This is a genomic window from Thalassobaculum salexigens DSM 19539 (assembly GCF_000423805.1).
GTDB classification, from domain to species: Bacteria; Pseudomonadota; Alphaproteobacteria; order Thalassobaculales; family Thalassobaculaceae; genus Thalassobaculum; species Thalassobaculum litoreum.
In genome coordinates this window covers 126,659-182,226 of record NZ_KE384093.1, presented here as the reverse complement: position 1 = coordinate 182,226, position 55,568 = coordinate 126,659, and the positions used below count along the sequence as shown (strand labels likewise).

The 55,568-nt window shown below is 68.5% G+C and carries 57 protein-coding genes (2 of these 57 running past the window's edge); 26 read left to right on the top strand and 31 right to left on the bottom strand.

What is annotated here, in order from left to right; all coding sequences use genetic code 11:
- A protein-coding gene (gene denD, locus G578_RS0105120) for a D-erythronate dehydrogenase (protein ID WP_028793319.1) crosses the window boundary here: on the bottom strand, positions 1-449 show its start. 517 nt of this gene lie to the left of the window's left edge; the window shows 449 of its 966 coding nt (coding positions 1-449); its start codon is at positions 447-449; its stop codon lies off the left edge, out of view.
- 40 nt (positions 450-489) lie between these two features.
- Positions 490-1,269, bottom strand: coding sequence for a 2-oxo-tetronate isomerase (otnI, locus tag G578_RS0105115; protein WP_028793318.1), 780 nt, complete (start codon positions 1,267-1,269; stop codon positions 490-492).
- Positions 1,270-1,378: 109 nt separating this feature from the next.
- On the opposite strand from otnI, the gene otnK reads away from it, so the two are divergent.
- Positions 1,379-2,653 (top strand): 3-oxo-tetronate kinase, encoded by a 1,275-nt coding sequence (otnK, locus tag G578_RS0105110; RefSeq protein WP_028793317.1) that lies wholly within the window; start codon positions 1,379-1,381, stop codon positions 2,651-2,653.
- Between the two features lie 134 nt (positions 2,654-2,787).
- Here otnK and G578_RS24835 read toward each other — a convergent pair whose 3' ends face one another.
- Together G578_RS24835 and G578_RS0105100 are read right to left on the bottom strand one after the other, a co-directional pair.
- Positions 2,788-3,690: a DMT family transporter gene (locus G578_RS24835; protein ID WP_051244014.1), complete on the bottom strand. Its 903-nt coding sequence runs from the start codon at positions 3,688-3,690 to the stop codon at positions 2,788-2,790.
- A 190-nt stretch (positions 3,691-3,880) separates the two neighbouring features.
- Complete coding sequence (locus G578_RS0105100) at positions 3,881-5,659, bottom strand: M3 family oligoendopeptidase (protein WP_028793316.1); 1,779 nt, start codon at positions 5,657-5,659, stop codon at positions 3,881-3,883.
- A 212-nt stretch (positions 5,660-5,871) separates the two neighbouring features.
- Between G578_RS0105100 and G578_RS0105095 the strand changes: the two genes are divergently transcribed.
- Positions 5,872-7,665 carry an AMP-dependent synthetase/ligase gene (locus tag G578_RS0105095; RefSeq protein ID WP_028793315.1) on the top strand — a complete coding sequence of 598 codons (1,794 nt, stop codon included), beginning with the start codon at positions 5,872-5,874 and terminating at the stop codon, positions 7,663-7,665.
- Between the two features lie 13 nt (positions 7,666-7,678).
- Here the strand turns inward: G578_RS0105095 and G578_RS24830 are convergent, their stop codons facing one another.
- The 4 genes from G578_RS24830 to G578_RS0105075 form a co-directional block, all read right to left on the bottom strand.
- Positions 7,679-8,809 (bottom strand): DUF1513 domain-containing protein, encoded by a 1,131-nt coding sequence (locus G578_RS24830; RefSeq protein WP_051244012.1) that lies wholly within the window; start codon positions 8,807-8,809, stop codon positions 7,679-7,681.
- Between the two features lie 2 nt (positions 8,810-8,811).
- Positions 8,812-9,870, bottom strand: a complete 1,059-nt coding sequence (locus G578_RS0105085) for an imelysin family protein (protein ID WP_028793314.1) — start codon at positions 9,868-9,870, stop codon at positions 8,812-8,814.
- A gap of 9 nt (positions 9,871-9,879) precedes the next feature.
- Complete coding sequence (locus G578_RS24825) at positions 9,880-11,307, bottom strand: di-heme oxidoreductase family protein (protein WP_084618698.1); 1,428 nt, start codon at positions 11,305-11,307, stop codon at positions 9,880-9,882.
- A gap of 100 nt (positions 11,308-11,407) precedes the next feature.
- On the bottom strand, positions 11,408-12,670 hold the full coding sequence (locus G578_RS0105075) for an imelysin family protein (protein WP_028793313.1): 1,263 nt from the start codon (positions 12,668-12,670) through the stop codon (positions 11,408-11,410).
- 463 nt (positions 12,671-13,133) lie between these two features.
- Here G578_RS0105075 and G578_RS0105070 point away from each other — a divergent pair, with 463 nt between their 5' ends.
- Positions 13,134-14,246 (top strand): porin, encoded by a 1,113-nt coding sequence (locus tag G578_RS0105070; RefSeq protein ID WP_084618697.1) that lies wholly within the window; start codon positions 13,134-13,136, stop codon positions 14,244-14,246.
- A 48-nt stretch (positions 14,247-14,294) separates the two neighbouring features.
- Here the strand turns inward: G578_RS0105070 and G578_RS0105065 are convergent, their stop codons facing one another.
- Genes G578_RS0105065 through G578_RS0105050 form a run of 4 tightly spaced genes read right to left on the bottom strand, consistent with a single transcriptional unit; the run spans position 14,295 to position 16,949 of the window.
- Entirely contained in the window at positions 14,295-15,077 is a 783-nt protein-coding gene (locus G578_RS0105065) for an HpcH/HpaI aldolase family protein (protein WP_028793311.1), read from the bottom strand.
- 46 nt (positions 15,078-15,123) lie between these two features.
- Positions 15,124-16,314, bottom strand: coding sequence for an O-succinylhomoserine sulfhydrylase (metZ, locus tag G578_RS0105060; protein WP_028793310.1), 1,191 nt, complete (start codon positions 16,312-16,314; stop codon positions 15,124-15,126).
- Entirely contained in the window at positions 16,311-16,511 is a 201-nt protein-coding gene (locus G578_RS24820) for a DUF1737 domain-containing protein (protein WP_038013644.1), read from the bottom strand. The genes metZ and G578_RS24820 overlap by 4 nt, the downstream gene beginning before the upstream one ends.
- Before the next feature lie 12 nt (positions 16,512-16,523).
- Complete coding sequence (locus G578_RS0105050; protein ID WP_028793309.1) at positions 16,524-16,949, bottom strand: rhodanese-like domain-containing protein; 426 nt, start codon at positions 16,947-16,949, stop codon at positions 16,524-16,526.
- 224 nt (positions 16,950-17,173) lie between these two features.
- Here G578_RS0105050 and G578_RS0105045 point away from each other — a divergent pair, with 224 nt between their 5' ends.
- Together G578_RS0105045 and G578_RS0105040 are read left to right on the top strand one after the other, a co-directional pair.
- The gene (locus G578_RS0105045; protein ID WP_211228872.1) at positions 17,174-18,184 is read left to right on the top strand and encodes a phytanoyl-CoA dioxygenase family protein; all 1,011 of its coding nucleotides are present in this window, start codon (positions 17,174-17,176) and stop codon (positions 18,182-18,184) included.
- A 1-nt stretch (position 18,185) separates the two neighbouring features.
- Entirely contained in the window at positions 18,186-19,940 is a 1,755-nt protein-coding gene (locus tag G578_RS0105040) for a flavin-containing monooxygenase (RefSeq protein ID WP_028793307.1), read from the top strand.
- 143 nt (positions 19,941-20,083) lie between these two features.
- Here the strand turns inward: G578_RS0105040 and G578_RS0105035 are convergent, their stop codons facing one another.
- The 4 genes from G578_RS0105035 to G578_RS0105020 are packed head-to-tail and all read right to left on the bottom strand — an operon-like array spanning position 20,084 to position 23,216.
- On the bottom strand, positions 20,084-21,007 hold the full coding sequence (locus G578_RS0105035; RefSeq protein ID WP_028793306.1) for a dihydrodipicolinate synthase family protein: 924 nt from the start codon (positions 21,005-21,007) through the stop codon (positions 20,084-20,086).
- A 54-nt stretch (positions 21,008-21,061) separates the two neighbouring features.
- On the bottom strand, positions 21,062-21,841 hold the full coding sequence (locus G578_RS0105030) for a DUF2182 domain-containing protein (RefSeq protein ID WP_028793305.1): 780 nt from the start codon (positions 21,839-21,841) through the stop codon (positions 21,062-21,064).
- Positions 21,842-21,847: 6 nt separating this feature from the next.
- The gene (locus tag G578_RS0105025; RefSeq protein WP_028793304.1) at positions 21,848-22,465 is read right to left on the bottom strand and encodes a DUF1326 domain-containing protein; all 618 of its coding nucleotides are present in this window, start codon (positions 22,463-22,465) and stop codon (positions 21,848-21,850) included.
- 19 nt (positions 22,466-22,484) lie between these two features.
- On the bottom strand, positions 22,485-23,216 hold the full coding sequence (locus G578_RS0105020; RefSeq protein WP_028793303.1) for a class II aldolase/adducin family protein: 732 nt from the start codon (positions 23,214-23,216) through the stop codon (positions 22,485-22,487).
- A gap of 121 nt (positions 23,217-23,337) precedes the next feature.
- Between G578_RS0105020 and G578_RS24815 the strand changes: the two genes are divergently transcribed.
- Positions 23,338-24,849: a protein adenylyltransferase SelO gene (locus G578_RS24815; protein WP_051244010.1), complete on the top strand. Its 1,512-nt coding sequence runs from the start codon at positions 23,338-23,340 to the stop codon at positions 24,847-24,849.
- 324 nt (positions 24,850-25,173) lie between these two features.
- Here G578_RS24815 and G578_RS0105010 read toward each other — a convergent pair whose 3' ends face one another.
- From G578_RS0105010 to puuE, 5 genes are all read right to left on the bottom strand, one after another.
- Positions 25,174-25,476: a hypothetical protein gene (locus G578_RS0105010; protein WP_028793302.1), complete on the bottom strand. Its 303-nt coding sequence runs from the start codon at positions 25,474-25,476 to the stop codon at positions 25,174-25,176.
- Positions 25,477-25,789: 313 nt separating this feature from the next.
- Positions 25,790-26,773 (bottom strand): 3-hydroxyacyl-CoA dehydrogenase NAD-binding domain-containing protein, encoded by a 984-nt coding sequence (locus tag G578_RS24810; RefSeq protein WP_038014327.1) that lies wholly within the window; start codon positions 26,771-26,773, stop codon positions 25,790-25,792.
- Positions 26,770-27,684: a 3-dehydrocarnitine:acetyl-CoA trimethylamine transferase BcoG gene (bcoG, locus tag G578_RS0105000; RefSeq protein ID WP_028793301.1), complete on the bottom strand. Its 915-nt coding sequence runs from the start codon at positions 27,682-27,684 to the stop codon at positions 26,770-26,772. The genes G578_RS24810 and bcoG overlap by 4 nt, the downstream gene beginning before the upstream one ends.
- A gap of 126 nt (positions 27,685-27,810) precedes the next feature.
- Positions 27,811-28,662 (bottom strand): GNAT family N-acetyltransferase, encoded by an 852-nt coding sequence (locus G578_RS0104995; RefSeq protein ID WP_051244007.1) that lies wholly within the window; start codon positions 28,660-28,662, stop codon positions 27,811-27,813.
- The gene (gene puuE, locus G578_RS0104990; protein WP_028793299.1) at positions 28,662-29,576 is read right to left on the bottom strand and encodes an allantoinase PuuE; all 915 of its coding nucleotides are present in this window, start codon (positions 29,574-29,576) and stop codon (positions 28,662-28,664) included. The genes G578_RS0104995 and puuE overlap by 1 nt, the downstream gene beginning before the upstream one ends.
- A 176-nt stretch (positions 29,577-29,752) precedes the next feature.
- Here puuE and G578_RS0104985 point away from each other — a divergent pair, with 176 nt between their 5' ends.
- The 5 genes from G578_RS0104985 (at position 29,753) to G578_RS28195 (ending at position 33,540) form a co-directional block, all read left to right on the top strand.
- Positions 29,753-30,727, top strand: coding sequence for a hypothetical protein (locus G578_RS0104985; RefSeq protein WP_028793298.1), 975 nt, complete (start codon positions 29,753-29,755; stop codon positions 30,725-30,727).
- On the top strand, positions 30,708-31,286 hold the full coding sequence (locus tag G578_RS0104980) for a PAS domain-containing protein (protein WP_028793297.1): 579 nt from the start codon (positions 30,708-30,710) through the stop codon (positions 31,284-31,286). The genes G578_RS0104985 and G578_RS0104980 overlap by 20 nt, the downstream gene beginning before the upstream one ends.
- A gap of 185 nt (positions 31,287-31,471) precedes the next feature.
- Complete coding sequence (locus G578_RS24805) at positions 31,472-32,275, top strand: phytanoyl-CoA dioxygenase family protein (protein WP_051244004.1); 804 nt, start codon at positions 31,472-31,474, stop codon at positions 32,273-32,275.
- 9 nt (positions 32,276-32,284) lie between these two features.
- The gene (locus G578_RS24800) at positions 32,285-33,031 is read left to right on the top strand and encodes a class I SAM-dependent methyltransferase (RefSeq protein ID WP_038013640.1); all 747 of its coding nucleotides are present in this window, start codon (positions 32,285-32,287) and stop codon (positions 33,029-33,031) included.
- Complete coding sequence (locus tag G578_RS28195; RefSeq protein WP_051244000.1) at positions 33,028-33,540, top strand: GNAT family N-acetyltransferase; 513 nt, start codon at positions 33,028-33,030, stop codon at positions 33,538-33,540. Before G578_RS24800 ends, G578_RS28195 begins: the two co-directional genes overlap by 4 nt.
- Here G578_RS28195 and G578_RS0104960 read toward each other — a convergent pair.
- The 3 genes from G578_RS0104960 to G578_RS24790 are packed head-to-tail and all read right to left on the bottom strand — an operon-like array spanning position 33,525 to position 36,583.
- On the bottom strand, positions 33,525-34,415 hold the full coding sequence (locus G578_RS0104960; protein WP_028793296.1) for a GNAT family N-acetyltransferase: 891 nt from the start codon (positions 34,413-34,415) through the stop codon (positions 33,525-33,527). The two genes, G578_RS28195 and G578_RS0104960, sit on opposite strands and share 16 nt — an antisense overlap.
- Positions 34,412-35,446, bottom strand: a complete 1,035-nt coding sequence (locus G578_RS0104955; protein WP_028793295.1) for an aspartate aminotransferase family protein — start codon at positions 35,444-35,446, stop codon at positions 34,412-34,414. Before G578_RS0104955 ends, G578_RS0104960 begins: the two co-directional genes overlap by 4 nt.
- A gap of 18 nt (positions 35,447-35,464) precedes the next feature.
- Positions 35,465-36,583, bottom strand: coding sequence for a DegT/DnrJ/EryC1/StrS family aminotransferase (locus G578_RS24790; protein WP_169400822.1), 1,119 nt, complete (start codon positions 36,581-36,583; stop codon positions 35,465-35,467).
- Between the two features lie 127 nt (positions 36,584-36,710).
- On the opposite strand from G578_RS24790, the gene G578_RS0104945 reads away from it, so the two are divergent.
- The 4 genes from G578_RS0104945 to G578_RS0104930 all read left to right on the top strand — a co-directional run bounded on the left by G578_RS0104945 (position 36,711) and on the right by G578_RS0104930 (position 41,845).
- The gene (locus G578_RS0104945) at positions 36,711-38,783 is read left to right on the top strand and encodes an O-linked N-acetylglucosamine transferase family protein (RefSeq protein ID WP_028793294.1); all 2,073 of its coding nucleotides are present in this window, start codon (positions 36,711-36,713) and stop codon (positions 38,781-38,783) included.
- A gap of 170 nt (positions 38,784-38,953) precedes the next feature.
- Positions 38,954-39,418, top strand: a complete 465-nt coding sequence (locus G578_RS0104940; RefSeq protein WP_139189154.1) for a hypothetical protein — start codon at positions 38,954-38,956, stop codon at positions 39,416-39,418.
- Positions 39,419-39,491: 73 nt separating this feature from the next.
- The gene (locus tag G578_RS0104935) at positions 39,492-40,679 is read left to right on the top strand and encodes a hypothetical protein (protein WP_156907207.1); all 1,188 of its coding nucleotides are present in this window, start codon (positions 39,492-39,494) and stop codon (positions 40,677-40,679) included.
- Positions 40,676-41,845 carry a DUF2061 domain-containing protein gene (locus G578_RS0104930; RefSeq protein ID WP_028793291.1) on the top strand — a complete coding sequence of 390 codons (1,170 nt, stop codon included), beginning with the start codon at positions 40,676-40,678 and terminating at the stop codon, positions 41,843-41,845. The genes G578_RS0104935 and G578_RS0104930 overlap by 4 nt, the downstream gene beginning before the upstream one ends.
- A 119-nt stretch (positions 41,846-41,964) precedes the next feature.
- On the opposite strand, the gene G578_RS0104925 is transcribed toward G578_RS0104930, so the two are convergent.
- The 3 genes from G578_RS0104925 to G578_RS0104915 all read right to left on the bottom strand — a co-directional run bounded on the left by G578_RS0104925 (position 41,965) and on the right by G578_RS0104915 (position 44,814).
- Positions 41,965-42,636, bottom strand: a complete 672-nt coding sequence (locus G578_RS0104925; RefSeq protein WP_028793290.1) for a DNA-3-methyladenine glycosylase I — start codon at positions 42,634-42,636, stop codon at positions 41,965-41,967.
- A gap of 138 nt (positions 42,637-42,774) precedes the next feature.
- A complete protein-coding gene (locus G578_RS0104920; protein ID WP_028793289.1) occupies positions 42,775-43,578 on the bottom strand; it encodes an enoyl-CoA hydratase in 804 nt (267 codons plus the stop codon).
- A 39-nt stretch (positions 43,579-43,617) separates the two neighbouring features.
- The gene (locus tag G578_RS0104915) at positions 43,618-44,814 is read right to left on the bottom strand and encodes a CaiB/BaiF CoA transferase family protein (protein ID WP_028793288.1); all 1,197 of its coding nucleotides are present in this window, start codon (positions 44,812-44,814) and stop codon (positions 43,618-43,620) included.
- Positions 44,815-45,117: 303 nt separating this feature from the next.
- Between G578_RS0104915 and ccmA the strand changes: the two genes are divergently transcribed.
- The 9 genes from ccmA (at position 45,118) to ccmI (ending at position 52,417) form a co-directional block, all read left to right on the top strand.
- A complete protein-coding gene (gene ccmA, locus G578_RS24785) occupies positions 45,118-45,795 on the top strand; it encodes a heme ABC exporter ATP-binding protein CcmA (protein WP_051243994.1) in 678 nt (225 codons plus the stop codon).
- Positions 45,792-46,457 (top strand): heme exporter protein CcmB, encoded by a 666-nt coding sequence (ccmB, locus tag G578_RS0104905; protein WP_028793287.1) that lies wholly within the window; start codon positions 45,792-45,794, stop codon positions 46,455-46,457. The genes ccmA and ccmB overlap by 4 nt, the downstream gene beginning before the upstream one ends.
- Positions 46,458-46,471: 14 nt before the next feature.
- The gene (locus G578_RS0104900; protein ID WP_028793286.1) at positions 46,472-47,191 is read left to right on the top strand and encodes a heme ABC transporter permease; all 720 of its coding nucleotides are present in this window, start codon (positions 46,472-46,474) and stop codon (positions 47,189-47,191) included.
- Between the two features lie 141 nt (positions 47,192-47,332).
- Complete coding sequence (ccmD, locus tag G578_RS0104895; RefSeq protein WP_028793285.1) at positions 47,333-47,524, top strand: heme exporter protein CcmD; 192 nt, start codon at positions 47,333-47,335, stop codon at positions 47,522-47,524.
- Positions 47,521-48,012, top strand: coding sequence for a cytochrome c maturation protein CcmE (gene ccmE / locus G578_RS0104890; RefSeq protein WP_028793284.1), 492 nt, complete (start codon positions 47,521-47,523; stop codon positions 48,010-48,012). Before ccmD ends, ccmE begins: the two co-directional genes overlap by 4 nt.
- The gene (locus G578_RS0104885; protein WP_028793283.1) at positions 48,009-49,985 is read left to right on the top strand and encodes a heme lyase CcmF/NrfE family subunit; all 1,977 of its coding nucleotides are present in this window, start codon (positions 48,009-48,011) and stop codon (positions 49,983-49,985) included. The genes ccmE and G578_RS0104885 overlap by 4 nt, the downstream gene beginning before the upstream one ends.
- A gap of 4 nt (positions 49,986-49,989) precedes the next feature.
- Positions 49,990-50,523 (top strand): DsbE family thiol:disulfide interchange protein, encoded by a 534-nt coding sequence (locus G578_RS0104880; RefSeq protein WP_028793282.1) that lies wholly within the window; start codon positions 49,990-49,992, stop codon positions 50,521-50,523.
- Positions 50,520-51,008 carry a cytochrome c-type biogenesis protein gene (locus G578_RS0104875; RefSeq protein WP_028793281.1) on the top strand — a complete coding sequence of 163 codons (489 nt, stop codon included), beginning with the start codon at positions 50,520-50,522 and terminating at the stop codon, positions 51,006-51,008. Before G578_RS0104880 ends, G578_RS0104875 begins: the two co-directional genes overlap by 4 nt.
- Entirely contained in the window at positions 51,005-52,417 is a 1,413-nt protein-coding gene (ccmI, locus tag G578_RS24780; protein ID WP_051243992.1) for a c-type cytochrome biogenesis protein CcmI, read from the top strand. Before G578_RS0104875 ends, ccmI begins: the two co-directional genes overlap by 4 nt.
- On the opposite strand, the gene G578_RS0104865 is transcribed toward ccmI, so the two are convergent.
- Entirely contained in the window at positions 52,398-53,486 is a 1,089-nt protein-coding gene (locus G578_RS0104865) for a 5-(carboxyamino)imidazole ribonucleotide synthase (RefSeq protein WP_028793280.1), read from the bottom strand. The two genes, ccmI and G578_RS0104865, sit on opposite strands and share 20 nt — an antisense overlap.
- Before the next feature lie 3 nt (positions 53,487-53,489).
- A complete protein-coding gene (gene purE / locus G578_RS0104860) occupies positions 53,490-53,981 on the bottom strand; it encodes a 5-(carboxyamino)imidazole ribonucleotide mutase (protein ID WP_028793279.1) in 492 nt (163 codons plus the stop codon).
- A 156-nt stretch (positions 53,982-54,137) separates the two neighbouring features.
- Here purE and G578_RS0104855 point away from each other — a divergent pair, with 156 nt between their 5' ends.
- Entirely contained in the window at positions 54,138-54,680 is a 543-nt protein-coding gene (locus G578_RS0104855) for a response regulator (RefSeq protein ID WP_051244830.1), read from the top strand.
- A 28-nt stretch (positions 54,681-54,708) separates the two neighbouring features.
- Positions 54,709-55,206, top strand: a complete 498-nt coding sequence (locus tag G578_RS0104850; RefSeq protein WP_028793277.1) for an Hpt domain-containing protein — start codon at positions 54,709-54,711, stop codon at positions 55,204-55,206.
- A 37-nt stretch (positions 55,207-55,243) separates the two neighbouring features.
- Here G578_RS0104850 and G578_RS0104845 read toward each other — a convergent pair whose 3' ends face one another.
- Both G578_RS0104845 and G578_RS24775 read right to left on the bottom strand, forming a co-directional pair.
- Positions 55,244-55,468, bottom strand: coding sequence for a YdcH family protein (locus G578_RS0104845; protein ID WP_425425872.1), 225 nt, complete (start codon positions 55,466-55,468; stop codon positions 55,244-55,246).
- Between the two features lie 39 nt (positions 55,469-55,507).
- Positions 55,508-55,568, bottom strand: partial view of a GNAT family N-acetyltransferase gene (locus G578_RS24775; protein WP_051243990.1) — the end only. The gene runs 455 nt beyond the window's last position; only the last 61 of its 516 coding nucleotides appear in the window; the start codon falls outside the window, past its right edge — the gene reads right to left on this strand; the stop codon is at positions 55,508-55,510.

The window sequence follows — 55,568 nt, the reverse complement described above, 5'->3', positions numbered from 1 at the left end:
ATCGCCTTCTGCACGCCGTAGGAGTTCTGCGGGGTGATCTGCTGGTTGTCGGTCACCACGTCCGGCAGGTCGCCGCCATACACCGCGCAGGAGCTGGAGAACACCATCCTCGGTTTGTTGCCGTGCTTGCGGGCCAGTTCCAGGATCGTGCGGGTGGCATCCAGGTTCACCGCCATGCCCAGATCGAAATCCGCTTCCGCCCCGGCGCTGACGACGGCGGCGAGGTGGAACACGCTGTCGGTATCGCCGCGGATCGCGTCGGCCAGCAGGTCCGGGTCGGTGACGTCGCCGACCACTGAGCGCACGCGGCCGTCTTCGGTCAGCTCGTCCGGAGCGGCGACCATGTCGGCCAGCACCACCTCCTCGACCCCGAGTTCGTTGTCGTCGAGCAGGGCGCGGGCGAGCTTCTTGCCGAGGAATCCGGCGCCGCCGGTGATCGCGATCTTCATGGTATCCGTCCCCTCATCAGGTCTTTTTCTGTTTCGGCGGTCAGCGGGTCAGCGCCTTGAACCAGCCCAGGCCTTCCACCGTCCCCGCCTTGGGGCGGTACTCGCAGCCGACCCAGCCGTCATAGCCAAGCCTGTCCATGGTCTCGAACAGGTAGGGATAGTTGACCTCGCCGATATTCGGCTCGTGCCGGTCGGGCACGCCGGCGATCTGCACGTGGCGGATGATGTCCAGGTGCTTCTCGAAGGTCTTGGCGGTGTCGCCCTGCATGATCTGGCAGTGGTAGAAGTCGAACTGCAGTCCGACATTGTCGGCGCCCACCGCCTCGATGATGGTCCGGGCCTGCTCCTGATAGTTCAGGAAATAGCCCGGAATGTCGCGGGTGTTGATCGGCTCGATGATCAGGGTCTTCCCCGCCGCCGCCGCCTTGGGTGCGGCGCGCTTCAGGTTCGACACCAGCGTGTCGGTGCAGGCTTCCGGCGTCATGCCGTCGGTCATGATGCCGCTCATCACGTGCAGCAACTCGTTGCCGATCACCTCGGCATAGGCGAGCGCGGTGTCGATGGCGGCGTCGAACTCCTCCTCGCGGCCCGGCATGGCGCCCAGCCCGCGCTCACCTTTGGTCCAGTCGCCCGGCGGCAGGTTGAACAGCGCCTGGGTCAGGCCGGCGGCCTCCAGCTTGGCGCGGATCTCCACCGCCTCGTGCTCGTAGGGGAACAGGAATTCCACCCCGTCGAAGCCGGCCATCTGGGCGGCGTCGAAGCGGTCGAGGAAATCCACCTCGTTGAACATCATCGACAGATTGGCGGCGAATTTCACCATGGCGTCCCGATCCCGTGTCCTTATGATTTGCGCCAACGATACGCGGGCGACCGGGCGCGGCCAAGGCCCCGGAGGCGTCCATCACAAAAGCGACGATCGGGAGGACCGAATGGCACCAATCCTGGGCTGCGTGGCCGACGACTTCACCGGGGCGACCGACCTTGCCAACAATCTGGTGCGCGGCGGCATGCGGACGGTGCAGCTCATCGGCGTGCCGGGACCGGACACCGACGTGCCCGACGTGGACGCCATCGTCGTCGCGCTGAAATCCCGCACCAACCCGGCGGCCGAGGCGGTGCAGATGTCCGTCGCCGCGCTGGACTGGCTGAAACAGGCGGGCTGCCAGCGCTTCCTGTTCAAATACTGCTCGACCTTCGACAGCACGGACGAGGGCAATATCGGACCGGTGGCCGACGCCCTGCTCGACCGGCTGGGCGCCGATTTCACCATCGCCTGCCCGGCCTTTCCGGAGACCGGGCGGACGATCTTCAAGGGCCATCTGTTCGTCGGCGACCAGCTCCTCTCCGACACCCATATGCGCCACCACCCGCTGACCCCGATGACCGACAGCAATCTGGTGCGGGTGCTCGGCCGCCAGACGGAGCGCAAGGTCGGCCTGATCCAGCACCAGGACATCCAGCGCGGGGTGGAGGCCATCCGCGCCAAGGTCGCGGATCTGCGGCGGGACGACTACGGCTATGCCATCCTCGATTCGGTGGATGACGACCAGCTCCACACCGCCGGCGAAGCGCTGGCCGATCTCGACCTGATCACCGGTGGCTCCGGCATCGCCATCGGTCTGCCCGAGGCTTATCGCAAGCGCGGCCTGCTCAAGGCGTCCGCCGGCTCGAACGAGGTGCCAGCGATCGCCGGCAAGGCGGCGGTGGTCGCCGGGTCCTGCTCGGCGGCGACCCTCGGCCAGATCGCGGAGTGGGAGAAGGCCCACCCCGCCTTCAACATCGACCCGCTCAAACTCGCCGACGGCGCCGACGTGGTGGGAGAGGCCCTCGCCTTCGCCCGCGCGCGGATCGCCGACGGGCCGGTGCTGATCTACGCCTCGGCCCCGCCGGAAACGGTGAAGGCGATCCAGGAGCGGCTCGGCCGCGCGGAGGCAGGCGAGATGGTCGAGGGCGCGGTGGCGCAGATCGCCAAAGCCCTGGTGGACGAGGACGGGGTGCGCCGTCTCGTGGTCGCCGGCGGGGAGACGTCGGGCGCCGTGGTCTCGGCCCTGGGCGTCACCGGCCTGCATATCGGCGCGCAGATCGACCCTGGTGTGCCGGGGACGGTGACCCTGGGCACGGCCGAGCCGATCGCCCTGGCGCTCAAGTCCGGGAATTTCGGCGCGCCGGACTTCTTCGAGAAGGCACTTCGGGTGATGCCGTAGCGGATTACCCGTCATCCCGGAGGCCCGGGCTCGACCCGGGCGTCGGCCGGGACCCCGCGTTCCCGGCAAGGTCCCGGCCCGCCTCCGGATCAAGTCCGGAGTCGTCCGGGATGACGAAATGGAGCGAAGCTAGTCTACAAACTGCTTCCCTTGATCTTCCCGCGCTTGATGCCGCGCACCCGCTCGCGGTGGATGATGTAGAGGCCGGACGCGGCGATCAGCCCGGCGCCGACGAAGACGTTCCAGCCGGGGATCGTGCCGAAGACGAGGAAGCCGAAGGCCATGGCCCAGATCATCGCGGTGTAGTCGAACGGCGCCACCACCGAGGGCGGCGCGAGACGGAACGCCTCGGTCATGAAGATCTGCGCCACGCCGCCGAGCAGGCCGATGCCCATGAGGATGGCGAGATCCTCGGCGGTCGGCGTGACCCACTGACCCGGCATGGCGAGCAGACACAGGCTGACCACCCCGCTGCCGACCGTGAAATAGAACACCGTCGCCGCCGACTTGTCGGTGGCTCCCAGCTTGCGCATGGAGATCATCGCCACGCCGTAGCCCAGCGCCGATCCGACCGCCAGCAGGGCGACCGGATCGAGCGTCCCCGTGAGCGGCCCCAGGGTGACGACCGCGCCGGCGAAGCCGACGGCGACGGCGCCGAGCCGCCACACGCCCACCCGCTCGCCCAGCAGCGGGATCGACAGCAGCGTGCCGAACAGCGGCGCGGTGAAGGAGATCGCCACGTAATCGGCCAGCGCCATCTGCGACAGCGCGTAGAAGCCGACGAACATGGAGACCAGCCCCGAGGCCGTCCGCACGAAGTGCCAGCCCGGACGCCGGGTCTTCAGCGCCGAAAACCCGCCCTGCATCGGCAGATAGAACAGCAGCGGGATCAGCGCCGGCCAGCAGCGGAACAGGATGACCTCGGAGGTCGGATAGCGGCCCTCCAGCAGCTTGATCATCATGCCCATCGCCGAGAACCCGGCGACGGCGACGATCTGCAGGACAATCCCGCGCACCGCGGCGGCATCGACCGTCACGGGGGGACCGGGAGGTGTATTGGAGGCGTCAGACGGCATCGGCTCGGTCCGGCAAGGCTGCCGCGACCGGGTGACGCGACTATTCCTGAAAGATGCGCCCGATCAGTCGGTTAGAAAAGCACCAATCATGGGACCGAGCCATGCGACGGGTGCGCAGCTGTCGCCGTCCGCCCCCGCCGCCCGGGTCGGCTCAGTCCATCTGCTCCAGCTCGTCGATCATTCCCTCGATCACCGTCAGCCCCTTGCTCCAGAAGGCCGGGTCGGAGGCGTCGAGGCCGAACGGGGCCAGCAGCTCCTTGTGCCGCAGCGTGCCGCCGGCCTTGAGCATGTCGAGATACTTCTCGGCGAAGCCCTGCTCGGCGTCCTGGTAGACCGCGTAGAGCGAGTTCACCAGGCAGTCGCCGAAGGCATAGGCGTAGACGTAGAACGGCGAATGGATGAAGTGCGGAATGTAGGACCAGAAGACCCGGTAGCTGTCCTCGAAGTTGAACGCCGGACCCAGGCTCTCGCGCTGCACCTCCATCCAGATGTCGCCAAGCTGGGTCGGGGTCAGTTCGCCCTCGGCCCGGGCGTCGTGCACCCGCTCCTCGAAGGTGTGGAAGGCGATCTGGCGGACCACCGTGTTCAGCATGTCCTCCACCTTGCCGGCCAGCATCACCTTGCGCTGGGCCGGGTCGGTGCGCTGGGCGAGCAGCGAGCGGAAGGTCAGCATCTCGCCGAACACGCTGGCGGTCTCGGCCAGGGTCAGCGGGGTGTCCGACATCAGATGCCCCTGCGGGCCGGCCAGCACCTGATGCACGCCATGGCCCAGTTCGTGGGCCAGGGTCATCACGTCCCGGGTCTTGCCCTGGTAGTTCAGCAGCAGATAGGGGTGCGCCGCCGGCACCGTGGGATGGGCGAAGGCGCCGGATGCCTTGCCCGGCCGGGCCGGCGCATCGATCCACGGGTTGTCGAAGAACTTCCTGCCAACCGCCGCGAGATCGGGCGAGAAGGCCGCATAGGCATCCAGCACCGTGTCGCGCGCCGTGTCCCAGGAAATGGACGCGTCGTCGTCGTTCGGCAGCGGCGCGTTGCGGTCCCAGTAGTCGAGCTTGTCGCGACCGAACCACTTCGCCTTGATGGCGTAGTAGCGGTGCGACAGTTTCGGATAGGCGTCGCGCACGGCCTCGACCAGGGCGTCGACGACCTCGTCCTCGACCGCATTGGACAGGTTGCGGCCGGAGATCGGGCGCTTGTAGTGGCGCCACTTGTCGTCGATCGCCTTGTCCTTGGCGAGCGTGTTGGTGATCAGCGCGAACAGGCCGACATTCTCGCCCAGCACCTGGGACAGGCTCTCGGCCGCCTTCTTGCGGACCGCGCCATCGCGGTGGCTCAGCTTGTCGAGGATTTCCGATGTGGTCAGGGTCTCGCCATCGAACGGAAAGCGCAGGCGGGCCATGGTCTCGTCGAACAGCCGGGTCCAGGCGGCGCGGCCGGCGACGTATTTCTCGTGCAGCATCTGCTCCAGCTCGTCGGAGAGCTGGTGGTCGCGGAACGCCCGCACCTCGCGCAGCCACGGCGCGTAATGCGCCAGGGCGGGGTCGTCCATCTTGGCGGCCAGATCGGCCTCGGCGATGCGGTTGATCTCCAGGGTGAAGAACAGCAGCTCGGTGCTGATCGCGTTCACCTTCTCCTGCATCGACTGATAGAACTTGCCGATCTCCGGATCCGACATGTCGCCGGCATAGCGCAGATGGGCGTAGGACATGATCCGGCCCAGCACTTCCTCGATCGCCTCGTATTCGGCGATGGCGGCGGCGAGATCGGCGCCGCTCAGCCCGGCCACCTTGCCTTCCAGCGAGGCGCGGAAGGATTTCGCCTTGTCGGCGGAGCGCTCAAGATCGCCGGCGAGTTCCGGCCCGTCCGGGCTCGGATAGAGGTCGGCGAGGTCCCATTGCGGCAGGGGACCGAGGGTCGAGGCGTCCGGCATCGGGCGAGTCCTTCGGGTGGTTTCCGAAACGTAAGGTCAACGGCGACTTGGCATCGCCGCCCCTTAACGCGATATAGAGGTTCGGACCGGCGGCGCCAACCGTCGGGCCGAACAGGGATGTGCATTCTCGACCAAGAGCCGTGGCAAACGTCACAGAACGGCCGTTAAGTCTGCAAAGAATGCGGCAACGAAGGCCGAACGGGGGAAACCGCATGGATTACGCCGCCATCACCAACCTGCCGACGATGTTCTTCGGCCAGGCCGAGGCCCTCAGCGGGAAGCCGTTCCTGTGGGCCAAGATCGACGGGCAGTGGACCTCCTGGAGCTACGGCGAGACCCGCGACCAGGTGATCCGCCTCGCCCGGGGGCTGATCAAGATCGGCATCGAGCCCGGCGACCGGGTGGTCGTGGTGTCCGACAACCGGCCGGACTGGGCGGTGGTCGACCTGGCGGTGATGTCGATCGGCGCGATCACGGTCCCCGCCTATACGACCAATACCACCGACGACCACCTCTACATTCTCGACCATTCAGGGGCCAAGGCCGCGATCGTGAGCACCTCGCGTCTGGCCCGCCGGGTGATACCCGCCGCCCGCAGCTCCGAGAATTGCGGCATCGTGATCACCATCGAGGAACCGGCCGACACCACCGCCGGCGGCGTCGACCTGCATGGCTGGCACGAGGTGATGGCGCTCGGCGACGGAGACGGCACCGACATCCCGGCCCTGGCCGCCGGCCTCGCCAAGGACGACACCGCCTGCTTCATCTACACCTCGGGCACCGGCGGCCGGCCGAAGGGCGTGATGCTGACCCACCGCTCGCTCCTGGCGAACTGCGACGGCGCCTATCACCTGCTCAAGGAATACGACCTGGGCGACGAGATCTTCCTGTCGCTGCTGCCGCTGTCGCATTCCTACGAACACACCTGCGGCCTGTTCTTCCCGATCTCCATCGGCGCGCAGATCTACTACTGCGAGGGGCCGGACCAGCTCGCCGCCAACCTGCAGGAGGTGCGGCCGACCATCATGACCGCCGTGCCACGACTCTACGAGGTGCTGCACGACCGCATCCTGCGCGGCGTCGAGCGCCAGGGCGGCAAGTCGGCCAAGATGTTCCACGAGGCCGTCCGCCTGGGCCGCAAGCGCTACGAGGATCCCGACAGCCTCTCCCTGTGGGAGCGGGTCTACGACTGGATCCTGTCCAAGCTGGTCCGCAAGAAGGTGTCCCAGCGCTTCGGCGGCCGGCTCAAGGCCTTCGTCTCCGGCGGCGGGCCGCTGAACCCCGATATCGGAAAGTTCTTTCTCGCCCTCAACGTGAACCTGCTGCAGGGCTACGGCCAGACCGAGGCGTCGCCCGTGGTCTCGGCCAACCCGCCGGGTCGGATCAAGATCCACACGGTGGGTCCGCCGCTGAAGGGCGTGCAGGTGAAGATCGCCGAGGACGGGGAGATCCTGGTCGCCGGCGACCTGCTGATGAAGGGCTACTGGCACGACCCGGACACCACCGCCGCCACCATAAAGGACGGCTGGCTGTACACCGGGGATGTCGGCCATATCGACGAGGACGGCTATATCGTCATCACCGACCGCAAGAAGGACATCATCGTCAATTCCGGCGGCGACAACATCTCGCCGGCCCGCATCGAGGGCAAGCTGACCCTGCAGCCGGAGATCCTTCAGGCCATGGTCTACGGCGACAAGCGCCCCTACCTGGTCGCGCTGGTGGTGCCGGAGGAAAGCTTCGTGGAGGAGTGGGCCTCGGCCAACGGCAAGACCGCCAACCTCTCGGTGCTGGCCGAGGACGAGGGATTCCGCAAGGCGCTGTCGGCGGCCATCGACCGGGTGAACACGGACCTCGCCCAGATCGAGAAGGTGCGGCGGTTCCAGGTGGCCACCGAACCGTTCACCACCGAGAACGGCATGATGACCCCGACCCTGAAGATCCGCCGCCACAAGATCCGCGAGAACTACTACGAGCGGCTCGACCGGCTGTACGGGAAGGGCTGACGGCGGGATCCCGTCAGGACGCGGCCATCAGGTGATTGTCGAAGGCGGCGACCTCGGGCGCGCGGGTCCAGCGCACCGCGACGCCGTTCGGACCCGCCGAGACATGGCCGATCCGGGCGATGCCGGTGGAGATCACGAAGCCGCCGGCCTCCCGGCCCGTGGCGATGGCGCAGCCGTCCGGCGCCTCCACGGAGCCCAGGAAGCGACCGTCCTCCACCGCCCAGAAGGCGAAGAAGCCGCCGCGCGGCAGACCGGCGCCGACCACCGACCCTGAAGGGTCGAAGGCCACGTCGCCGGTATACTGGCGCGAGCGCAGGGCCAGGATTTCCGGCAGGTCGAGCAGGCGCGGCGCGGTGCCCTGCGTCGTGGTGCCTTGCGTCGTGGTGAGCGCGATCAGCGGAACGATGTCGCTTTCCGGCCCCTCGTACTGCATGGCGACGGCCACCGACTCCCGGTGGGTGGCGACGTGGCGCATGCTCAGCTTGTGCAGCTCCTCCGGCAGCACCAGAACCCGCTCGGCCGCGGTGCCGTCGGGCGCCACCCGGGCCAGGGTCGGCTGCATGGTCGGCAGGTTCAGCTTGATCCGGCCGCTGTCCGGATGCGTGAGGATGCCGCCATTGGCGACCCAGAGCGATCCGTCATCGGCGGCGCGGCGGACCTCGTGCGGACCGATGCCGGCGCTGTCGATCTCTCCCACCCGGGCATAGCCGGCGGCGGCATCCCAGACGCCAAGCACGCCGCGGTCCTCATCGAAGGCGTTCTCGGTGGTGTAGAGCAGCCGCCCGTCGGCGGAATAGGCGGCATGGCCGTAATAGTGCCGGGTGTCCGGCAGGTCGAGTTCGGCCCGGACCGCCCCGGTGTGCCCGGCGACCACATAGCCGAAGCGGCCCGGGCGGCGGGCGACCACGGCGACGTCGTCGCCGCCGGGGCGCGGCACCACGCCGTGCCCCCGGTCGGGCAGCGGTTCGACGAAGCTCGCCTGCCCGTCGGCGTCGATGCCGACAATGCCGAAACCGCCGGCGGCCAGTTTCGCGGTGGTGACCACCACCGGCCGGGCGGCGGCGACCGCCGGAAAGGCGCCCAGAGCCGGCAGGCTGGCCAGGGCGGCCAGAACCCCGCGGCGCGACAGCAGAGCGTCGCCCATGGTCAGTCCCCGTCCATGGCGTTGAACCCGCCGGCGATGCCGATCGCCGGGCCGACCTTCTGGACGATCAGCGCCTTCAGGGCGGAGACCTGGGTGACCAGCTCGTCGAGGACCGGCTGCATTTCCGGGTCGACCACCGCCGCGCTGAGCGGCCGGTCGACCTTGTCCGCCGTCTGCCGGGTGATGCGGAACGCCTTGGTCATCAGATCGGCAAGCTCGGTCTCGCCGCTCCGGCGCAGGGCCGCGTCCACCCCCCGGGACTCCTCCGGGGCCTCGGCGCCGCCGTGATAGAAATCGGCCACCGCGGCGAGGTCGGCGCGGATCAGATCCATGGAGAGCTCGCTGCGCCAGGCCTCGGCCCGGTTCGGCCGGGCATGGCCGCTCTCCTCGCCCAGCGGCCGCTTCAGGCGCAACCGCAGGATGCCCTCGAGCGAGGCCGTCGCACCGGTCATCAGCGCGGTCAGGGATTCCGAAAAGGTGAAGTACACCCCGGCCCCGCTCCCCGGCGCCACGAGCGCCTTGCGGAACGGGCTGTCGCCCTCGGTCCATTCGGTCAGGATCTCGCCCGCCATGGTGTGCAGGTTCGCGGCGATCGGACGGGCGATGAAACAGTCGTCCACCCCCTTGCCCTCGTAGATCAGCCGCTCCAGCGCGGGAAAGCCCTGGACCCCGACGGCGGCGGAGGCGATGTCCGGCGTGCCGCCCACGCTGCGCAGATCGATCAGCGCCCGCTCGATCCGGTTGCGGCTGTCCGGCCAGAACTGGATGCGGAACTGCCGATCGAAAAAGGTGACGGGTCCCTTCACCACGTGCCGCGCGCCGGCCCAGGCGAGCCAGGCCTCGGCGAAGGCCGCCTTGACCGCGTCGGTCGCCAGCGCACCGCCGGCGCAGGCGGTCGTCACCGCATCGGCCAGCGCGCCGGTCTTGGCCTCGAACGCGCGGTAGGCCGGGATCACGTTGCCGTCGACCAGATCCTCCACCAGCTCCTTCGGCACGTCGGCGCGCACGCCCTGCGCCGGCAGAAGCCAGAAGACGGTGAACAGAACGGCGAGGAACCGCATCGCGGCCTCCTAGAGCGAGTTGATATAGGCGATCAGGGCGTCCCGGTCGGCGGGGTCGAGGCCGACCACATGGTCCCGCGCCGCCTGTGCCTCGCCACCATGCCACAGGATCGCCTCCAGCACCGACCGCGCCCGGCCGTCATGCAGGAAGTTGGTGTGCCCGTTGACGGTCTGCGTCAGGCCGATGCCCCAGAGCGGCGGCGTGCGCCACTCGGACTGCGTCGCATCGCCTTCCGGCAACCCGTCGGCCAGGTCCGGGCCCATGTCGTGCAGCAGCATGTCGGTGAAGGCGTAGATCGTGTGGCCCGCCAGCGCCGGGTCCGCCGCATCCGCCGCCGTGGTCAGGCTGGGGCGGTGGCAGCTTGCGCAGCCCGCCTCGGCGAAGACCGACTGGCCGCGGGCGACGGCGGGATCGGTGAGGTCGCGCCGCGCCGGCACCGCGAGGTGGCGGGAGTAGAAGACCACCAGCTTCAGCATGGTCTCGCTCACCTCCAGGCCGGTCGCCTGGCTGCCGCCGTCCGGCGCGTCGCGGCAGAGCGGCTGGCGATCGGTGCAGTCGCCATGGCCGAAGGGGAACGCCGTCGTCGACAGGCCCATATCGCCGAGGAAGGCCGCCTGGGTCTGCTGCCGCAGGGTCGGCTGCGAGGCCTTCCAGCCGAAGCGGCCGAGCATTAGGTCGCCGGTCTCCGCGTTGGTCACTTCGGCCGCGCGGCCGGAGATGCCGTCGCCGTCCGAATCCTCCGGATCGGCATAGGCGGCGATCTGCTCGGCCGGCACCGCCTCCAGCAGACCGAGGCCGATCATCGGCGGCGCCATGCGGACAGAAATCCGGGTTTCCGGGTCCATCGGGCCGTACCCGAGATCCGCGACGGTCCAGTCCGGGCGGCGCAGGGACACCTCGGTGCCGTCGGCGAGGACGACCAGTTCCTCGGTCCAGGTGACATGCGGGCGCCCCTCGATGGGGAGGCCGGCGACGGCGAAGTCCTGAAGCTGACCGCCATAGACCGGGTCCGGCCTAGTATCGCGCGGCCCGATCGGGATGCCGAGACGGATCAGCATCGAGACCGCGTTGTCCTCGGGGAAGTTGGCCGACGGCGGATGACCGCGCCCGTCCTTCAGATGGCAGCGCTGGCAGGCCCGCGCGTTATAGAGCGGCCCCAACCCGTCGGAGGATTTGGTCGAGGCGGGGGCGGTGACCCAGAGCTTCTTGAAGATGCCGTTGCCGACCTTGAAGTCGAGCTCCTTCTCGAAGGGCAGGGTCGCCGAGGAGTGGGAAAGCGCGTTTGCGTCGGGGGCATGCGCAGAGGTGGCGTCGCCCGCCGGCAGGCTGCCGGCCGGATCCGCGGTCGTCTCGCAGACGGTCGCCAGCAGCATCGAAGCGGCGAGGCCGGTGAGAAGTACGGCGGTGAACGCGCCCGTCACCTGTATGCGTCGCATGACCTTAAATACCTGGTGGGTTTCGGCGAAAAGGGGCGGCCCGTTGCCGGACCGCCCAAGTTGCCATGCTTCGACTAGAGAGTGATCGCGTCAATCCCGGTCACTGAAAAACAGCGGCGGGATTGTCCAAACTGTCCGATCCCTCGATCGAGAGATTGTCCAGCCCGAGCGCCGCGACCGCGCGCTCGATCTCACGTGTCTGAACCAGAAGGGCGGTGATGGCGGCATCGACCCGGGCGTTGCCGGCCTCGTTGCCTTCGCCGATCTGCTGGTCGTAGGCCTCGCCCGCCTCGGCGGCATCGGCCATGTCGGTCATCTTCGCCATGGTGTCGTTCAGGGCAGCCGACAGAGCCTTATCCAGCTCCGCATCGGTCGCGGCCACCAGGTCGGAGACGCTCGGCCCCTCGACCACGCTGCCGTCGACACGCTCATAGCGGCCCTCGTAGACGTTCTTCACGCCCTGGGCATCGTAGTAATGCGACCAGTGGGTGTTGTCGGAGAAGCAGTCATGCTCTTCCTCCGGATCGTGCAGCAGCAGGCCGAGCTTCATGCGCTCGCCGGCCAGCTCGCCGTAGGACAGGCTGCCCATGCCGGTCAGGATCATGGCCAGACCGCCCTTGTCGCCTGCCGCCATGAGCTGGGCGCGGGCGGCACCGCTCTCGGCCCAGTTGGCCACCATCTCTTCCAGGTCGGCGATCAGCAGATCAGTCGCGACCTTCAGATAGTCGGCGCGACGCTCGCAGTTGCCGTTGGTACAGTTCTGCGGGTCGAAATCGGTATAGGGCCGCGCGCCGGCGCCCGGGCCGGTGCCGTTCAGGTCCTGCCCCCAGAGCAGAAATTCGATGGCGTGGTAGCCGGTGGTGACGTTCGCCTCGACGGCGTCCAGTTCATGCAGTTCCTGGATGACCGCCATGGTGATCTTCGGCGTCTCCAGGGTGCTGCCGCCGAGCTTCAACGAGGGATTGGCGATGACGTTGGCGGTGTAATACGGGTTGTCGTCGCTCGACGCGCCGTACTTGCCCGGATCGACATAGTCGATCAGCCCCTCGTCCAGCGGCCAGGCATTCACCTTGCCTTCCCACTCGTCGACGATCGGGTTGCCGAACCGATAGGCCTCGGTCTGCTGATACGGCACGCGCGCGGCCTTCCAGGCCTGCTTCGCGTCCGTGAGGGTCGCTTCGGAGGGCGAGGCGATCAGGGCGTCCACCGCGGTCTCCAGCCGCTTCGCCGTGATCAGCGAATCCTCGTAGGCGGCGTGGGCGATGTCGGCATAGGTCTTCAGAACCGCATCCGCCGATGGGGCCGCGGCCTGGGCCGAGATCGGTGCCAGGGCCAGAAGCCCCGCCATCATCCAGCGTCTCATTGAACTTTCCCCTCTGTCGGTCAGATCGCCGGCGGACGCGCCGCCGGTTCGTTGGCTTGCCTTGGACCTCCGTGGACGTCCCGGTAGTTTGTTATTGCAAGCCATTCGCAATTGCAATAACAAAATGCGAATGATTCGCATTAATCTGTACCGGACCAACAACGTGGTGGAGACCGATGGCCGAAGCAGCGAAAAACCCAACAGGTCAAACGGACGACACATCCATACATCAAGCACCCATCAGGCCCGCTCAGCGCGGCATCTGCACCGGGGGGCGGGGCCGTCGGCTGCGCATCCATATCGGGGTGGAGTCCCAAATTGCAATGTTATAACATTGCTATTATAGAGACAGAGACACTGACCTAAAGTCAGAGTACATTCTGCCGTTGCAACTCATTTGCAACGGCGTCCGCAACCCGCGATCTGTTCGCATCAGTTTGTTGACCCTCTGGAGGGGGGAACCATGAACCAACCATTTGGCTTGGTACGGTGGCGGCCGGTCGGCATCGCCGCATCGGTGCTCGCAACATTTGCCCTGGCACCGTCCGCCGGCGCGGCGGAAAAGCTCTCCGTCGAGATCGGCGGCGAGTACACCCAGTATTTCGGCTATGTCGATAACGACACGAACAGCGGCGACTTCACCGGGTTCGACGTAAAGACCGACGGCACTATCGTCTTCGGCGGCGAGATCACCCTCGACAACGGCCTGTCCTTCGGCATGGAAGTCGGCCTCGACGCCATGTCCTCGGGCGGCGACCAGATCGACGGCTCGATTCTCTATGTCGAGAGCAGCGCCGGTCGGCTCGAGATCGGCCAGACCGACACGGTCGCGGCCCTGATGCACTATTCGGCCCCGGACGTGGGCTACGGCATCAACGACAGCGACATCTCCGACTGGGTGGTCAACCTGTCCGGCGGCGATGCGGATTCCGCCTTCCAGTCCACCTATCTGTATTTGGGCGAAGACCAGGCCTCGAAGATCAACTACTTCACGCCGCGCTTCTCCGGCTTCCAGTTCGGTGTGTCCTACATTCCCGAATTCGAGCGCGACAACAACGTGCAGCCGGCCGGCGACCTCTACAGCGACGGCATCGCGTTCGGCGCCAACTTCGTCGAGGAATTCGGTGGAGTCGAAGTGGCCGTGGCCGCCGGGTACCTGTTCGCCGACAAGCCGGACGGCGTGGGCGCCGCCGGCAACGACGCCGAGGGCTACAGCTTCGGCGCCAACCTGACCTATGCCGGCTTCACCGTCGGCGGGTCCTACGCCAACACCCAGGGCAACCCGGGCGGCGGGACCGATACCGCGACGTCGTTCGACGGCGACGGCTTCGACATCGGCGTGGCCTATGCCTTCGGCGATGCCTCGGTGTCCCTGTCCTACTACCAGGGTTCGGTCGAGGACAGCGTCGCCACCGCCGGCGACAGCGATCACAACACGATCATGCTGTCCGGCGCCTACGACCTCGGCCCGGGCGTGACCGCGCTGGGCTCGATCTTCCGCAGCGAGTTCGAGGCAGACAGCGGCGCCGACAACGAGGGCTGGGCCGTCGTCACCGGCATCACGCTGGAATTCTGAGACCGACCGAGGCGGCCGGCCGCGATCGGCCGCCTCTTCTCCGCACGGCTACAGCAGGCCGCGGACTTCCTTCGCGCGTGCCCGCGCCCCGGCCATCAGGAACGCCAGATCGCTTCCGGCCAGGACCATGCGCACCCCCATCTCCACATAGCGCTGCATGACCGGCGGATCGTAGATCCCACCCATGCCCGCGAACTTCCCGTGGGTCCGGCAGGCGTCGAGCATCGTCTCGTAGGCCCGGATCACGTCCGGATGCTCCGGCTGTCCGGGGATGCCCATCTCCATGGTCAGGTCGCTGGTGCCGATCAGCAGGGCGTCGACCCCGGGCACGGCAGCGATCTCATGGGCGTTGGCGATCGCCGTCGGCGTCTCCAGCATCACCACCAGCAGGGTCTCGCGGTTCACCGCCTCTGCGGTGTCCGCCACCGGATGGCCCTCGAAATCGAGCTGCGGCAAGGCGCCGGTGACCGAACGGTGGCCCAGCGGCGGATAGCGCATGTTGGACACCATCTGAGCCGCCGTCTCCGCGTCGTCCACATGGGGCACGACGATGCCCTGGGCACCGCCGTCGAGCACCCGGGTGGCGTGGAAATGCTGGAAGCCAGGCACCCGGACGATCGGTGTGATGCCGGCGTCCTGGGCCGCGACACAGATCTGCACCGCCATATCCACGTCCATGGAGTTGTGCTCCATGTCGATGAACAGCCAGTCGAACCCGGCCGTCTTCATCGCCTTGCCGATATCGACGGTGCGTGCCTGGCGCAGGCCGACGCCGAGCGACAGCTCGCCGGCGCGCAGTTTGTCCAGGGCGTGGTTCTTCAACTCGATCATGGCCGTTCCCCTCCGTGAGCGCCCGGGTCGGGCGCCCCTCGAAAGGTCAGGAGGCCGCCGCCAGGGCTTGCGCCAGATCCTCGGTCAGGTCGTCGGGGTGTTCAAGACCGACAGACAGCCGGATCGACCCGTCGGTGATGCCGCAGTCCAGCTTCTCCTCGACCGGGACCTTGGCATGGGTCGTGGTCGACGGATGGCAGGCCAGCGACTTGGCATCGCCGAGATTGTTCGACAGGTCGATGACCTTCAGGCTGTCCAGCACCTTGAAGGCCGCCGTCTTGCCACCCGCGACCTCCATCGCCACAAGGCTGCCGAAGCCGCGCATCTGCCGCTTGGCCAGGTCGTGCTGCGGATGGTCGCTGCGACCCGGATAGCGTACCTGCAGCACCGTGTCCTGGGCGGCGAGCCAGTCGGCGACCTTGGCCGCCGTGGCGCTCATCCGCTCCACGCGCAGTTCCAGGGTCTCCAGCGACTTGGCCATGACCCAGGCGTTGAACGGGCTCATGGACGGGCCGGTATTGCGGTAGAACGGAATGAAATGCTCGTTCATCCAGGCCGCCGAGCCCAGCACGGCACCACCGAGGCAGCGGCCATGGCCGTCGATATGCTTGGTGGCCGAATAGACGACGATGTCGGCGCCGAGGTCCAGCGGGCTCTGGAACAGCGGGGTGGCGAAGACATTGTCGACGATCACCTTCGCCCCGGCGGCGTGGGCCAGCTCGGAAACGGCGGCGATATCCACCAGGTCGAGCATCGGGTTCGACGGGCTTTCCAGCAGCACGGCATTGGCCGGCGTCGACAGGGCGGCCTTCCAGGCCTCCAGGTCGGTGCCCTTCACGAACTGCGTTTCCACGCCCCATTTCGGGAGGATCTTGGCAACGATGTGGTGGCAGGCGCCGAACAGCTCGCGGGCGGCGACGACCCGGTCGCCGCTCTTGAGCTGACAGGCCAGGGCCGAGAAGATCGCCGCCATGCCGGTCGCCGTCGCCCGGCACATCTCCGCCCCTTCCAGGGCCGCGAGGCGCTCCTCGAAGGTGGTGACCGTCGGGTTGCCGTAGCGCGAGTACATGTAGACGTCGTTCTCGCCCTTGAACGCCGCCTCGGCCTCGGCGGCCGAATTGAAGACGAAGCCGGAGTTCAGGTAGAGCGCCTCGGCGGTCTCGTTGTTCGGGCTGCGCGCCAAGCCGGTGCGCACCAGACGGGTCGCTTGGCGCCAGCCGTTCGTGTCGGAAGTCACGCGGGCGTCTCCTTGGGAAGAGGCGGCAGGTATTCCGGCAGCACGACCGCCTGGGAGACGATCACGCCGTCGGGTCCGTGGGTGATGCCGGGCGAGCCGTAGAGGACGTAGCCCTCCTTCAGCGCGTCGCCGACCCGCACGCAGAATGCGGCGTCGTCGGCCCCGGTGAGCAGTCGATAGATCTTGCGGTCGGCCATGGTGCCTCCCTCTCAGCCCTGCTGCCAGGGCAGGCCGTTGGCCCGCCAGCCCGCCACGGTGTTGCGGTGGCCGTCCTCGTCCTTCGGTCCTTCGAAACCGTCGGAGATGTTGCGGCAGTCGCCGTAGCCGGCCTCGGTCAGCGCGATGGCGGCACTCTTGGAGCGCTGGCCCGACCGGCACATCACCAGAACCGGCACGTCCTTCGCCTGGATCGACCGGCGGACCGCCTCGACGAAGCCGCCGTTCGGCGCCATGCCCGGGAAGGTCTGCCAGGAGATCAGCACCGGCTCCCGGCCGAGGCTGCTCAGATCCGGACGGCCGACAAACGTCCACTCCGCGTCGGTCCGCACGTCCAGCAGCACCGCGCCGGCGGTGTTTCTCAGAATCTCCATCGCCTCGACGCTGGTTACGTCGCCGGCATACCCGTCGCCCGTCATGGTCCGATCCTCCCGTGACTGTCGCGTGCTGCAGGGCCACTCCCATAGCCCCTGGGGTCCCGCAGGACAACGATTCTGAGCCGTCCCGTCCGTATTCGGTATCTTGCCGTCCGGTTCGCGCAGCCCCTACGCTTCGCGCATCATAAAGCACACCGACCGGTCGCCAAGCCCGCCGCGAACAGGCGGGCCAAAAACAAGACCGGCGGAGACCGAGGGAGGCTGCCGTGACTGTTGCGATCACGAAATCCGTCGACCGCCGCGATCTGCCCAGGCCGACGACGGACCTGGATCGAGCGCGCGCCGATATCGACCGTTTCGGATACTGCCTGCTGCAGGACGCGGTGCCGGAGCCGCTGCTCGGCCGGGTGCGTGCCCGCACCCAGGCCCAGGCGGACGCGGAGAAACAGCTCGACCATGCCTTCGAGGATGGCGGCGCCGACCAGCAATGGGGCGCTTTCCGCGACGCGCAGGGCCGGATCCGCGCCGACGCGTTCAAGGCCCGCAACGGCGGCGTGAACCAGCGGGTCTGGATGCTGGCCAACAAGGGCGCGGTCTATCACGAGGTGCTGGAGCGCGAACCGGTCCTGGATCTCGTCGGCCATGTGCTCGGCGATGCGTTCCAGCTCTCCGCCTTCAACGCCAATATCGCGCGGCCGGGCAGCGTGCCGATGAACCTGCACACCGACCAGTGGTGGGCGCCGATCCCGCATCGACCCGACCGCCGGCCGCTGCCGATCGGCTCGACCAACCGGACCACCTTCGACCGCGACCCGAACCTGGCCCCCGACGACGTGCCGCCGATGATCGCGCCGGCCGCCTGCGCCCAGGTGATCGTCATGCTGAACGACTTCACCGAGACCAACGGCGGCACCCGGATCGTGCCGGGCAGCCACCTCTGGGGCCGCCATCCGGATCCGGAGCTGGACGGCGATATCGAGACGATCGCCGCCGAGGGACCGGCCGGCACCGCCGTCATCACCGACGGCCGGATCTGGCACGGCACCGGCGCCAATTCCGGCAACACCGACCGCTGGGGCCTGCTGGTCACCTTCTGCGGGCCGCAGTTCCGACCGCAGGAGAACTACACCGTGGGGCTCAGCGACGCGATGTACGAGGCGGCCTCCGACCGGGTGCGCGCCCTGCTCGGCTACGGGGTCTGGTGGGCCTATGGCCGCACCGGCGATCCCACGGTGGAACAGATCGCCCGCCGCCCCGCGCTTGGAGAACTCGGCTGACATGGACGCCGCCGTCTACCGAACGCCGGAACGCGCCGCCCTGCGCTGGGTCGAGGATTTCAACGCCGCCCTCGCGACCGGCACTGCCAGGGCGGTGGCGGACCTGTTCGAGGCCGACAGCCACTGGCGCGACACGCTGGCCCTGACCTGGACGCTGAAGACCACAAGCGGACGAGACACGATCGCCGCCGACCTGACCGCGTTGGCGGCGCAGCGGAGCCTGCGCGATGTGGCGATCGACCCGGAACGCTGTCCGCCCCGCACGGTCCGACGTGCCGGTGCCGAGGTGGTGGAGGCGTTTCTCAGCTTCCAGACCGATATCGGACGCTGCGCCGGCCTGCTGCGCATGGCGGTCGGCGCGCAGAAGGCCTGGACCCTGCTCACCACCCTGGAGGCGATCCGCGGCCATGAGGAGGAGACCCTGCGCGCCGCCCGGGACGAGCCGGCGGTGTCCCGCGCCTTCCACGGCCCGAACTGGGCCGACAAGCGGCGGGAGAGTGCCGCCTATGCCGACCGCGACCCGGCGGTGCTGGTGGTCGGCGGCGGCCATGGCGGGATCACCGCGGCGGCCCGGCTCGGCCAGCTCGGCATCGACACCCTGATCGTGGATAGGATGGCGCGGATCGGCGACAACTGGCGCCTGCGCTATCACGGGCTGAAACTGCACAACACGCTGCACAGCAATCATCTGCCCTACCTGCCGTTCCCGGAGACCTTCCCCTCCTACATCCCCAAGGACCTGATCGCCGACTGGCTCGAATTCTATGTCGGCGTGATGGCGATCAACTTCTGGACCCACACCAGCTTCGACGGGGCGGAATGGGACGAGGCGGCGCAATGCTGGACCGCCCGGCTGACCCTGGCCGACGGCAGCACCCGCGAGATGCGCCCGCGCCACATCGTCATGGCAACCAGCGTCAGCGGTACGCCCAGCATCCCTGACATCCCGACCCTGGAGAACTTCCAGGGGACGGTGCTGCATTCCAGCCGGTTCGGCGACGGGGCGCAGTGGCGCGACCGGCCGGTGATGGTCTTCGGCACCGGCACCAGCGCCCACGACATCGCCCAGGACCTGCAGGGCAACGGGGCGCAGGTCACCATGGTCCAGCGCAGCCCCACCCTGGTGGTCAACATCGAGCCGAGCGCCCAGCTCTATGACGGCGTGTTCCTCGGCCCCGGCCCGTCGCGCGACGACCGCGACCTGATCACCCTGTCGGTCCCGCTCGCCCTGATGAAGGCGGCGCATAAGGAGATCACCGACCGGGTGAAGGAGCTGGACAAACCGCTGCTCGACGGGCTGGAGAAGGCCGGGTTCCGGCTCGATTTCGGCGAGAACGGGACTGGCTGGCCGCTGAAGTACCGCACCCGGGGCGGCGGGTATTACTTCAACGTCGGATGCTCGGAGCTGATCGCGGATGGCAGGATCGACCTGATCCAGTACGCCGATATCGACCGCTTCACCCCCGGCGGGGTGGCGATGAGGTCGGGCGGGGAGCGGCCGGCCGAGCTGGTGGTGCTGGCGACCGGCTACAAGAACCAGGACCACATGGTGCGCCTGCTGTTCGGGGAGGAGATCGCCGAGCGGGCCGGGCCGGTCTGGAACTTCGACCCGGACACCCAGGAGCTGCGCAACATGTGGATGGCGACCGGCCAGCCGGGGCTCTGGTTCACCGGCGGGGCGTTCTCCCAGTGCCGGGTGTATTCGAAATACCTGGCGCTGCAGATCCAGGCGCGGGAGTTGGGGATGGTGGGGTAGTTCCCACCTCTCCCCGTCTTCCCGGCCCCGCGCCGGGATCCAGAAAAGGGATGGCTGGAGCGCTCGGGAATTATCCGCCGACGCTCCCGCAAGCGTCGCCCTAGGCCCCGGCACAAGGCCGGGGAGACGGGAGAGAAAGAGGCTTACTTCCCCCAGCGCGCCGCGATCAGGTCCAGATCGTTCGCCATGGTCAGCAGCGCGTCGCGGGTCGGGGCCGGGAGCGGCTCCAGCGGGTGGCGGACCGCGTCCGACTTGATCACCCCGCCCGCCTGCATCACCGTCTTGCAGGCCCGCAGCCCGCACTGGCGGTTCTCGAAATTGATCAGCGGCAGCATGCGGTTGTACTGCGCCTCGGCCTTGGCGCGGTCGCCGGCCAGGAAATCCATCACGATCGGCCGGATCTGCTCGCAGGCGAGGCCGCTGGTCATGGTTCCGGTCGCCCCGGCATCGAGATCGGCCATCAGGGTGATGCCCTCCTCGCCGTCGAACGGTCCGTCGATGTGATCGCCCGCCGCCTCGATCAGGGCGCGCAGCTTGCCCGCCGTGCCCGGCATCTCGATCTTGAAGTAGCTGACATTGCCCAGCTCCTTGGCGACCCGCGCCAGCAGCGGCACCGACAGGGTGGTGCCGCTCAGCGGCGCGTCCTGGATCATGATCGGGATGTCGATCGCCTGCGACAGCGCGGCGAAATGCTCGAACACCCCCTGGTCGCCGGCCTTCAGCAATGCACCGTGATAGGGCGGCATCATCATCACCATCGCCGCGCCCTGCTCCTGCGCCCGCTTGCAGCGCGCCGCCGCCACCTGGGTGGAGAAATGGCTGCAGGTGGCGATCACCGGCACGCGCCCCGCCACATGCTCCATGCACAGGGTCTGGAGGGTCTCGCGCTCGGCATCGGAGAGCAGGAACTGCTCGGAATAGTTCGCCAGGATGCACAGCCCGTCGACGCCCTGGTCGATCATGCAGTCGAGCACCCGCTTCTGCCCGTCGAGATCGAGCGACCCGTCGTCATGGAACGGCGTGGGAACGATGGGGAAGATACCGGTATAGGGCGTTTCCTGGGGCATTCGGGAGCCTCTTGGGGTTGGTCGATCAGGGAGGGCAGACTAACGGCCGGCGCGTCAGGACGCGAGCATCCACACGCCGCCGCCTACCATCAAGCCACCGAATGCCCAGGCGATCCGATGCCCGCCCGGCACCACCTTCTCCAGCAGCACCAGGATCGCCAGCGCGGCGATCCACAGCAGGTTCATCACGCCGAATACGAACAGCAACACCATCGCCACCCAGCAGCAGCCCAGGCAGTACAGCCCGTGCTCCACCCCCATGCGCAACGCCCCCGCCGCCCCGTCGCACCATCGGTTCAGCACGAAGTCGAAGGGCGAGCGGCAATGGCGCAGGCAGGCATGCTTGAGCGGCGTGACCTGATAGAGCCCGGCGGCGATCAGCAGCAGCCCGCCGAAGACCGGGCTGGTGGACACCATCATCGGCGACAGCAGGGCGGCCTGCTCCAGCCCCCATTGCGCGGCGGTGGCGGCGACGCTGAATCCGCCCCAGGCGATCAGATAGCCGGCGACGAACACCGCGGTCGCGACATGCGGCTGACCGCGTGCCCGGCGGCGACGGCCGATGGTCGCAACGGTCAGGATCATCGGCATGGCGCTGGGAAGCATCATGCCGGCCATCATCACCACCCACATCACCAGCATCATCGCGGCATAGCCGGAGGTCCAGGCCGCCGGTCCCATCGGCATGGCCATGCCGGCGTTCATGCCGCCCCCCATGTCCCGGGCCATCGACACCAGATAGGCCCAGCTCAGCGCCGTCAGGACGACGATCGCCGCCATAACCAGCCGCCGGTCGCGGGCGACGGCTGCCTCCAGGCTGGTCGGCACCGACATGGCCGGTCAGTTGCTCCAGGCGAAGGGGGCGAAATGGCCGTTATTGCCGATGCCGGACAGGTCCAGATCGAGCCCGAACCCATGCAGGTGCATCTCGCGGGTCCGCGCCAGGGCAAGCCGGGAGTTCGCCGGGTGGGACACGTTGTCGATGGAGATCACTTCGCCGTTGCCGGTGCGCGAGGCCACGCCGCTGATGGCGAAGGAGAACAGCCCCGCATCGGTCGACCGGTCGAGCCCGTCCATCTCGAAGGAGATCGGCGCGAAGGCGATGCCGCGGAACTCGCCCACGAGATTGTCGTGGATCATCGCCGGTCGGCCGCCGGCCCGGCCGGACAGGATCTCGGTCAGGGCGGCGCGTTGGTTGTCGTCGGCGCCCTCGTCGGCCACGCAGGCGAAGATCCAGTCGCCGTCGGCCATCACCTTGTTGGAATGGATCACCAGGGCGAATTTCAGTCCCGCCAGGGAGACGTCGCCGTAACTCCCCGTGTCGATCCGGTAGACCATCAGGGCGATGCAGTGATCGTGCGTCACCTCGCCCTGAGGATTGGTGTAGATGCAGGGGCAGAGATAGTCGCAGTTGCAGCTCTCCATATACTCGCCGCCGATCGACCAGGACGCCGTCATCTTCCCCTCCTCTGCACGCTCAGTGCGCGTAGTCCGGCTGCTCGGCGTCGACCCAGCGCTTGAAGCCCTCCCAATGGCCGAGGCCCTGACCCTTACGCGCCAGGTTGCCCATCTCGGCGCAGACATCCTCCGGGATCAGCGCCATCTCGCCGCCGCCCGCCGTCGCCAGGAGCTGGTACATGCAGGCGCGCTCGAGCTGATAGACGTCGAGATAGGCCTTGGCCACACTGTCGGTGGCGATCAGGGCGCCGTGGTTGCGCAGCATCAGCAGACGCTTGTCGCCCAGCGTGTCGGCCATGCGCTTGCCCTCGTCCTCGTCGGCCAGCACGCCGTCATAGACCTCGTAATAGACAACGTCGTCGTGGAACCGCGCCGCCTGCTGCGAGGAGCGCGGCTCGAAGCGCATGTCCTGGCGGATCGACATGGCGGTGATGTAGGGCGCGTGGACATGGATCACGCATTTCGCGTCGGGCCGGGCCTTGTGCACCGGGTAGTGGATGATCCAGCCGGCCCGGATCGGTGCCGGACCGCCCGCCATCAGCTCGCCCTTGCCGTTCATCAGCGCCAGGTTGCTGGCGGTCACCTGGGACCAGTGCATGTGGCCGGGCGAGATCAGCATGGCGTCGGAATCGTCCGGCGAGATCAGGCTGATATGGTTCCACACGCCCTCATTCAATCCGTGCAGCACGGCGAGGCGGTGGGCGGCGGCGACGTCGCGGCGGGCATCCAATTCGGCACTGTTCATCTTCATGACCGACCTCCCTGGTTTCGCGGACAGTGTAGGAGCCGCGTCGAAGCGACGGAAGCCACGGCCTTGCGTCCGATCCTGGACGGGCCAAGTATTTGCCATCACCGAGCCCAAGGAGCATGGCATGGCCGAAGCGGCCCCACAGCACGCGACCGGGGATCAGGCCGGTTTCCCCTTCGACAATACCTACGCCCGCCTGCCGGAGCGGTTCTTCACCAAGCTGGACCCCACACCGGTCCAGGCGCCGCGCCTGTTGCTGTTGAACGAGGAACTGGCCCGCGAGCTGAACCTGGATCCGGCCTTCCTGCGTAGCGAGGCGGGCGCCCAGGTGCTCGGCGGCAATACCATTCCGGAAGGCGCCGAGCCGCTGGCCATGGCCTATGCCGGCCACCAGTTCGGCGGCTGGGTGCCGCAGCTCGGCGACGGGCGGGCGATTTTGCTGGGCGAGGTGGTCGACCGCGACGGCGGGCGCCGCGACATCCAGCTCAAGGGCTCCGGCCCGACGCCGTACTCGCGCATGGGCGACGGGCGTGCCGCGCTCGGTCCGGTGCTGCGCGAGTATATCGTCAGCGAGGCGATGGCCGCCTTCGGCATTCCGACGACGCGCTCGCTCGCCGTGGTCACCACCGGCGAGGCAGTGTTCCGCGAGCGCGCCCTGCCCGGCGGCATCCTGACCCGCGTCGCCCGCAGCCATATCCGCGTGGGCACATTCCAGTTTTTCGCCGCCCGGCGCGACACCGACGCGCTGAGGCTGCTGGCCGACCACGTGATCGAGCGCCATTACCCGGAGCTGCGCCAGGCGGAGAACCCGTACAGCGCCCTGCTCGACGCGGTGGTCGGGCGGCAGGCGGCGCTGATCGCCGCCTGGATGTCGGTCGGTTTCATCCACGGGGTGATGAACACCGACAACATGTCGGTCGCCGGCGACACCATCGATTACGGCCCCTGCGCCTTCATGGACACCTATCATCCGGGCACGGTGTACAGCTCGATCGACCATGGCGGGCGGTATGCCTATGGCAACCAGCCTGGCATCGCCCACTGGAACCTCGCCTGCCTCGCCCAGTGCCTGCTGCCGCTGATCGACGACAGCGAGGAGAAGGCGCTGGCCATCGCTCAGGAGGTCATCAACACCTTCCCCGACCGCTACCGCGCGGCCCATACCGAACGCTTTGCCGCCAAGATCGGGCTGGAGACCGTGCGCGAGGGCGATGTCGACCTGATCGACGGCCTGCTGACGGCGATGGAAGAGGGCAAGGCTGACTTCACGCTCACCTTCCGCCGGCTGTCCGACCTGACCCGCCGGGGAGGCGAGGACGCGGCAGTGCGGGCTCTGTTCAAGGAGCCGGGGGCGTTCGATGCCTGGGCGGCGACATGGCGGGCGCGCCTCGCCGAGGAGAAACGGGACGATGCGGCGCGGCAGGCGGCCATGCGGTCTGTGAACCCGGCCTATATCCCGCGCAATCACCAGGTCGAGGCGGCCCTGAACGCGGCCGTGGAGAGCGGCGATGTGGCGCCGCTGCACGACCTGCGCGCGGTGCTGCAGACCCCCTTTGTCACGCAGCCGGGCCAGGAGCGCTACGAGGCGCCGCCGATGCCGGAGGAAGAGGTCAAGGCGACGTTCTGCGGCACGTGATCGGGAAACTCCCTCTTTCCCCGAGTTCAACGAGCACTCGCCGGCCATGTGCCGGGGCGCTTCCCGCCGCGCCTTGTGGGCCTGCGGGAAACTTCCTCATGTCCGTCCACGCGACTCCCGCTTGCCCCGGCACAAGACCGGGGAGTGTGTTGGGGAGGGAAAGCGAACCCGGGTACGAGAGAGGGTGGGGCCTCCCGCCCGCTCCCTCTCTCACCCGGACGCACGAATACGCCGCGTGCCCCGGCCCGTTTCGAACCTCGGGACACACGCCACCCGTCGGCGAGCCGCGAAGGCCCGCCGCCGTCGTCTTCGATTGACGCCCCGTTAGTGGGCCGTCGCCAATTCCAGCTTGATGCCGGTCGGCTGCGGCTCGATCGGCTGGAGGGACTGCTTGTCCTCTCCGGCCCACACGGCCACGAGCATGAACTCCACCGAGCCGTCTTCGGCGGCTTCCGGCGCAGTCTCCTCAGGCGTGGTCTCGGGAACCACCAAGCCCTGCTCGGCGACGTAGAACGTGTGCTCGCCGAAGATCTCCTGGAGCTGGCCCATGGTCGGATTGTCTTCCGGCAACGGGTCGGCACCGGTCTGCCGCTGGACGGCAGCCGTCTGATCTGTGGTCAACTTCATATGGAATTTCCCCTTCCAGTAGGGGGTTCGGACCAGGCATCGAGCTTACGCGTCGGTTCGGTCCATGGTTTCGGCTCTCGTCGACACCTGCCGACAGGGTGACAGAGATGGCCGCGGATTTCAAATTGTGCGCCGCGAAAAATCGGCGGGCGCCCCTCACCCGTCATCAAGAAACGATCGTCATCCCGGCGACCCTTGGGCGCGACCCGGGGGTCGGCCGGGACCGGGTTGCCGGCGTTCAGAGTTGGTTCCTGCTCGCCCCCGGATCAGGCCCAGGGCCGTCCGGGATGACGACTATGAGAGACTGTAATCCTCACTTCCCCCGAAGCCGTGCCTCGTGGTCGGCGAGCACCTGGCCCGCCCCCCAGCCGGTGCCGCGCAGGGCCTTCAGGATCGCCACCAGATTGTCGTCGCGGATCTTCTCCAGGTCGCGCGGCGTGCGGCCGTCGGCCTGGGCCTCGGACTGCTCGGCAATGCGGTCGACCAGCTCCGGGGTCATCTCCGGCACGTCCATCAGCTTGGTCCAGGGCCAGGCCAGCGCCGGGCCGAACTGCTCCATGAAATGCCGCATCCCCGCCTCACCGCCGGCGATGTGGAAGGTCTGGAACGTCCCCATCTGCGCCCAGCGCAACCCGCAGCCGTAGCGGATGGCGTCGTCGATCTCCTGCGTCGTCGCCACCCCGTCCTTCACCAGCCACAGGGCCTCGCGCCACAGCGCCTCCATCAGCCGGTCGGCGACGAAGGCGTCGATCTCCACCTTCAGGTGGAGCGGCTTCATGCCGAGTTCGGTGTAGAGCGCCATCGCCCGATCGATCACCGCCTTGTCCGTCGCCGCCCCGCCGACGATCTCGACCAGCGGCAGCAGATAGACCGGGTTGAACGGGTGGGCGACGATCAGCCGCTCCGGACGGGCCATGCCCTCCTGCAGCACGGACGGGCGGAAGCCGCTGGTCGACGAGGCGATGATGCCGTCGGTATTCGCCGCCTCGATCTCCCGGTAGGTCGCGTGCTTGACGTCGAGCCGCTCGGGCACCGCCTCGACGATCAGGTCGGCACCGGCCACCGCCTCGGCGATCGAGCCGACCAGCGACCAGGTCCCCTTCGCCGGCCGCGGGGCGTCGATCAGCGACGCTGCCGCCCGCTCCGCGTTGTCGAGCACCGGGGCGATCTTCGCCTCGGCGTTGGGTGCGGGATCGAACACGGAGCAGGCCACGCCGCTGTCGATCAGCCGGGCCAGCCAGCCGGAGCCGATGACCCCGGCGCCGAGAATGGCCGCCTTCCTGGGAAGGTCGCTCACGATCCGGGCGCCCGCTTGGTGAGGCCGAGCTTGGCGCGGACCGCGTCGGGGCCGACGATCTTCGCCCCCATGTTCTCCACCACCGTGACCGCTTTCTCCACGAGCTGGGCATTGGTCGCCAGCACGCCGCGCTCCAGATACAGGTTGTCCTCCAGCCCGACGCGGACATGGCCCCCGGCCAGCACCGAGGCGGCGGCGTAGGGCATCTGATCGCGGCCGAGCGAGAAGGCGGAGAAGCTCCAGCCCTCGGGGATGGCGTTGACCATGGCCAGGAAGGTGTGCAGGTCGTTCGGCGCCCCCCAGGGCACGCCCATGCAGAGCTGCACCAGGGCCGGCCCGGTGATCACACCCTCGGCGACGAGCTGCTTGGCCAGCCAGAGATGGCCGGTGTCGAAGGCCTCGATCTCCGGCTTCACGCCGAGCTCGGTCATCATGGAGCCCATGGCCCGGAGCATGCCGGGAGAGTTCATCATGACGTAGTCGGCCTCGGCGAAGTTCATGGTGCCGCAGTCGATGGTGCAGAGCTCCGGCAGGCATTCGCGGATATGGGCCATGCGCTCCGACGCGCCGACGAGATCCGTGCCGGTCTCGTTCAGCGGCAGCGGGCTCTCCACCGGTCCGTGGATCAGGTCGCCGCCCATGCCGGTGGTCAGGTTCAGCACCACGTCGACCTCGGCATCGCGGATCCGGTCGGTCAGCTCGCGGTACAACGCCAGATTCCGGCTCGGCGCGCCGGTCTCCGGATCGCGCACATGGCAATGGACGACCGCGGCGCCGGCCTTTGCGGCGTCGATCGCGCTCTCGGCGATCTGCTGCGGCGAGCGGGGCACATGCGGACTCTTGTCCTGGGTGCCACCGGACCCGGTCACGGCACAGGTGATGAACACCTCGCGATTCATGGCAAGCGACATGATGATCCTTTCCGTTGTCTGCTAGAGCGGATCGTGTGCTGACGGGATCACTTCGTGATCGCGTCAGCGTGCGTGACTCTGCTCTATCTTATTGTCTTAGAGCGCGGGCCGGTCGCGCGTGGGCCGTCAGCCCAGCTCGAACGTCGTCACGCCATAGATTTTGGCGATGTCTAGCGCGGGTGCCGGGCCGGTGTACATGCGTGCGGTCTCGAATCCCGGCGTCAGCCCGAGCGCTTCGGCTAGGGCGGTCGCCTCCGGGTTCGGCTCCGGCGTGTCGAGATAGACCTCCGCCCCCATGCCGATCGCCGGCAGCAGATCCGCCAGCAGCGTCTCCGCCACCGCGCGGTCGTCGGCCAGCAACGGCCCGATCTTCCAGCCGGAGCGGCAGGGCCGCGCCACCGCGACTCCGGCCAGGGCCCCGTCGCGATAGGCCGCGCGGGCCAGATGCCCCGGCGCGGAGAACCAGTCCTCCAGGAACGACGATCGGTCGGCCGGGAAGACCGTGCGGTCCAGGGCGGCGATCTGCGGCCCGGCCTCGGTCACTGCACGGATGTCGATGCCCGGCGCGGCATCCGGAACCGTCGTGACCGTGCCGCCGTAGCGGATGTTGCGGTAGGCCAGGACGAAGCCGGAGCGCTTGTAGTTCTCCTGCTCGGCCACCACCCCGTCCAGGCCCACCAGCCGGTCGCCGGCATACCGGATGCCGGCCTGCCAGAGCGCGTAGCCGTAGCCCTGCCCCCGGTGATCGGGGTGGGCGATGTAGAAGCCGAGAAAGGCGAAGGTCGGATCGTAGTTCACCACCGAGATCGACGTGATCAGCCGGCCGTCCAGATAGCCGCCGAGGAACCCGTCCGGGTCTACGGCCCGGAAGCACGCGGCATCCGCCTTGCCCGGGTTCCAGCCTTCCGCGGCGGCCCAGTCGACCGCCGTCGCCACATCGGCCTCGCTCATCACGCCGATCCTGTAGTCTCCCGCCATCAGGCGCCTCCCGGTTTGTGGTTGTCGTGCCAGTGCCGGGCGATCTCGTCGCGCCGGCAGATCCATACCCGATCGTGCTTCTCCACGTGGTCGAGGAAGCGTTGCAGGGCGGCAAAACGGCCCGGCCGGCCGACCAGACGGCAGTGCAGGCCGACCGACATCATCTTCGGCTGGTCCGCCCCCTCGGCGTAGAGCACGTCGAAGCTGTCGCGCAGATAGGCGAAGAACTGGTCGCCGGAATTGAAGCCCTGATTGACCGCGAAGCGCATGTCGTTGGCGTCCAGGGTATAGGGGACGATCAGGTGCGGAGCGCCGAACTCGTGCGTCCAGTAAGGCAGCTCGTCGGCATAGCTGTCGCTGTCGTAGAGGAAGCCGCCATGCTCGACGACCAGCCGGCGGGTATTGGCGCTGCCGCGGCCGGTGTACCAGCCGACCGGGCGCTGGCCGGTGGACCGCTCGATGGCGGCGATCGCCAGCCTCACGTGTTCGCGCTCGGTCTCCTCCGGCACGTTCAGGTAGTCGATCCAGCGGTAGCCGTGGCTCGCCACCTCCCAGCCCGCCTCGACCATGGCCGGGCCGACCTCCGCGTTGCGCTCCATCGCCATGCCGACGGCGTAGACCGTCAGCGGCAGCTTGCGCCGGGTGAACTCCCGGTGGATCCGCCAGAACCCGGCGCGCGACCCGAATTCGTAGACCGATTCCATGTTCAGGTTGCGCTGCCCCGGCCAGGGTGCGGCGCCGATCATCTCGGACAGGAAGGCTTCCGAGGCCGGATCGCCGTGCAGGATGGCGTTCTCCCCGCCCTCCTCGTAGTTCATCACGATCTGCAGCGCGACGCGGGCGCCGCCCGGCCATTTCGGATCGATGGGCGCACGGCCGTAGCCCACCATGTCGCGGGGATAGGGTGTGGTCATGCCGTCGCCTCCTGCCGGTCCGGTTCCCGTTCGCCCGAGACTATAGACGGATGCCTCGGCGCGTCGCCATGGCGGTCCGGCCGGTGCTGCGCCGCTAACGCTCTTTAAAGACATTCTAAGGGACTTATGTCTCTTGGCTCACGAAGGGTGGGAGCGACCGAACGGTCATGGGTTCAATGCCGCATGCGACGGACACCGGTACTGCAGCGAAGCAGGGCGGCACGTTCAGCTTCGTGTCCTCCTATCTGAGGCAGCGCGACGCCGTGTTCGTCCGCAGCGCCGACCGGCAGCCGGTGCTGCGCTTCGATTTCGGCGGCAACCGGGCGACCGTTCCGCTCGCCACGATTCCCGCCGCCGCGGAGCTTCCCGACGGACATCCCGACCTTGCCCTGCTGCAGCGCGTCGAGCCGGCCCTGCTGTACCGCGAGACCGTGGCGACGGGCGACCCCATCCCCACCGAGATCGTCGATGGCCGGCCGTCCTGGACCGTGCATGCCCGCACGGCGAAACGTGTCGAGCGCCGCATTCTGGAAGCCCTCTGCGCCCAGAGCGCGGGCCACGGCGCCCAGGCCGACGGCGACCCGGCCGAGACGATCGCCCGCCAGCTCATCGGCGTCGATACGCGCCGCAATCCCCGGATCGTCCAGATTCTTCGGGACCATCTGGACGCGGCAACCTATTCCATGCAGCTCAGCGACGACGTGACCGCCTGCCAGCGCATGGTCGGCGAGATGGCGACCCTGGCGACCCAGCGGGAAGCCTTCGCCGAACAGGACCGGATCCGGGACTCCGCGCTGAAGCTCCGCCACGTCATCGTCTGGGCGACCAAGCGCACGATGGCCCTGGACATGCTCGCGAACGACATCAAGGGCGCCCTGGCCGATCGCGACCAGCTCGCCCGCGAGACGTGGCCGGCGATCAACGAGCTGCGGGCCTGGACGCTGGATCTCGCTCCGGCGCTGCGGAGCTGGAACGAGATGGGCAAAGCCGCCGCCGATCTGAGAATAGGCGATATCGAGAACCTGCACCGACTGATCACCATCCGGTTCGGCGCGTTCGATCCGGCGATCTATCGCCAGCGCACGGCGGTCCGGCCGCCGGACACCGATGCGAAGAAGGGGGTCCGCCGGGATGACGATCACGCAGAATAACCAGCGCAGCGAGGACGATGCAGTGAGCGAGGCGGAGACCGGGCAGCCGGTGCAGACCGGGACCGACACGCCCCGAAGCGGCCAGGAAGAGCTGGACATGGACGGTATCGGGGACTTCCCGATGCTCGCGGCCTGCCTGGCGGCCTGGAAGGCGGCGCGGCAGGGGGACGACCTGCCGGCCTCACTCGATGTCGCCGAACTGCCCGAAGCGGTCCTCGACTACACGATGCTCTTGGACTACCTGCCGGCGCAACGGGACGCCGCCGTCCGGATGGTCGGCACCTATATCGGCGAAAAGGCCGCCTTCAAGGCACACGGCATGACCGTCCGTGCGTTCTTTGAGGAACGCGACGCCGAGGTCGTCACCGACTCGCTGCGGCGTATCGCGGAGAGTCGCATGCCCAGCCTCGCCCGCAGGACATTCGTGCCGATCGCCGGCGCACCGATGCGCTATGTCCGGCTGATCCTGCCGCTTTCGGCGAACGGACAGAGCGTCACCGGATTCTTCAAGACGATCGAGCCGTCCTCGCTGACCAGCGAGACCGATGCACCTGCCTGACCCTGGGTCCCGTGCGAGAGCAGATCGTGCGGTGACGGGATCACTTCGTGATCGCGTCAGCGTGCGTGAATCTGCTCTATCTTATTGTTTTAGAGACAAATTCACCGACCATATTGAATCATAAAAAGATTCAATATGATCGGATTTGGCTCTAGGATGGGACCTCGTCAACCGACAGGATGCCAATGTCACCGCCCCCTGCGATCGCGCGCCGTACCGACCCGTCCGAGGCGCTGGAGCCGCTGGTCCGCGACGGCGCAGTCTCGCTGGACGGTCTGATCGATGACCGCATGGTCGAGACCCTGCGGCAGGGGCTGGGCAGGGCCGTCGACCTTTCGGCGGCCACGATGCGGGCGAAGGGGATGGCAACCTCCGGCTCCGGGATCGCCCATCACGTGCTCGGCGCCGACTCCGGTTTCGAGGACTTCCTTGAAGCGCTGCCGGCCGCCGGGCTGATCGAGACCTTCCTGGGCGGCAGCTTCATCCTGAATTCCTTCGGCGGGCTGATGAACCGGCCGACCGCCGGCGGCGAATACCTGCACCGCTGGCACCGCGACCTGCGCGCCTTCTCCCCTGGCGACGATCTGCGGCTGATGATCAACATGCTGATCACCCTCGACCCCTTCACCGCGGAGAATGGCGGCACCCTGCTCGATCTCGGCTCGCACCGGGTGGTCGACCGGGTGGAGGGCGAGCAGCGGGTGGCGACCTACGAGGCGCCGGTCGGCAGCGTCCTGCTGTTCGATTCGCGGCTGCTGCATGCCGCCGGCGCCAACCGGTCGGACAGCATCCGGCGGGCGCTCACCCTGACCTTCACCCCGCCCTTCTTCAAGCCGCAGATCGACCACGTGAAGCAGCTCGGCACGGCCCGGGTGGCGGCGGCGAGCGAGGTGTTGAAGCGCCGGCTGGGCTGGTACGCCCGCGTCCCCGAATCCCTCGACGACTGGTACAATCCACCCGAGCACCGGTTCTACCGGGAAGACCGCTGAGGAGCCGAGATGACCGACGCCGGCCAGAAGGACATCGAGTTCGCCTACGTCAACGACCTTGTCGGGGATTATGACGAGTCCGAGTTCGACGTGCGGATGCGCGGCTGGATGATGCGGGCGATGGAGCCGTGGATGCCCGCCACCGGGACCTGCCTGCAGATGGGCTGCTACAAGGGCGATCTGACGGTGCTGCTGGAGGAACGGTTCGGCCGGGTGGACGTGGTGGACGCCGCCGAGCGGTTCCTCCAGGTCACCAGATCCCGGCTGAAGAACCCGGGCACCTTTCACCAGACCCTGTTCGAGGATTTCGTCACCGACAAGCGCTACGACGCGGTGTTCCTGGTGCATGTGCTGGAGCATGTGGTCGACTCGGTCGAGACGCTGGCCGGCATCGGCCGGCTGCTGAGCCCCGGCGGCCGGGCCTTCGTCGTCGTGCCGAACGGCCATGCCGCCTCGCGCCGGATCGCGGTGGCCATGGGCCTGATCGACCATTGCACCGCCCTGACGCCGAGCGACGTGAAGCACGGCCACCGGCGCACCTATGTCCTCGACACCCTGGAAAGCGATGCTCGCAAGGCCGGGCTGACGGTCGCCCATCGCGGCGGGATCTTCTTCAAGCCGCTGGCCAATTTCCAGTTCGACACGCTGTTCGGCAGCGAGGTGATGAGCGACGCCTATCTGGAAGGCTGCTTTCAGCTCGGTTTCACCTATCCGGACCTGACCGCCTCCGTCTTCGTGGTGCTCGAGCGGCGATGACCGTCCGACTGCGGCCGCTGCAGGAGGAGGATCTCAGGCGCATCTACGACTGGCAGCGCGACCCGGCGCTCTACGACCACCTCGTCGGCGACCGCCGGGACGTGGCCTGGGAGGAGGCGCGGGACTGGATGGTCCGGCATTGGCTGCCCCAGGCGCCCCATCGCCGATACGCCCTGTGCGCCGCCGACGGCGCGATGGTCGGCTGCGTCTATCTGCTCGCGGTGGAGGGCGCGCCGGACGTCCTGGAGTTTCATGTCTTCATCGCGGACGCCGCACGGCGCGGCCAGGGTCTCGGCCGGCGGGCGCTGGCCGAGGCGCTGAGGGTCGCGTTCGGGGATCTGCGGGCGGAGGCGGTCCGGCTAGAGGTGCTGGCGACCAACACGGCGGCACGCCGGATCTATGACGATGCCGGTTTCGTGGAGACCGGGCGGCGTCAGGTGGAGAAACGGGCCAGACCGGTGACCGCCATCGCCATGACCCTTCCCCGGAGCGCCTATCGCCCGCGATAGGCCGGGAAGTACCCGCTCGACGGGTCGACGCCCGAGACCGCGACCGCGGCGTCGTATCCTGCGCGGTCGAGAATGAATCCGCTCAGCCAGGTCGCCCGTTCCGCGTTCGCGAAGCCCCGCTTGAACCGGGCGAGACCATGGCTCGGATCGTCGGCCAGCCCCGGCGCCCCGCCCAGATCCAGCACCCGGCATCCGGACAACGCCTCGATCGCGGCGACATAGAGCGCGTAGCCGGCGCCGGCGGCATACCCGGCCTCGCTGGAGGCGCCGAGATGGTTATGCGCCACCTCGCCGTCGCTCAGCCAGATCGACACGGCGGCGATCTCGCCCGCCACACGGGCCGCGAGCACCAGGGCCTGCGGGTCGGTCGCCAGGGCGGCGAAATGCGGGGTACCGAGGCGCGCCCCGGCCTGGATGCGATGCCGGACGACCAGCTGCCCGTAGAGTTCCTCCCACCGGGCCATGACCTGCGGCAGGGCGACCCGGTCCACCGTGACCTGTCGCTGGGCGCGGCGGATCTCGTAGCGGTGATGTCGGGACGGCGCGAAGGGGCCGGCAGCGCGATCGACCACGTAATGCGTCTTGAGCCGGCGATGCAGGTCCGCGTGCGCGGCCAGCCAGGCCGCGTCGGGCGCGTTCAGGGGGTCGGCCACGACGGATAGGGCGACCGCACCGGCCGCGCGCAGCGTCTCCCGGCCCTCGGCGGGGTCCACCGTCGCGTCGAACCCGCCCATGGGATAGGCGCTGGCCGCGTCGATTCCGCCCCCGGCGGGCAGCGGACGCAGCAGCACATGCCCGCCCCACAGCGGCGCCACCCGGCATCCGTCCCGGGCCAGGCTCTCCACATAGGATCGTCGGCCGTAGGGTCCGCTCATGACAGCGCCCGCAGCACGGCACCGGCCAGCCGCTCCATGTCCGCGGCCCCGTAGCGGTGATCGACCGGCAGGGTCAGCATCCCGTCGCGCAGTCGCGACGCCACCGGATCAGTCGGGTCGGTCGTGCCGGCCTCTCCAAGCTCGCGCCAGTGGACCGCGCAGAACAGACCATCGGCGGCGAGCCGGGCGGCCACGGCATCCCGTTCCCGCGCCAGCAGCAGGGGATAGCCGAACGGCGCGGCCGTACCGCGTAGCCGCGCGACGACCGGTGCGGCCCGATCCGACAGCCGCCGGTCCAGGGCCGCGAAATTCTCGCGACGCCGCGCCGCCATGTCCTCCACCGGCGAGGCGGCGAGGATGTCGCGCGTCCGGTCGGACAGGGCGGCGTCGGTCACCGCGTGGGCCCGTTCCATGTCCACATAAAGCCGATACGCCGCCTCCACCTGCTCCCGCGTGACCGCCGCCGCCCTGGCCTCCGCGGCCCCGGCGTGGCTGGCCGGCGACGGCGCCAGGCGGGGCGCGGGCAGGTCGGAGACCGGCCCCACCAGCAGCCCGCCATCGGCGACCCCCAGCAGCTTGCGGGGGCTGTACAGCCGCCACGCGCCCGGCATCCCGGCGCCCATATCGAGTGCCTGGGCGCGGTCCTCCAGCCAGACCACGTCGGCGCGGCGAGCCGCGATCTCGCGCAACCGATTGCAGACCGGGGCGCCGAAATAGGCCACCGCCGCCACCAGGTCGCCCGGCGCGAGCGCCGCCTCGAAGGCCGCATCGTCCAGCGCCAGAGCCATGTCGACGCCGTAGCGCCGCACGCTGGATCCGGCGGCCGCGTCCATGTCGGCGCAGAGATAGCGCGGCAGCCAGACCGTTCCCGGTGCCAGGCCGCGCACCAGATGGGCGAAGGCGCTGCGGGCGTTGTGAAAGCCGCTCCACCCGCCCGCCGACGTCCAGCGCGCGAGCACACTGTCGCCGGCAGGCGGATCGCCCGACGGCTCCAGTCCGAAGAACCCGCCGATGGTGGAGGCCGCTTTCATCAGGCTGTCATGGGGCGGTCAGCGGCCGCGCAGAGTGTCGCCGACGATGGCGGCGATCTCCAGGATCTCGTCGCGCTCCAGCCCCGGATAGCAGGGCAGGCCGATGCAGCGCTGGGCCAGCCAGTCGGTCACCGGCAGCAGGTCGGAGCTGAAGCGGCGATAGGCCACCTGCTTGGCGATCCCGCCGCCCCACCAGCGCCGGGTCCCGACCCCCCGTGCCGCCAGCGCCTCGTCGAAGCCGGGCGGCAACGGGTCCTCCCGGGTGATCATGATGGTCGAGGACGCATAGTCGTCGCCGGTGCCCGGCAGCAGGCGGATCCGGTTGTCGGCGGCGAACCCCTCGCGATAGGCGGCGGCGATGTCGTCGAAGATCCGACGGGTCTGCGGCCAGGCATCGAGTGCCGCCAGGGTCACGGCCGCATGGTACTCGCTCATCTTGCCGTTGATCGCCCGGCTCTGCGCCACCCGGTCGCCGAAGAAGCCGAAATTGATGCATTTGCGGATCTCGTTGATCAGATCCACGTCTGTGGACACGGCGAACCCGCCTTCTCCCGCCGCCAGGACCTTGGTGGCGTGCAGGCTGAAGACCGCCGGGCTGAGCCCGACGTCGCCCTTGTCGAAGGCGGCGGCCGAATCCATCACCACCGCCAGCCCGGTACGGCGGGAGAAATCGTCCCAGGACGCCATGTCGTAGGGACGGCCGAACGGGGACACCGGCACCACGGCCACAGGTTCGCCGGGAATGCGCGACAGGGCGTTTTCCACCGCTTGCGGCGTCAGCGACCAGGAATCCTCGTCCACATCCAGGAGATAGGGTTCCAGCCCGGCCGCCAGCACCGCATGCAGGGTGGCGACGAAGGTCCAGGCGGGCAGCAGGCAGTAGGCGGCCCCGTCATTGACGTTGCGCTTCCGGGCCCGGGCCTCGGCCTGCAGGGCAGCGGTCAGACCGGCGGTGGCGTTGGACACCGTCGTCACGCAGGCCGCGTCGATCCCATAGCGCTCCGCAAGCCGCGCTTCGACCGTCCCGGCCAGAGGACCGAAATTCGAGTAGTACTGGTTCTCGTCGATCTGCCGCAGATACGGGAGAATGGCATCGGCGGTTGGCAGCCGGGGACGTGCGACGGGAAAACGCAACATCATCATCGTTCTCTTGGAACTTTGTGTCATGGTAGACACGGTGATCACGCTGATCGACACGGAATAATCTAGCCGCTTTCGTATCGGGCCGCCTCATGAAGGATCTCTGCTTGAAGGAAGTTGTCTGGTGAGTGGAACCGCCCTGCCCATCGCCAGTGTCGCCAAACGGCTGCAAAGCCGCCTGAATGAAGGCCGTCTGCTCGAGGCGACCGGTGACCTGCGCCGGCTCGGGCTGGCCATGCCCGACTCCGTCGGACCGCTGCAACTTCTGGCCGCCATCGAGGGGCGAATCGAACTCCACGACCAGGCCGCACGCCATTTCCGTCAGGTCTTCGCGCTCGACCCCCACAATATGGAGCACGTGCTCCAGGCCATGGCGCTGCCGCCGGAGGCCGGCGTCCCGGCGGACCGCATCCGACGCGTGTTGATCGAGCAGCCCGGCCTGGCACGGGGCTACGCCCTGCTCGCGGCGACGCCGAACCGACCGGCCGGCGACAACGGACTTCGCGCCGCCATCCTGACCCCGACGGATCCGGCCTATCTGATCCTCGCCGCGGTCCGCCGTCTGGCCGTCAGCGAGATGGAGCGCGCCGAGAAACTTGCTCAACGCGCCTCGGTGATCAACCCGACGGCCCACGAGGCGACGCTGGTCCTGGCGGAGGGGCGCCGCTCCCTTGGCCATGGCGACCGGGCGCTGACGCTGGCCCGCCGCGCGCTTGCGACCGTGCCCGCCGATCCTAAGGTTTGGGTCACCGGCGCGCTCTGCGCCCACCGCCTGTCGCGATTCGACGAAGCTCGACAGATGGCCGACGTGGCGGCGGTCATGCGTCCGCGCGACGCCGGTCACGCCGCCCGGGCGGCGACGCTGCTGCCCCATGTCATCATGTCCGAAGACGAGATGTGGGATATCCGGGCCCGGATCCGGGCGCTCTGCGCGCAGGAGGGCTTCGCGCCGATCCAGGATCCGATTCACGAGGTGGGCACGGTCCCGTTCGCGCTCGGCTATCACGGCATCAACGACCGGGCGCTGCTCGAAGACCTGTGCGCCTTCTATCGGCGTATTTGCCCGATGCTGACCATGACCGCGCCCCATATCGGCCGCAAGCGGCGGCCCGGAAAGCGCCGGGTCGCTTTCGTGTCTGAGTTCTTCCGCGACCACTCGATCTACAACATGACCGAGGGTCACCTGCGATTCATCGACCGGGACGAAATCGAGGTGACGGTGGTGCAGATCGGCACGCTGCCTTCGCCGATGCACGGCCAGATCGCGCACATGGCGGACCGGGTGGTCGCCCTGCAGCCGGATCTGCAGTCCGTGCGCACCCGGCTTGCCGAGATGGAACTGGACGCCATCGTCTTCGCCGATATCGGCATGACGGCAATGAGCTATTTCCTGCCCTTCGCCCGGCTGGCGCCCCTGCAGATCGTGCTGCCGGGCCATCCGGTCACCACGGGCATCGACACGGTGGACCAGTTCTTCACCTCGGCCTGGATGGAGCCGGAGAACTGTCGCGATCACTATTCCGAGACGCCCATCCTGGTGGAGGGCCTGGCCATCGCCTACGCCGAGGAGCGGACCCGCCATACGCCGGTCTCCCGGAGCGAGGTCGGCCTGCCGGAGACCGGCGCCATCTATCTGTGCGGCCAGACGCCGGTGAAGATGCACCCGGCCTACGACCGGATGCTGGGCGATATCCTGGAACAGGACCCCACCGGGACGGTCGTGCTGTTCGACGCACCGGGCATCTACAGCAACATGTCCAAGGGACTTCTGGAGAGACTGAGGCGGGCCAACGCGGATCGCCCGCAGATCATGGACCAGCTGCGGCTGCTGCCGCGCATGCCGCTGGAGCGCTATCTCGGGGTCATGCGGCAGGCCGACGTGGTACTCGACACCATTCATTTCAACGGCGGCAACACGACGATGCAGAGTCTGGCTCTCGGCCAACCGCTGGTGACCTACCCGACCGACATGATGCGGGGGCGCGTCACCCTCTCTCCGCTGATCGCGATGGGCATGCGCGAGGAGCTCGAAGCCACCTCGCCGGAAGACTATGTGAACCGTGTCCTGACGCTTGGCAGCGACCGGGACCGGGCCGACGACCTGCGCCGCCGGCTGCTCGATGCGGCGCCGGCCCTGATCGATTCCCGTACCGCCCCGCGCGCGCTTTGCGACCTCATTCTCGGGGCGGCTCCGTAAGCCGGCTCGGTGCCGGACACCGACCATGAGCGTTTGGCACTGATTGTTCGACTGATCCGGGAATTGTATTGCCCGCCATCGGGGCTCCGCGCATACTTGTAAAAAGCGTCCGATCGTTTCGGCAGTGGATCCGATCGGATGTGCGAACAGCCAGGAATGCGAGGGGAATGATGCGGCGATCACTTTCTGTTTCCGGCCTGGCGGTCGTGGCGCTGTTGAGCGTTGCGCGGCCGGCCTCCGCCGATACCACCACCACTCTGGCGCAGACCTTTGCGCTGACACTGGCCGGCACGATCATCGGTGCCTACGGACTGCCCTATGTGCTGCCGGCCGTGGCGCCGACCGTCGGGTCGGCCTATGCGGCCACCGCCGGGGCGGTGAACGGTGCGCTGACGCCGATCTTCTCCGCGCCGGCGACGGTCGCGGCCGGATACACGGCGACGGCCGGTGCCATCGACGGCGCGCTGAGCACCGCCGGCGCCTACACGGTGATGCAGCCGCGGCTCGTCGGTGCCGTCAGCGGCATGGCGATCGGCCTGATCAGCGGCCTGTATATTTTCTCCGAGCCGGCGGTCGAGGACGTGGCGACGGGACCGTTGGACACGACCAACACCGTGGTGATGCTCCAGCAGTAACCAACAGCCCATCGGATCCAGTCTTCGATGGGCTTTTCTGTGACCGCATATACAATCTTATGGGGTGTTACACATGGTCCGCATACCCCTAAACGCTGTGCTGCGGCACGGGCGCGCGCTTCTCCTTATCGCCCTTTCCCTCACGCTCTGGACGACCGCCGCCCCGGCGCTGGAGGTCGGCGAGACCCTGACGAGCTACGCGGAGCTGCGCGGCCGGCAGGTTCCCCTGCCGGGTGGCGACTGGACGGTGGCGGGCCTCGGCAACAACACCATCGTCTCCGGCGTGGCCGGTGCCTACGGGACCATCGAGAACGCCGTCCTGCTGCAACTGAATGGCGACAAGGTCCGCGGCATCGTCGAGATCAACACCAACGTGATTTCGGTCACCGAGGGATGGGGCACGACGGATGCCTGCCTGCGCGACGGCGTGCTGGCCAAGCTCAATCTGTACCGAACGGCGGTGGACGGGTTCTGCTACTTCGTGACCGAGACCACGCGTCCGGTCAGCGGCGGGACCGACGCCTGGAAAGCCGCCAAGGCATTCGCCGCGGAGCGCGGCTACGCCATGCCGCAGGAGTGGCTGACCGTCGGGTTCCGCCTCTCCAACCGCCACGACATCCTCGACGCGCGCTATCACTTCGACGGTCTGGAACTCGGCACCCTGGCCCCGTCGGTTACGGTCTGGACGCCGGAGACGGTGGTGGAGGACGCGAACAAATACGCCGTGGTGAACGATCTCAACGCCTGGGCCGGTCTGACCTCGGAGCTGTTCGAGAGCGGATTGCGCGGCCGGTTGGACGACAAGCTGCACGGCCTGGCGGTCCCCCAGCCCCTGGCGGTGGTCGATGACGGCAGCGTCGATCCCAGCGCCATCGGCCGAGCCAGCAAGGCTGCCCGCAAACGGGCGCTGGAGGATCTCGCCGCCGACGGGGTGATCCGCCAGGACGACCTCGCCGTCTATTTCGCCGCGGTCGACAACACGGCCCCGCCGCCGACGCTGGAGAGCTACTATCAGACCCTGGTCGCCAAGATGATCTCCTTCAATCTGTTCCGGGTCTCGGTCGACTATCTGCTCGCCTACATCGTGACGGTTAGCGCCGCGGTTTCCGGCTACATCACGGCGTCGATCGTGGTGACCCACTCGATGGCGCAGATCGCCAACGACCTCGCCTGGGATTCCTATATCGCCGGGCAGCGTAAGGACGGCTCGGAACTGGTCGAGTTCGACTATATCGAGCAGGCGGCGGAGAAGCGGTCATGACCATGCGGATCGTCCCCCTTCTGGCGGGCCTGTGCCTGGGGGCCGCGGCCCTGTTTCCCGCCCCCGCCTCGGCCATCGCCGTCGGCGACACGGTCAGCGACGTGCTGCGGGTCTCCGGCAAGGACATCCCCCTGCCCGCCGGCCCCCACACGGTGGTCGAGGTCGGCTTCGCCCAGATCGCACAGCCGGAATACGGCGCCCAGGTCAATCCGGAGGATTACGGCCCGATCCGACGCATCACCCTGGTCCGCGCCGATGACGGCCTGATCGCCGACGCGGTCGAGATCGTGGTCAACACCCTGCCGCATCCCGACGGCTGGGGCATCGCCAGCGACTGCGCGCGCGACGACATCTACGCCACCCTGACCCGCTACAAGAGCGGCTGGGACGTCTCGTGCATGTGGGTGCTGCCGGCGGCCTCGACCGCGCTCGGCGAGGCGGTGCGGCCGGTCGACGACGCGGTCATGACCTATGCTGTCGGCCAGGAGCTGGTGGTCCCGCCGCTGTTCCTGGAGGCCGGGTTCCGCGTGGCCAACCGGTATGACGCGGTGAACGTGCGCTACCAGTTCGCCGCCATGGATCAGGGCGCACCGGCCGCCGGTACCGCCCTGGAGGCCTGGCTGCCCGCCAACATCGCCGAGGCCCCAGGACCGCTGGCCAAGGTGCAGTCGGTCGCGGCCTGGGCCAGTTCGATCTACCCGGCCGTCGAGCAGGGGCTGCGCATGCCCCTGGCCCAGGGGGCCAGCTTCGCCAATCCGTTCGACGACGTCACCTTCACCGGCAAGGTGACCGACCGGGCCCAGCGCCTCGCCCAACTGGAGGTGCTGCGGGAATCCGGCACGGTCAGCCCCGAGGAATATGCCCGCCAGAAGGCGATCATCGAGGCCGAGATCGAGCCGAAGGCGGAGAACGCGTGGACCTACGCGACGGTCGCCGGATACAAGGCCTTCACCTATCGGGTGGTGGTGACGACGATCAACGCGGGCATCGACTATGTGTTCATCGGCCAGCCCTTCGCCGCCGGCGTGCTGGTGATCCTGCAGGTGGTGGTGAACACCACGAAGTTCTTCTTCCACGAGGTGATGTGGCAGGAACTGTTCGGCGTCGGGCCGCTCCAGCGCGAGAACCCCCGGGTGATGGATTTCGTGCCGCCCCGAGCGGCGTGAGTGGGGCCTGCGCCTGGGATGGCATGGGCGGAGGCAATCTCATTCGGCCGCCTTGGCACGCTTTTCCGTAGGCCCCGGCACAAGGCCGGGGAATGAATAGAGAGAAAGATCGGGGGAGTTCACCCCACCCCGAACGCCAGCACCCGGCTGATATGCGACAGCGGCCGGCCCGACTCCGCCGCCCAGGCGTTGAACGCCGCCTGAACCGCCGCCATGTCCTTGCGCGCGGTCGGCTCCTTGTCGACCACGCCCTCGCGGATCAACGCCTTGACCACATCCTCGGAGAGCAGGTAGCCGTCGCGGCCCATGAAGCGCATGGCGATGGCGCCCACCCGACCGCCCAGCCGCGAACCGCGCTTCTTCAGCATCTCAAGCAGCCCGGCATAATCCTCGGCCGGCCACGCGGCGAAGCACTTGGCCGCCGAGCCGTATTCGCCGGCGAGATCCTGCAGGAACGCGGCGTTCTCCCGCACCGAACGGATCTTCGCTCCGTTGCGCACGATGCGGGTATCGGACACCAGGGCGTCCAGATCCTCGTCGCTCATCAACGCGCAGCGGCCGACATCGAAGCCCCAGAAGGCGGCCTCGAAGCCGTCCCACTTGCCGTCGACGACCTTCCAGTTGAAGCCGGACTGGAAGATCCGCCGGGTCATGTCGGACAGCCAGCGGTCGTCCGGGATCGCCGCCAGCTCGTCGGCGGTCTTCGGAGAGGTCAGCAATGCCTCCAGCGCCGCATCGCCGCCCTTGCGGGCGGCGGCACGGGCGTAAAGGTCGAGGAAGGATGCGGCCATCGCGCCCGCCTCCCTAGAGCAAATCACGATCAGATGGTCACATCCGATCGTGTGACTTTGCTCTAACTTTAATGGGTTAGAGGACGATTCACGGGTCAGATCGAGTCGATCTGAACCGATCGTGCTCTAGTCGCGGCGTCAGGTTGCCGTGAAGTTGGGGGTCCGCTTCTCCATGAAGGCGGTGCGGCCTTCCTTGTAGTCGTTGCTGCCGAAGCACTTGCGCACCGCCTCGTCCGGCTGGGACAGGTCCCAATCGCCCTGCGGCTTGGCCAGTTCGATCAGCGAGGCCTTGACCGCCTGGACCGACAGCGGCGCGTTGCCGGCGATCCGGTCGGCCAGCGGCCACAGCACGTCGTCGAGTTCGGCCTTCGGCACCACCCGGTTGACCAGGCCCATGATGCGGGCCTCCTCGGCGTCGAACTGCCGGGCGGTGTAGAAGATCTCGGCGACGAATTGCGGGCCGACGATGTCGTACAGCCGGCGCACACCCTCGAAGGCGTAGCCGATGCCGAGCTTGGCGGCCGGCACGGCGAAGCGGGAATCATCGGAGCAGATGCGGATGTCGGCATCCAGCGCGATGGCCAGGCCGCCGCCGATGCAGTAGCCGTTGATCCGCGCGATGGTCGGCTTGCGCAGGTTCTGGACGGTGTCGTGGAAATCGGCGACCGCCTCGTTGTAGACCTCGATATGCTCGACCGAGGAGCGTTCGTTCTCGAACTTGGAGATGTCGGCGCCGGCCACGAAGGCCTTGTCGCCCGCGCCGGTCAGCACGACGCAGCGGATCTCGTCATCCTCGGCGAAGGTGGCGACCGCCTCGCGGCCCTCGCGCCACATGTCGAGCGACATGGCGTTGTGCTTCGCCGGGTTGTTGAACGTCACCACGCCGACGCGCCCGCGGCGCTCGACGAGAAGGCGGTTTTCGGAAGCTTCGGCTGTGGCCATTGTCTTGCTGGCTCCTGAGTTCTGTCTGTTCGAGTAAGATTAGATGACGCTGCGGCCGCGCAAGTCTGCGATCTCCGCCTCGCTGTAGCCGTGCTCGGCCAGGATTTCGTCGGTCTGCTCGCCGGGGTCCGGCGGATAGACGACGATCTCGCTCGGCGTGCGCGACATCTTGATCGGCTGGCCGACCAGATCGATCCGGCGGCCGACATTCGGCGAATCCACGCCGCGCTGCATGCCGAGATGCTGGATCTGCGGGTCCTGGAACACCTTGTCGATGGTGTTGATCGGCCCCGCCGGCACGCCGGCCTCGTTGAACAGGTCGACCCAGTCCTCCGAGGACTTGGTGCGGGTGATCTCGTCGATGATCGCGTTCAGCGCATGCCGATTGGCGGAGCGCAGTTCGCCGGTGGAATAGTCCGGATGATCCGCCAGGTCGTCGCGGCCGATCGATGTGCAGAACCGCTTCCAGATCGCCTGGCCGGCCACCGCGATGTTGATATGGCCGTCGGTCGTGGTGAACACGCCGGTCGGGATCGAGGTCGGGTGGTCGTTGCCCGCCTGTTTGGGCACGGTGCCGTCCATGGTCCAGCGTGCGGCCTGGAAGTCGAGCATGAAGGTCATGGCCTGCAGCAGCGAGGTCTGCACCCACTGGCCCTTGCCGCTCTCGCCGCGCTCCAGCAGGGCGACGAAGATGCCGATGGAGGCGAACAGCCCCGCGGTCAGATCGGCGACCGGGATGCCGGCCCGCACGGGACCCTGGCCGACCAAACCGGTGATGCTCATCAGCCCGCCCATGCCCTGGGCGATCTGGTCGAAGCCCGGGCGCTTCTCGTACGGGCCGTCCTGGCCGAAGCCGGAGATCGACGCATAGACGATCCGCGGATTGATCGCCGACAGCGTGTCGTAGTCGACGCCGAGCCGGGTCTTCACATCGGGGCGGAAGTTCTCCACCACCACATCGGCGCTCTCGACCAGCTTCTTCAGGACCGCCACGCCGTCGGGGTCCTTCAGGTTCAGCGACATCGCCCGCTTGTTGCGGTGCAGGTTCTGGAAATCGGAGCCGTGGCGCTTGCCGCCGAGCTGGTTGCCGCCCTCAAGCGCCTCGGGCAGCTCGACCTTGATGACGTTGGCGCCCCAATCGGCGAGCTGACGGACGCAGGTCGGCCCGGACCGGACCCGGGTAAGGTCCAACACCTTGATATGCTTCAGGGCGTCGGAGGCTGGCGTGAACGGCATTTATGATCCTCCCATTGAGCGCGGGCAGACTAGACGACCCCGGCAAGTGCGCCAATCCTCGCAATAAAAGGCATGCGGCGGAGTGTCGCATCGGGCATAGCCCCTCGAAAGGGGACCCAGGGGTTCCTATATCAGTTACAAGGCCAGTCAAAGAGCCATGATCTCGTCGGGAGATTACTCCCGGACTGCCTCGGAAGCGGCATCGCACCCTCCCCTCCCCCCGCAGATGCGGTGCCGCTTCCACCAGTTTCTCTTTCCTCTCGAAATCGTGTAATCGGCACCGTCCCGCGTTATAGAGGGCCGATGACCGAGCTTTCCCCCGCACCCGGCCGCCTGACCGCGACGGATATCGCCGTGGCCCGCGGCGGGCGTCCGGTATTCGCCGGTCTCTCCCTGTCCCTGGGACCCGGCGAGGCCCTGCGGCTGGCCGGCCCCAATGGCGGCGGCAAGAGCACCGTCCTGCGGGTGATCGCGGACCTGCTGACGCCGCTCAAGGGCGCCGTGCGCTGGAACGGAACGGCGACCGCCGAGGATCCCTCGGCCCACAGCCGGCGGATCGCCTATCTCGGCCATGCCGACGCGCTGAAATCGGCGCTGACCGCCCGCGAGAATGCCGAAACCATGCTGTCCGTCGCCGGCCGCAACAACGGTGCGGCCCTGGACCGCGCGTTCGACCTGCTGGACCTGCAGCGGCTGTCCGACCTTCCGGCCGGATGGCTGTCGGCCGGGCAGCGCCGCCGGGTGGCCCTGGCGCGGGTCGTCGCGTCGGGCGCTCCGCTGTGGCTGCTGGACGAACCGACGGTCGGCCTCGACGCCGCGTCGGTTTCCGCCCTGGAACGGGCCATCGCCGGGCATCGCGCCGCCGGCGGGATGGTCATCGCCGCCACCCATATCGCACTGGACCTCGGCCCGGGTGACGCCACCCTCGATCCGGGTGCCTTCTCCTGGACGACAGACGTCTTCGGCGAGGCGCTGGTGTGAGCCCGTTTCTCGCCGTCATCGCCCGCGACCTGCGGCTCGCCCGACGCCAGGGCACGGACATCGCCATGACCCTGGCGTTCTTCGTGGTCGTGGTCGCGCTGTTCCCCCTCGGCCTGGGCCCGACGCCGGAGCTACTGGCCCGGATCGCGCCGGCGGTGCTCTGGGTCACCGCGCTGCTCGCCGCCATGCTGTCCTTCGACCGGCTGTTCCAGCAGGATTCCGAGGATGGCGGGCTGGAGCAGCTCGCCCTGTCCGGCCTGCCCCTGTCGCTGCTGGCCCTGGCCAAGGCCGTCGCCCATTGGCTGACCACCGGCCTGCCGATGCTGGTGCTGGCGCCATTGCTGGCCGTCAGCCTGAACCTGGCTTCCGACGCCTATTGGACCCTGGTCGCCACCCTGGCGCTGGGCACGCCGGTGGTCAGCCTGTTCGGCACGGTGGGTGCGGCCCTGGTGGTCGGTGCCCGGCGCGCCGGGGTGCTGGTGGCGCTGATCGTCCTGCCGCTGCTGATCCCGGTGCTGATCTTCGCGGTCTCGGCCATCGAGGCAGCGTCCGCCGGCCTGACGATCCGGGTTCATCTGCTGTTTCTCGGCGCGATCCTGGCCGCATCGATCCCGCTGGCACCGCTCGCCGCCGGTGCCGCCTTGCGCCAAGCCCTCGACTGAGCGATATCCACTGCATGCACCGTTTCGCCAATCCGACCCGGTTCTTCCGCATCGCCAACGCCGTCCTGCCGGTGCTGGCGGTGGTGTCCGCCGGGCTGTTCGCCGCCGGCCTGTACTACGCGCTGTTCGACAGCCCCGCCGACTATCAGCAGGGCGAGACGGTGCGGATCATGTACGTGCACGTGCCGGCCGCCTGGGCGGCGCTGGCCTGTTACGCCACCATGGCCCTGGCCGGCGCGTCCTTCCTGATCTGGAAACATGTGCTGGCGGATCTCGCCGCCCGTGCCGCCGCCCCGATCGGCGCCGGCTTCACCCTGATCTCGCTCGCCACCGGGTCGCTCTGGGGCCAGCCCATGTGGGGCACCTGGTGGGTCTGGGACGCCCGGCTGACCTCCGTGCTGATCCTGTTCTTCCTGTATCTGGGCTACATCGCGCTGGTGAACGCCTTCGACGACCCGGACCGGGGCGGACGGGCCGGTGCCGTGCTGGCCCTGGTCGGGGCGGTCAACGTGCCGATCATCAAGTTCTCCGTCGACTGGTGGAACACCCTGCACCAGCCGGCCAGCGTGCTGCGCATGGACGGCCCGTCGATCGCGCCGGAGATGATGCTGCCGCTGTTGCTGATGGCCGGCGCTTACTTCACGCTGTTCGGGGTCATGATGATCCTGCGGCTGCGCGGGCTGTACGCCGGTCGTCGCCTGCGCCAGATGAGACTTGCCGCGGCGTCCCGCTAGCCCACATCCCTGTCGGTCCGTGATGCGATTAGCCGCATGGAGCGGGCTGCCGTCGCGCTTGGCGTTGCGGGTCGGACGCCTTAGGTTTGGCGGGCAAGGGTGCGTAGGTACCCGTGGGTTACAGACCGGGGAGAACCGGGCGTGGACTATTTCTCGATGGGTGGATACGCGGCGTATGTGTGGCCGTCCTACGGCATCGCGGCGCTCGTCCTGATCGGACTTCTGATTCATTCCTGGACCGATGCCCGCCGCCTCGAGGCAGAAGTGGCGCGGCTGCGTGAGCTCGGCTCCGATATCCGCCGTCCGGCCGACATGCGGGGGGATGCCCCATGACCCGCAAAAACCAGCGCATCGCCCTGATCGTCGGCGGCCTCGCCTTCCTCGGCATCGCCGCCGGACTGGTGCTGACCGCGTTCGAGGACAGCGTCGTCTTCTTCTTCAGCCCGACCGACCTGCGGGCGGAGCCGGTGGATCCCGAACGCCGCATCCGCGTCGGCGGGCTGGTGGAGAGTGGGTCGGTGGAGCGCGGCCCGGCCGACGCGGAGATCCGCTTCAACGTCACCGACGGCAATTCGACGCTGACCGTCCGCTATGTCGGCATCCTGCCGGACCTGTTCCGCGAGGGGCAGGGCATCGTCGCCCAGGGCCGCCTGCAGAACGCCGTGTTCCAGGCGGACGAGGTCCTGGCCAAGCACGACGAGACCTACATGCCCAAGGAAGTGGCCGACGCTCTGAAGAAGCAGGGTCACTGGAAGGACGGGGAATCCCCGTACCCTGACGCCCAGGAGACCGGCGCACAACAGACCGGAGGTGGCTCTTGATCGCCGAGCTCGGCCATCTGGCACTCGCCGCCGCGCTGGTCGTCGCGGTGTTCCAGACCGTGGTGCCGCTCTACGGCGCGGCGCGCGGGGATTCCACGCTCATGGCCATGGCGCAACCGGCGGCCCTGGTCCAGTTCGCCGCGCTGATCCTTTCCTTCGGCGCGCTGACCCACGCCTTCGTGACCTCGGACTTCTCGGTCTCCAACGTGGCCGCGAACTCCCATTCCCTGAAGCCGATGATCTACAAGGTGTCGGGGGTGTGGGGGAACCACGAGGGCTCGATGCTGCTGTGGGTGCTGATCCTGTCGCTGTTCGGCGCGGCGGTGGCGGCGTTCGGCGGCAATCTGCCGGAGAGCCTGCGGGCGCGGACCATCGCGATCCAGGGGATGATCGGCATCGGCTTCCTCGCCTTCATCCTGTTCACCTCGAACCCGTTCGAACGGGTCGTGCCGCCGCCGATCGACGGCCGTGGGCTGAACCCGCTGCTGCAGGATATCGGCCTCGCCCTGCATCCGCCGATGCTCTATCTCGGCTATGTCGGGCTCTCCACCACCTTCTCCTTCGCCGTCGCCGCCCTGCTGGAGGGCCGGGTCGATCCATCCTGGGCACGCTGGGTGCGGCCCTGGACCCTGGCCGCCTGGGTGGCGCTGACCGCCGGCATCATACTCGGCTCGGGCTGGGCCTATTACGAGCTCGGCTGGGGCGGCTGGTGGTTCTGGGATCCGGTGGAGAACGCCAGCTTCATGCCCTGGCTGGCGGCGACCGCCCTGCTGCATTCCGCCATCGTGGTGGAGAAGCGCGACGCCCTGAAGAGCTGGACCATCCTGCTGGCGCTGATCGCCTTCGCCCTGTCCCTGCTCGGCACCTTCCTGGTGCGCTCCGGCGTGCTGACCAGCGTGCATGCCTTCGCCGTCGATCCGGAGCGCGGCATGTTCATTCTCGTCCTGCTGGCGATCGCCATCGGCGGCTCCTTCGCGCTCTATGCCTGGCGCGCGCCGACGATGGAGGGCGGCGGTGTGTTCCGGCCGATCAGCCGCGAGGGCGGGCTGGTGCTGAACAACCTGCTGACCGCGACCGCGGCGGCCACCGTGCTGATCGGCACCCTGTATCCGCTGGCGCTGGAAACGGTGACCGGCGAGAAGGTCTCCGTCGGCCCGCCGTTCTTCGAGGCGACCTTCGTGCCGCTGATGGTGCCGCTGGTCATCGCGGTCGGCATCGGTCCGCTGCTGGCCTGGAAGCGCGGCGACCTGGCCGGCGCCCTGCATAACCTCTGGGCCGCCGCCATCATCGCCATTTCGCTCGGCTTGGCGCTGGCCTGGCTGCAGGGCGCGCCGGTCGGCGCGGCCCTGGGCATGGCGCTCGCCGCCTGGCTGGGGGTCGCCGTGCTGACCGAACTGGCCGACCGGATCCGCCTGTTCCGGGTGCCGCTGTCCAGCTCCCTGTCCCGCGCCGCCGGCCTGCCGCGCGCCGCCTACGGCATGACGCTCGCCCATCTCGGGCTGGCGGTGTTCATCGTCGGCGCGGTCGGCGAAACCTTCTTCAGCGCCGAGGTCGTGCGTTACGCTTCCCGGGGCGACAAGGTGGAGATCGCCGGCCACACACTGACCTTCGAGGGAGTGACCGAGCGGGCGGGGCCCAACTTCAACGCCCAGGTCGGCACCTTCGTCCTGGAGAACGGCCAGCGCCTGGAATCCGAGCGCCGCTTCTTCCCGGCCGAGGGCCAGCAGACCACCGAGGCGGCGATCCGGGTGCGCCCGGCCGGCGACCTCTATGCCGTGCTGGGCGAGCCGGCCGACGGCGACCGCTGGACCGTCCGCGTCTATCACAAGGCCCTGGTGATGTGGATCTGGGTCGGCGGGTTTCTGATGTCCCTGGGCGGGCTGGTCTCGCTCGCCGACCGGCGCCTGCGCGTCGGCGCACCGGCCCCACGCCGCGAGCGTACGGCGCTCGCCGCCGCCGGCGGAGACGACTGAGCCCGTGCGCCGCCTGTTCGCCCTGATTCCGCTCGCCGCCGCCGTCGCCCTGGTGGCAGCCCTGGCCTGGCCGATCCTGGATGGGCGCAATCCGCAGGAACTGCCGTCGGTCCTGCTGGACAAGCCGGTGCCGGCCTTCGACCTGCCGGGCCTGGAGCCGGGCGCGCCCGGCCTCGCCTCCGCCGACCTCGCCGGCAAGCCGGTGCTGGTCAACGTCTTCGCCTCCTGGTGCGCCCCCTGCCGGGCCGAGATCCCCCGGCTGCAGGCCCTGGCCGGGGACGGCGTCACGGTCTACGGCCTGGCCTACAAGGACGACCCGGTGGCCACCCGCCGGTTCCTGTCCGATCTCGGCAATCCGTACGCGCGGATCGGGGTCGACCGCGACGGCCGCACCGGAATCGAGTTCGGCGTCTACGGCGTGCCCGAGACCTATGTGATCGACGGCAGCGGCGTGATCCGCCACCGCCATGTGGGCGAGGTGACCGACCGGGTGGCCAAGGCGACCCTGGTGCCGCTGCTGAAGGAGCTGGAGCAATGATCCGACCGGCGATCCGTGCCCTGCTCCTCGCCCTCCTGCTGCTGGCCGCCGGGCCGGCGCTGGCCGTGCAGCCCGACGAGGTGCTGGACGATGCGGCGCTGGAGGCCCGCGCCCGCACGCTCAGCGCCGAGGTGCGCTGCCTGGTCTGCCAGAACCAGTCGATCGACGACAGCAACGCCGAGTTGGCCCGCGACCTGCGTCTGCTGGTGCGCGAGCGCCTGATCGCCGGCGACAGCGACCAGGAGGTGCTCGACTTCCTGGTGGCCCGCTACGGCCCCTTCGTGTTGCTGGAGCCGCCGAAGACCGAGAGCACGCTGATCCTCTGGTACGGCCCCGCCGCCCTGCTCGGACTGGGCGCCATCGTGGTGATCGTCACCCTGGCGCGCCGGCGCAAGGCCGCCACGCCCACACCGCTCACACCGGAGGAGCGGATGCGCCTGGACGCGCTGCTGGACGAGGAAGACGACACCGGGAGGCCGGCATGATGTTCTGGGCCGTCGCCGGCGTCCTGGTGCTTGCCGCCGTGCTCGCCCTGATAGCGCCGCTGGTCCGCCGGCGCCAGGCCACGGCGCCGCGCGCGGAACACGGTCTGGCGGTGCTGAAGGACCAGCTTGCGGAGATCGAGCGCGACCGGGCCGCCGGGCGGCTGGCCGACGCGGAGGCGGATGCCGCCCGGATCGAGGTGGAGCGCCGCATCCTGGCCGAGGCGGATCGCGACGAGGCCCCGACCGCGACCGATCCCGCCTCCACCCGCTGGCGCCGCTTCACCGTCGCCGCGCTGATCATCGTCGGCGTGCCGGCCGCCACCGCCGCCGTCTACCTGCATGCGGGCAGCCCCGGCATGCCCGACCTTCCGCTGTCCGCCCGCGCCGACGAGCGCACCCGCATGGCCGAACTGGCGCAGCGTCAGCGCGGCATCATGGAGATGGTGCAGAACCTGGAGCAGCGGCTGGGCGGCCAGCCGGACGATCTGGAAGGCTGGATGCTGCTCGGCCGATCCCGGCTGGCCCTCGGGGATTTCGAGCAGGCCGCCGTCGCCTTCCGGCGCGCGGCCGGGCTGGGCGGCGGTGCCGAAGCGCTCGGCGAGATGGCCGAGGCCCTGGTCCGACGCGACCGCGGCATCGTGACTCCGGACGCCCGACAGGCCTTCCGGGACGTGCTGGAGATCGCACCGGCGGATCCCCGCGCCCGCTATTACCTGGCCCTGGGCGCTCTGCAGGCGGGAGACGCGGAATCCGCGCTGCGGCAGTGGCTGGCCCTGGCCGCCGACACGCCGCCCGATGCGCCCTGGCGGGCCGGGCTGATGCAGCGGATGGAGGATGTGGCCGCCGAGAACGGCATCGACCTGGCCGCCCTGGGCCAGGAGGTGGTCGGCGAGCGGCCGACGGCGTCGGGGCCGCGCGGCCCCAGCCAGGAGGACGTGGCCGCCGCCCAGTCGATGTCGTCGGAGGATCGCCTGGCGATGATCCGTGGCATGGTCGACGGGCTGCAGGCCCGGCTGGAGGCCGATCCGAGCGATATCGACGGCTGGCTGCGGCTGGGCCGGTCCTGGCAGGTGCTGGGCGAGCCGGAGAAGTCCGTGGCCGCCTACAAGGAGGCGGCGGAGCGGGCGCCGGACCGGGCCGACGTCCAGCTCGACTACGCCCGCGCCCTGTTCCCGCCGGGCACCGCCAACCGGGCGATGCCCCAGGCGTTCATCGACACGGTCGCCCGGGTGCGGGAGATCGAGCCGGAGAATCCGGAAGGGCTGTTCTTCGGCGGCATGATCGCCGCGCGCAAGGGCGACACGGAGGCCGCCCGGGATCTCTGGACCCGGCTGCTGGAGCGGCTGCCCGAGGACTCGCCGATCCGCGCCGCGATCCAGCAGCGACTGGCTATCCTCGGCGAGGGCTGAGCCGCCGGTTCACGTGTCCCATCTTGCGGCCGGCCCGGGCTTCCGCCTTGCCGTAGAGATGCACATGGGCGTCCGGATCGTGCAGATAGCCCGACACCTTGTCCACATCGTCGCCGATCAGGTTCAGCATCTCGCTCTCGCACAGGATGTCGGTCGGCCCGAGCGGCAGGCCGGCGACCGCGCGGACGAACTGCTCGAACTGCGAGGTGGCGCAGCCGTTCTGGGTCCAGTGGCCGGAATTGTGCGGCCGGGGCGCGACCTCGTTGATCAGCACTTCGCCGTCCTCGGTCACGAACATCTCCACGGCCAGAAGGCCGACGATGTCCAGGCCGTCGATCAGGGTCTCCGCCGCCTTGCGGGCCGCCGCGGCGACCGCGTCCGATACCCGGGCCGGTACGACAGAGCGGCGCAGGATGCCGTCCTCGTGGCTGTTCTCGGTCACCGGGAAGCAGGCGATCTCGCCGTCGGCACCGCGCGCGGCGATCACCGAGACCTCGGTGACGAACGGCACCATGCGTTCCAGAATGGCGTCGTCGCTGCCGAGTTCCTCCCACACGGTGGCGAGGCTCGACTCCATGTCGACCCGGATCTGCCCCTTGCCGTCATAGCCGAGCCGGCAGGTCTTCAGGATCGCCGGCACGCCGACGGCGGACAGCCCGTCGATCAGCTCGTCCAGGGTGGTCACCCCCCAGAACTGCGCGGTCTCCAGGCCCTGGTCCCGCGCGAAACTCTTCTCGGTCACCCGGTGCTGGGCGACCTCCAGGGCCATCGGCCCGGGGCGCACGGCCACGCGCTTCATCAGGTACTCGACCGTCGCGACGGGCACGTTCTCGAATTCGTAGGTCACGACATCGACCGCCTCGGCGAAGGCGTCCAGCGCCGCCCAGTCGTCCCAGGCCGCCGAGGTCGCCGCGAACGAGACCTGCGCGGCCGGCCCGCCGTCGGCGTCGTGATCGTAGATATGGCAGCGGTACCCGAGCGGGGCGGCGGCAAGGGCCGTCATCCGGCCGAGCTGGCCGCCGCCGAGGATTCCGATGACGGCGTTCGCGGGGAGAGGCTGGAGCGCCATGGATCAGCCCTCGTCCGTGGGGACGTCGGCGACCGACTCGGTACGCGCCTGACGCCAGGCCACCAGGGCGGCATCCGCCTCCGGGTCGGACAGCGCGACAATGGAGGCGGCCATCAGCCCGGCATTGGTCGCCCCGGCCTTGCCGATGGCCAGGGTTCCGACCGGAACGCCGCCCGGCATCTGCACGATCGACAGCAGGCTGTCCCAACCGGACAGGGCCTTGCTTTCGACCGGCACGCCCAGCACCGGCAGGGTGGTCATGGAGGCGACCATGCCGGGAAGATGGGCGGCACCGCCGGCGCCGGCCACGATCACCTGCAGGCCCCGACCCTTGGCGGCCTCGGCATACTCAACCATCCGCTTCGGCGTGCGGTGGGCCGACACGATCCGCGCCTCATACGCGATCCCGAGGTCTTCCAATACGTCGCAGACGTGTTTCATGGTTGACCAGTCGGACTGGCTGCCCATGATCACGCCGACCTTGGGTGAGGGCATATTCGCCTCCAAGTTGTCGATTGTGCCCGCGACCACCTGAAGCCGCGAAGCCGCGGACTATACGAACCGGACCCGCCGCATTCAAGAACAGCCAGCCTTGCTGACAGCCAGGGTTGCGAAGGTTAGAATAAACTCTTGTGATAAAAGGCGTTGCTGATGTCGATGAAGACGTATGCATTAGAGGCGATCTCGGTCCTCGTGGTCGAGGACAACCGATTCATGCGGTCTATATTGGTTAACGTCATCAAAGGACTCGGGGTCACCCACGTCGTCGAGGCACGCGACGGGCAGGAGGCCCTGGAGGAACTTCGCAACACCGCGGCCGACATCATCGTGATGGACTGGGAGTTGGAAGGGATGGCCGGATCCAAACTTCTGCAGACCGTGCGCAGCGGCAAGCGCGGGCTGAACCCGCTCACCCCGGTCATCGTCGTCTCGGCCAACACCATCGCCCGCAACGTGTTGCAGGCCCGCGACACCGGCATGACCGAGTTCCTGGCCAAGCCGGTCTCCGCCGCCGCGATCTATGCCCGGATCGTCTCGATCATCGAGCACCCACGCCGGTTCGTGCGCACCGGGTCCTATTTCGGTCCGGACCGACGCCGCCGCTTCGAGCCGGGGTATCTCGGACCCAAGCGGCGCGCCGACGACCGCTCGATGGACGACGCGACCGATATCGACGTGAAGAAACAGGCGTGACGTCCCAGCGACGTTTCAGGGGATCCTGATGACCGACAAGCACAAGGTCGAATTCATCGACAATCCGAACCCGATCCGCAAGAAGGTCCGGGTCGAACAGGGCGCGGATCCGGCCAACCTGATCCGCCGGGCCGACAAGCAGGTGCAGAAACTGTCCGGCGAGTTCGAGGAGATCTTCGCCGCCACCATCCCCGCCCTCGGCGAGGCGATGGAGGCGGTGCGCAAGAGCGACGGCGCGGACAAGGACGCCCTGGGCCAGGTACGGCGCATGCTGCACGACCTGCGCGGCCAGGCCGGGACCTTCGGCTATCCGCTGGTCAGCCAGGTGGGCGACAGCGCCTGCAAATTCATCGACCTGTCCGACCAGATCGGCGCGCCGGAGACCGAGGTGCTGGGCATGCATATCGACGCGCTGAAGGCCATCAGCCAGGCCAAGATCAAGGGCGACGGCGGCCCGGTCGGCGCCGAACTGCGCGGCGGCCTGCGCAAGGTGATCCTGAAATACAACGACCGGAAGACGGCTTAGTTTTGCTCTATCTTTAATGGGTTAGCGCGCGGTCGGTTCAGGCGATGATGTCGGGCAGGATCTGGCTTTCGAGCCGGCTCATCTGATCCTTCAGCGACAGCTTGCGCTTCTTCAGCCGCTGCAACTGGATCTGGTCGAACGGCGCGCGCTCGATCAGGCGAGCGATCACGTCGTCCAGGTCGCGGTGCTCGGTCTTCAGTTCGGCGAGCCGGCGTTTCAATTCTTCCAGATCTTCCACGGAGCCCTCGGTCGCGATGCGCACGGCGTCAGTCTTGTAACGTTCCTCAAATGGCGCCGGGGTTCAAGCTTTCCAAACCGCTTTCGCCGCGGTCAGCACCATGACCTGACCGGAGGGGAAGCGG

Coding starts and splice junctions, on each gene's coding strand:
- otnI (WP_028793318.1), bottom strand. CDS start 1,269: ATGGTGAAATTCGCCGCCAATCTGTCGATGATGTTCAACGAGGTGGAT.
- otnK (WP_028793317.1), top strand. CDS start 1,379: ATGGCACCAATCCTGGGCTGCGTGGCCGACGACTTCACCGGGGCGACC.
- G578_RS0105100 (WP_028793316.1), bottom strand. CDS start 5,659: ATGCCGGACGCCTCGACCCTCGGTCCCCTGCCGCAATGGGACCTCGCC.
- G578_RS0105095 (WP_028793315.1), top strand. CDS start 5,872: ATGGATTACGCCGCCATCACCAACCTGCCGACGATGTTCTTCGGCCAG.
- G578_RS24830 (WP_051244012.1), bottom strand. CDS start 8,809: ATGGGCGACGCTCTGCTGTCGCGCCGCGGGGTTCTGGCCGCCCTGGCC.
- G578_RS0105085 (WP_028793314.1), bottom strand. CDS start 9,870: ATGCGGTTCCTCGCCGTTCTGTTCACCGTCTTCTGGCTTCTGCCGGCG.
- G578_RS24825 (WP_084618698.1), bottom strand. CDS start 11,307: ATGCGACGCATACAGGTGACGGGCGCGTTCACCGCCGTACTTCTCACC.
- G578_RS0105075 (WP_028793313.1), bottom strand. CDS start 12,670: ATGAGACGCTGGATGATGGCGGGGCTTCTGGCCCTGGCACCGATCTCG.
- G578_RS0105070 (WP_084618697.1), top strand. CDS start 13,134: ATGAACCAACCATTTGGCTTGGTACGGTGGCGGCCGGTCGGCATCGCC.
- G578_RS0105065 (WP_028793311.1), bottom strand. CDS start 15,077: ATGATCGAGTTGAAGAACCACGCCCTGGACAAACTGCGCGCCGGCGAG.
- G578_RS24820 (WP_038013644.1), bottom strand. CDS start 16,511: ATGGCCGACCGCAAGATCTATCGACTGCTCACCGGGGCCGACGACGCC.
- G578_RS0105050 (WP_028793309.1), bottom strand. CDS start 16,949: ATGACGGGCGACGGGTATGCCGGCGACGTAACCAGCGTCGAGGCGATG.
- G578_RS0105040 (WP_028793307.1), top strand. CDS start 18,186: ATGGACGCCGCCGTCTACCGAACGCCGGAACGCGCCGCCCTGCGCTGG.
- G578_RS0105035 (WP_028793306.1), bottom strand. CDS start 21,007: ATGCCCCAGGAAACGCCCTATACCGGTATCTTCCCCATCGTTCCCACG.
- G578_RS0105030 (WP_028793305.1), bottom strand. CDS start 21,841: ATGTCGGTGCCGACCAGCCTGGAGGCAGCCGTCGCCCGCGACCGGCGG.
- G578_RS0105025 (WP_028793304.1), bottom strand. CDS start 22,465: ATGACGGCGTCCTGGTCGATCGGCGGCGAGTATATGGAGAGCTGCAAC.
- G578_RS0105020 (WP_028793303.1), bottom strand. CDS start 23,216: ATGAAGATGAACAGTGCCGAATTGGATGCCCGCCGCGACGTCGCCGCC.
- G578_RS24815 (WP_051244010.1), top strand. CDS start 23,338: ATGGCCGAAGCGGCCCCACAGCACGCGACCGGGGATCAGGCCGGTTTC.
- G578_RS0105010 (WP_028793302.1), bottom strand. CDS start 25,476: ATGAAGTTGACCACAGATCAGACGGCTGCCGTCCAGCGGCAGACCGGT.
- bcoG (WP_028793301.1), bottom strand. CDS start 27,684: ATGTCGCTTGCCATGAATCGCGAGGTGTTCATCACCTGTGCCGTGACC.
- G578_RS0104995 (WP_051244007.1), bottom strand. CDS start 28,662: ATGGCGGGAGACTACAGGATCGGCGTGATGAGCGAGGCCGATGTGGCG.
- puuE (WP_028793299.1), bottom strand. CDS start 29,576: ATGACCACACCCTATCCCCGCGACATGGTGGGCTACGGCCGTGCGCCC.
- G578_RS0104985 (WP_028793298.1), top strand. CDS start 29,753: ATGCCGCATGCGACGGACACCGGTACTGCAGCGAAGCAGGGCGGCACG.
- G578_RS0104980 (WP_028793297.1), top strand. CDS start 30,708: ATGACGATCACGCAGAATAACCAGCGCAGCGAGGACGATGCAGTGAGC.
- G578_RS24805 (WP_051244004.1), top strand. CDS start 31,472: ATGTCACCGCCCCCTGCGATCGCGCGCCGTACCGACCCGTCCGAGGCG.
- G578_RS24800 (WP_038013640.1), top strand. CDS start 32,285: ATGACCGACGCCGGCCAGAAGGACATCGAGTTCGCCTACGTCAACGAC.
- G578_RS28195 (WP_051244000.1), top strand. CDS start 33,028: ATGACCGTCCGACTGCGGCCGCTGCAGGAGGAGGATCTCAGGCGCATC.
- G578_RS0104960 (WP_028793296.1), bottom strand. CDS start 34,415: ATGAGCGGACCCTACGGCCGACGATCCTATGTGGAGAGCCTGGCCCGG.
- G578_RS0104955 (WP_028793295.1), bottom strand. CDS start 35,446: ATGAAAGCGGCCTCCACCATCGGCGGGTTCTTCGGACTGGAGCCGTCG.
- G578_RS24790 (WP_169400822.1), bottom strand. CDS start 36,583: ATGTTGCGTTTTCCCGTCGCACGTCCCCGGCTGCCAACCGCCGATGCC.
- G578_RS0104940 (WP_139189154.1), top strand. CDS start 38,954: ATGCGGCGATCACTTTCTGTTTCCGGCCTGGCGGTCGTGGCGCTGTTG.
- G578_RS0104935 (WP_156907207.1), top strand. CDS start 39,492: ATGGTCCGCATACCCCTAAACGCTGTGCTGCGGCACGGGCGCGCGCTT.
- G578_RS0104930 (WP_028793291.1), top strand. CDS start 40,676: ATGACCATGCGGATCGTCCCCCTTCTGGCGGGCCTGTGCCTGGGGGCC.
- G578_RS0104925 (WP_028793290.1), bottom strand. CDS start 42,636: ATGGCCGCATCCTTCCTCGACCTTTACGCCCGTGCCGCCGCCCGCAAG.
- G578_RS0104920 (WP_028793289.1), bottom strand. CDS start 43,578: ATGGCCACAGCCGAAGCTTCCGAAAACCGCCTTCTCGTCGAGCGCCGC.
- G578_RS0104915 (WP_028793288.1), bottom strand. CDS start 44,814: ATGCCGTTCACGCCAGCCTCCGACGCCCTGAAGCATATCAAGGTGTTG.
- ccmA (WP_051243994.1), top strand. CDS start 45,118: ATGACCGAGCTTTCCCCCGCACCCGGCCGCCTGACCGCGACGGATATC.
- G578_RS0104900 (WP_028793286.1), top strand. CDS start 46,472: ATGCACCGTTTCGCCAATCCGACCCGGTTCTTCCGCATCGCCAACGCC.
- ccmE (WP_028793284.1), top strand. CDS start 47,521: ATGACCCGCAAAAACCAGCGCATCGCCCTGATCGTCGGCGGCCTCGCC.
- G578_RS0104875 (WP_028793281.1), top strand. CDS start 50,520: ATGATCCGACCGGCGATCCGTGCCCTGCTCCTCGCCCTCCTGCTGCTG.
- ccmI (WP_051243992.1), top strand. CDS start 51,005: ATGATGTTCTGGGCCGTCGCCGGCGTCCTGGTGCTTGCCGCCGTGCTC.
- G578_RS0104865 (WP_028793280.1), bottom strand. CDS start 53,486: ATGGCGCTCCAGCCTCTCCCCGCGAACGCCGTCATCGGAATCCTCGGC.
- purE (WP_028793279.1), bottom strand. CDS start 53,981: ATGCCCTCACCCAAGGTCGGCGTGATCATGGGCAGCCAGTCCGACTGG.
- G578_RS0104855 (WP_051244830.1), top strand. CDS start 54,138: ATGTCGATGAAGACGTATGCATTAGAGGCGATCTCGGTCCTCGTGGTC.
- G578_RS0104850 (WP_028793277.1), top strand. CDS start 54,709: ATGACCGACAAGCACAAGGTCGAATTCATCGACAATCCGAACCCGATC.